Origin of the sequence: Pacificibacter marinus, from assembly GCF_900109555.1 — a bacterium.
In the GTDB taxonomy this organism is placed as follows: Bacteria; Pseudomonadota; Alphaproteobacteria; order Rhodobacterales; family Rhodobacteraceae; genus Celeribacter; species Celeribacter marinus_C.
Genome location: NZ_FNZV01000017.1, coordinates 1 through 57,671 on the forward strand (window position 1 = coordinate 1; position 57,671 = coordinate 57,671).

Consider the following 57,671-nt stretch of genomic DNA (forward strand, 5'->3'; position numbering starts at 1 on the left):
TGCAACGAGAGGCCTGATACATGACCGCATCCGATCACACGCTCAAACCGTTCAGAAATCTCTTGCACCAATGGGGGCATCCATACATGCAGTAAATGCTATCAAAAGAGCGGCATCAAACCGCGACAGGTTCAACTTACCAGCCAGAACCTCCTGATCATTGATGAGTTGGGCTTCGTTCTGCTCAGTAAATCGGGCGCGGAATTGCTCTTTGAAGTTACATCTCAATGCTACGAACGCGGGTCCATCATCATTACCTCGAACCTGCCCTTTGATGAATGGACCGAGGTCTTCGGCTCTGAGCGGCTGACAGGCGCGTTGCTGGATCGCTTGACCCATCACGTCCACATTCTCGAGATGAACGGCGAAAGCTACAGGCTCAAATACAGCCGTAACAAACAACAATAATCAAACCTAAATCCAGATCAGAACAATGTTGGCCCAAGGGCCAACATGCGCTTTGGCACGCGTTAGCTATATGACAAGCACTCGCGCCAAAGCGCATGAAAAACGATAAGTCAGTGGACCAGTTTTACGCCGCGATTTGGCCCCTTTTTACTCTGCGATTGACACCACGCGCGTCGATCTCCTCGGCAATCTTACGCAGGAACGTGGCGCGGTTTGTGCGCGAGGTATTGCCATAACTCTCGAAGGCTACCTCGGCCGCTTCACAGGCTTGCTCTACCAATTCGACTGTACCAACAGCGAACGCATCTGCGGTGCCGCTGACAGGTTCATTGGCAAAACGCTCGACGCCGCCGATCCATTGACCTGCGACCAAATGCTTATGTTTCAATATGTTAAATTCCCTAGATCAGGTTTCGTTGTGCGAGATTTCGCATCAAGTGACTCGCGCCGAACGTCCATTCAGGGCAGTGCGTCGAGAGCCGTACGCGGTTGCGAAGCGCACCGAAGCCAGGGGCTGAAATCACAACAGTGTCGTCAATCTTATGAGTGAACCCCTCGCCTTTGACATCGCGGTCTTGCGTCGGCGCAAACAACGTCCCGAGGAACAACATCAACCCGTCAGGATATTGGTGATGCCGCCCCACGGTTTGGCGCACCAAGTCCGTCGGGTCGCGGCTGATTTCCTTCATCGAGGAATGGCCCGTCATGGTGAACCCTTCGGTGCCATGGACGGTCAAATCGACCTCGGCGGCACGCACATCATCAAGCGAGAATGCGCCGTCGAACAGGCGGATCACCGGCCCGATGGCACAAGAGGCGTTGTTGTCTTTGGCCTTAGACAGCAACAGCGCCGAGCGCCCCTCGACATCGCGCAGGTTCACGTCATTGCCCAGCGTCGCGCCCACAATCCTCCCTGCGGAAGAAACCGCAAGAACGACTTCTGGCTCTGGATTATTCCAATTGGAAATCGGGTGCAGCCCGACATCGGCCCCCGGTCCCATAGATGACAAAACCTGCGCTTTGGAGAACACTTCGGCGTCGGGGCCGATCCCCACTTCGAGATATTGGCTCCACAGCCCTTCAGCGATCAGCGCCGCCTTGACCTCGGCGGCCTCGTCACTTCCGGCTTTGATGTCGCGCAAACTTTCCCCGATCACGGCCCCCACCCGCGCGCGAATGGTCTCGGCCAATTGTGGGTCCCCTGCCGCGCGCTCCTCAATCACGCGCTCCACCATTGACGCGGCGAAGGTAACCCCGCACGCCTTCACGGCTTGTAGATCACAAGGGGCGAGGAAATGCGTTTTCGACAGATCGCCAACTGCGTTGCCCGCAATCGCCTGTACCGCGCCGATATCGCGCCCTTGTGCATTTTTCACATAGTCCGCAGAGGTCGCCATTTCACAAATATCGCGGACGGTGGGTGCCTCTTTCGAAGTGATATCAATTATCCTGCCCGCGCGAAGTGTCACAACGCTCGGCCCATCCACATCCGCATTCCAGACGCGGCCCAGTGGCACGCCTTTTCCGTCGAAATCAGAGGCCATTGGTGTCGTATTCAGATCAGACATTTTACTTCCGCTCAAAGTTAGGAGTACGCTTTTCAGCAAAGGCCGCGCGCCCCTCCATGGCATCATCCGTGGCGAAACAAATGGATTGGAGATCACGCTCGTAGGCGATTGCTTTCTCCAATGGCATATTGAACGCCGCCTTAAGATTTTCACGGGCCGTTTCAGCCGCAATCGGCGCGCGTGACGCTATCGTCTCGGCGATGTCTTTGGCCCGTGCGAGCAACTGATCCTTAGGAGCAACTTCACTCAGCAGACCCCATTTCTCCGCCTTTTCTGCGTCGATTGGGTCGCCTGTCATGATCATCAACGCGGCATTCGAGGGCCCGATTGAATTGGCCAACATCGCCGCCATACCGCCGCCGCCAATCCATCCAAGTTTGATTTCAGGCGCGGCAAGAATAGCCGTATCGGCAGCAATCCGTATATCGCAAGACATCGCCATCTCTAACCCACCGCCAAACGCGTAGCCGTTAATTGCGGCGATAGACGGCTTCAACAAGGCGCGTAATACGTCACAATATTCGGGACGATTGCGAAAATCCCAAGCGGTCGCGTACCGGTCCAACTCGGCAATATCCGAGCCTGCGCAAAAGGCTTTTCCCGCCCCTGTCAGCACCACCGCGCGCACCTCATTGTTGGTATTACATACCTCCACCGCGGCCCGCAGTGCGGCCGCCATTTCTGGCGTCATAGCGTTGAGTTTTTGCGGACGGTTGTAAGTGATGATGGCCACGTGGCCTTCGATTTCAAGTGTTAGATCATCGCTCATGCGAGGCTCCTTTCAAGGCGGTTGGCATGGAACATTTCTGTCATCCGTGCCGCAACTGTGTTTGCATCAATGTCTGTGTCCAAAGCCATGCGCAGGTAGGCGGAGGCATCGGATTGGAAAGCAATATAGCCGTTGTGGCGGGGGCGAATGGTCGCCGCCTCCAATGTGTCGCGTGTGTTGTCATAGAACCCGCCACTGGCGGCGTTCACGTCCGCATCTGCCCATGCGCTTCGCAGACTGGGTTGCCCATCGTGGTCAGGAATGAAACCAGATTGCGCCTCGGGCGACATCAACCACATCAAGTGGTCGCGTAACGCGTCCGATACTTGCGCACACTGTGACAGCGCAATACCCGTCCCGCCAATAATCGAACCAGGGGGGCCAGCGCCCACCCGTGGTGCATCGTGAAACCGCAACGGTTTTTCCCTGCCGCCGCGCGCATAATTCACATAGCCGTAGATCAAAGGGATCAGCGCGATGTCGTCGTGGGTCGACATGTGCTCCAACAAGCCAATCGGGTTCAGGCCGAGGGCCGCCTTGGATGCATGGGTGAAAAGCTGTTGCAAAATCGAATAGGCACGCGCCAGCACACTGTCGTTTGGCCAGTTACCATTGGACATATCGGTGGTGGGCTCAAGTGCTGCGATGATGGACAAGAGGCTCAAAAATGCATGCGGCCCCGCCAAAGACAAGGCGACATTGCCAGACTCCGAAAGCGCCACAACCTCATCCCAATTCTTTGGCACAGTGTCGATGAGATCAGGGCGAAGGGCCATGACCTGCGAGGCGGCATCGAGGGGCAAGGCCCACAACTTCCCATTCATCTCATAGCTTGTGAAAGACGGCCCCACGGCGGTGGCTGCGAACGCCTCCAATTGCGCCGAAGAGAAAAGCGACTCTAACGGTTGCAAGCACTCTGCGGCCATTGCCTCCCCCAGATGCGGGTGATCCAAAACCACCAGATCGTAACGCGCGCACAGCTCCGCAATCGGAGCACTTTCAAACCCCTCAAGCGGCTGCACATCCCACCGCACTGGGCCCCCGTTCTTCTCGGCAGCGGCCAATGCATTGTAACCTCTTGGGTGATCCCACGTTAGGCCTCGGTAGGTCATTTTTCCCTCCGCCCGATAACACCTGTATCTGCGAGGCTTTGGATGTCCTGCTCAGAAACACCCAGATCCTTGAGGATATCGTCAGTATGCTCCCCCGTAAGCGGCGCGCCATAGCGGATCGACGACGGGGTTCGGCCAAAACGAATAGGGAACCCTGGCGTTTTGACCCGCCCCTCGGTCGGGTGGTCGTATTCCACGAAGGTCTGGTTGTGAGCGATTTGCGGGTCGGCAACCAGATCCGCGTAACTGTAGACGGGGCCAGACCAAACACCCTCGGCCTCAAGGCGTTTCAACACGTCATCGGTATTGAATTTGACCACAGCTTCGCGGACCATTGCGAATGTCTGATCTCGGTCAGTCCAACCCGCTTGATCGACATCCAAGCCGCTCAGTGCGGGCGCGTCAAGCGCGCGTGACAACCCGTCGAAATCGGGCATCGCAATGGCGATGTAGCCGTTACGCGTTTTGAACGTCCCGTAGGGCGCACGAATATAGGAGTGGGCGTGAGGCTCGTCGCTCCGCGTTTGCGGGACGCCCCCCACGGTAAAGACTGACAGCTCCTGCATCTGCAGCGTGGTAATGGCGTCAAGCATGTTGACTTCAACCTTTTGTCCCTCGCCTGTACGTTCGCGGTGCAGCAAAGCCGCCAATGCGCCCTCAAACGCCGAATACGCTGTCACGGCATCGACCAAGTATTGCCCCGCCGCTTGTGGTGCCTCTCCCTTGCGCCCCGCCGACAGCATCGCCCCCGACATCGCCTGCAACAGCAGGTCTTGACCGGGGCGTTTCACGTATGGGCCGGTCTCGCCGAAGCCCGACATCGAGACGTAAACGAGGTTGGGGTTGATCGCCGCCAGCGTGTCGTAGTCCACCCCCAAACGATCCGCGACACCTGCGCGGTAGTTTTGGATGAACACGTCTGATTTTGCGACAAGTTGACGGATGATTTTGTGGCCTTCATCTGATTTTAGATCAATCGCCAGCGAGCGTTTGTTGCGGTTGAGCGACAAAAACGAGACGTTGATCTCGTTGCCCTTCGCGTCACCTGCGGCTGTGTGGCGTTGCCATTCACCGTTGACGGGTTCGATCTTGATCACATCGGCCCCAAGATCACCCAAACGCTGCGCGGCCAAAGGCCCCGCCATCGCGATTGAGCAGTCCAAAACGGTGTAGCCTTTTAGGATAGTCATGCTGTGCCTCAGTTCATGTTCCAGCCGCCATCGACGGCAATTGATTGTCCAGTTACGAAGCCCGCGCCCTGCGAGGCGAGGAACAAAATGACCGACGCGATGTCATGTGGCGTGCCGCGTCGTTTGATCGATTGGTGATCGAGCACAAAGGCTTTGTAGCCTTCTGGGTCGGGGTGGATTTTCTCGGCATCGGTGGGGAAGGCCCCCGGCGCGATGGCGTTTGAGGTGATGCCCCATTTGCCAAATTCCCGCGCCCAAGCGCGGGTCAGCCCGAGCAACGCGCCCTTGGACTGCACATAGGGCGAAAGGTTTTCCCAGCCGCCAGACAATGTAATTGAGGTGACATTGATGATGCGGCCCCAGCCTTGATCTCGCATACCGGGAAGCGCTTCCTTCACGCAGATCAGCGCCGCTTCGACGTTGACCGCGTGCACCGCACGATGCTCGTCTAAGCTAAAGTCTTCGAAGGGCTTTGACGGGTAAATCGCCGCATTGTTGATAACCACATCAATCGGCGCCTCAGCCGTTATATCTTGTAGGGTCTTGGTCAACGCATCCATGTCTGTCATGTCCAACTCGATGAGATGCAGCCGCTCCGCCAACTCCGGCGGCGTGTCCGATAGCAAAAACTCGTTCTTGCTGTGGTCACGGTCAATGGCGAACACTGTGGCCCCCGTCGCCAGCAAATCCAGCGTGGTTTGATGACCCAATCCGCCCGAGGCACCTGTGTATAAAACGCGGCGGCCCTGCATGGAGTCAGACGTTCCAATTACGACGTTTGTCGCGCTCATCCTCGGCCTCCAATCGGCGCGAACACCCCTGTTGGCTTCGGAAAATCTTCATCCGGCTGCATGATAATACACTGAATTTTGGCTTCGGCACTTGCCACTGCTGCGGCATCATCCAGCACGGTAAATCGGGAGTCATAGCGACGGTTCTCACCATGTTCGAGCCAGATCATCTCACCTCGATCCCGCGCCGCATTGTTGCCCAAAACGTGATGGGTCGATGGCTCGATCCCGATCGCATATTGCCCCGCTTGCAGGTTTTGCCAATTAAATTGACAGGGGAATTGCGCAGCTTTGGTGGTCACCATCAGGCCCAGGCCCAAGCGGTCATTCACCAGCGCGACGGGGATTTCACCAGCCCCGTCCGCGACCATGGCATGTTGCCAGACTTGCTCGTGAAAATTCTGCTGCGGCTCAGGCAGAATACGGTAGCCAACACCTTGTTGTTCATAGGTGTTTTCGTGAGCGGCCCAGACGACTTCTTTGATCGGCGCGAGATAGCGCGCACCCTCTTCGAGCACAGGATGGCCGAGATTGATGTGATAGCAATACATATGCGGCGTGCGGTAGAAGCCACGGTTCGTGACCTCGTCGGTGAGCTGGATGTCATTGGTGCCAACCTCCACCTCGATGCGACGGCGCAGCTCCAAGTTTTCGCCAAACACAACCGCTTGCGTCACGACTCCTTCGGCCCACAAGAAACACCGGTCTCCCTCCCAACGCTCGCCATAGCCCGTCAATCGCGCAGGAATAGTGCCAACCCGCCCATGCAGCGAGTGTTGGGCATTCTGGCGTGGCGCATAATTATATTCCTCCGTGGAGGTCTCGTTCATGAACAGCGTGTGATCCAACCCGCAGGTGACCATCAGCCCAGAGAAACTGCGCAACCAGCCAAGACCGCCCTCGCCCTCATATTCATGCAGCGCAGGATGGCGGAACCCTGTGGGGGAATGCCAGCCAATAGCGCGACCTTGATGCTCGCATTCCGCGATGTCCATGGCCCGATCCACCAAAACGGTGAACCGCAACCCCGTGCCGGAGCGAAACTCCAACATCCGAATGCCGCGTTCCACGCCATCAGACAGCTCCAGACTACGCACACCAGCGGCATGGCCAAGGCCACCACTCAATGCTGCGACCTCTTTTCGAGTCAGATCTTTGTCGTACAATTTGACCATTACGTCTCCGTTCACCAACGCGCATCGCCTTGGTGTTCTTCGTTAAGTATCGTTTTGATCGGGCCGCAGAGAAACTGCGACCCAAGGGTTAGATGCTGCTAAATCAGCACCCGTTTTCGCGCAGTTTTCCGTCTAGGAAGGCCTTCGCGCGCGGCACGTCTGCCTCTTCCAGATGCTCGATGATCATCGGAATATTCGGATGCTTTTTAGCGAGGCGTTGCAGGTAGAGGTCGTAGTTCAAGTCACCAAGACCCGGGGCCGGCAATTCGATCGCCCCTACACCGCGAAACGTGTGGCTTTCAGCCGCGTCTTCGTCGCCGATATCACTGTGCTTTTCGCCCATATCGACGGACGATTTCACATCTTTGGCGTGGGCCAGACAGATTTTGTCGGAGAGCGCATCGAACACATGGTTCAGCGTCTCGTCCATCTTGCCGATGTTGTGATCCTCGAAGTAATTCGTTGGATCCATGATCAAGCCCAAGCCAGGATGATCCACCTCGGCGAACATGCGCAATGTCTCCTCGACCGAGCCAACAACGTTGTTCACGTAAGTCTCCAGCAGGAAAACAGAGCCGTGATCATAGGCATGTTGCGCCAGATCAGCGATCACAGTGCGGCAGTCATCCCAGCCCTCTTCGGTCTTGTTCTTCGGGTGGTGTACCCAATCGCTCTCGGTGTCGAACGTCCCTGTCTCAGAGCACACGTAAGGCGAGCCGAGATACTGCGCATTGGCGAGCACTTCTTTGAAGTGGGTCAAAAGTTGCTTGCGGCGTTCGGGATCAGGATGCACTATATTGGTGTAGCAAGAGGTTGCCGAAATCGGCAGGTGGTGGTCGCGGAACGTTTCGCGGATCACTTTGCATTTCTCTTTGGTGATATTGCCCGTCGACAGGTCCATATCTTTGAAATGCAAGTCGAGCTGCACCGTATTAAAGTTATGGCCGCGAATGACTTCGCAGGTTTTTTTGAGATCATACGGGAAATATCCCGAGAAAATTCCTGTTTGCATCATAGTGAGTTCCTCCCTCAGTCGTTGCTTAGATCAAGCCGCACCGTGCGGCCGTGTTCGATGGATTGGTATGCGGCCTCAACCAGCGCCATGGTGCGCACATTGTCGGCCACGTTCAGCGCGGGCGTACTGCCCGTGTGAATGGCGTATTGCAGCTGTTCCATCACGCCGATGAAGGCATGGGGGAACCACATGGTCTCCCAGCCTGGCGATTGCCACTTGCCGCCGGTCTCGTCCGTGCTGGCAAATTCAAGCGTCGAGGCTTGGCCCGTAGGCCAACCGATGGTGCCCCGCGCCACGCCCTTGGTGCATTCGACCCGCCAGTGGATGTGTTGATCGTCCTCATATCCCTCTTGACGCGGGCCAGACCAAACGTCCTCCAGACTCAAAGCCATGAGGCCAGAGGGGAAACGCAAGGTGGTGACGACAATACCGTCCATGTGGTCAAATTCGGTGCGCGGATCGGTGCGCGTCAGGCTTGTGACCTCGGATGGATCACCGAACAAAAAGCGCAGTGCATCGAGGTGATGGACGCTCATATTCGACAGGGTCAGGCGATCATAATCCGCCAAGAAGCCCTGCCAGTGTGGGATCGCGTGCATGTCGATTTGTGCAAAAACAGGCTCGCCAAGGATACCACCATCGAGCAGTTGCTTTAGCACCTGCATGGATTGGTCGAACCGCATGTTCTGATTGACGCTAAGCGACTTGCCCGCCGCCTTCGCCTCATCACGCAAGGCGCGCGCTTCCTCAAGCGACAACGCCAATGGCTTTTGCGCAAGGATGCCTTTGATATGCGGCTGCGCCAAGGCCGCCCGGATCAACGCGGGCTGAAGGCTCGGCGGATAGGCAATGTCGAGGATTTCAATTTCGGAATCAGCCAACAGGTCTTCGGGCGTGTCATGCACCGTGGGGATGTCCCACCGCTTGGCCACCTCTTCGGCCTTCGATTTTGTCCGCGATGCAATGGCCGCGACGGGAAACCCCGCCTCGGCATAGGCCGCAAGGTGACACTCGGCCATGATCATACCTGCGCCGATACAGCCGATTTTATAGTCTCGAACCCGAATGTCCGGATTTGGTTTTGGCGTAAAGCTCATCGTGTCCCCTCCGATTATTGCGCGGCAGCAAGCGTATTGCCTGCGCCGTCAAAGAATAGCGTTTGCCCTGAATTGACGGCGAGACCGATCTGCGTGCCCGCCTCAAACTGTGGCTGGCCGAGCATGGTGGATGTCAGTGCCACATCCCCCGCGGTTATATGGACCGTTGTAGATCCACCCAATGGTTCGACCTCCGAAATCATGGCATCACTGCCCTTGGTGATCCGCAGGTTTTCGGGCCGCACGCCGAAGTGCTTCGACCCATTAGGGCCCGCCAGCGCACCCAGCATATCGGCCATATTCATTGGCAAAACATTCATCGCAGGCGCGCCAAGCATCCCCGCCACATAGGTCGAATTTGGGCGTTGATAGAGCGTGTCAGGCGTGCCCGTCTGACAGATTTTGCCGTCCTTAAACACCGCCATCATGTCGGCGACCGACATAGCCTCCTCTTGGTCATGGGTGACATAGACGAGGGTTTTGCCCAGCTCTTGTTGAATGCGCCGCAACTCTACACGTGTCTGCTCGCGCAACCGCGCGTCGAGGGCCGAGATAGGATCATCCATCAAATAGGCCACCGGATCGCGCACCAGCGCACGAGCGATGGCCACGCGTTGACGCTCCCCGCCCGACAGTTGCGCAGGGGTTTTGTGCAGGATGTGTCCGATGTGCAGCTTCTCCGACACGTCGCACACTTTGGCGTCGATCTCCTCTTTTGCAATGCGCCGCTCCACCAGTGGGAAACACACGTTGTCCAGCGCGGTCATGTGTGGGAACAGAGCCAAGTTCTGAAACACCATCGCCACATTGCGTCTCGCAGGATTCACATGGGATACAGGGCGGCCGTCGATCAGGATTTCGCCTTCGTCAGGTTGCTCCAACCCCAAGATCAACTTGAGGATTGTCGATTTTCCCGACAGCGGTGGCCCGAAAAGACAGAAAAACGCATTGTCTCGGATTTCAAAACTGACGTCATCCACGGCCACGGTATCGCCAAAACGTTTGGTCACGTTCTCAAAGGTAATCGAAGCCATCACAGCGCCCTTTCTGTTGTCGCATCGAACAGACGCACAGCCGTTCCAGGCACGTTAAAGTGAAAAATATCACCTTGATTTGGAACGTCACTGCCCGCTGGCAGCACGGCCTTGGCTTCGTGCTGCCCTTCCATCAAATGAAGAATGGTGCGCGCACCAATGTGCTCCACCATGGTCACGGCCATGTGCAGCTCGCCCTTGGGATCAGGTTTCACCTCTTCAGGTCGGAAGCCAAAAATCACGTCGCCTTTAGATTTGGCATCAACCACCTTGGTCCTGCCCGTCGCCCCCAAATCAACAGAAGCTGCGCCGTCAGCGCTGCCCACATGCCCCTTGAGCAGGTTCATGCCTGGGGCACCGATAAAGCGCGCAACGAAGGTATCAACAGGGTTGTTATACACCTCCAACGGCGTGCCGACTTGCAGCAGCTTTCCATGATCCATGACCGCAATACGGTCCGCCATTGTCATCGCTTCAAGTTGATCGTGCGTGACGTAAACCATCGTCTGTTTGAACTGACGCTGAAGTGCTTTCAACTCGGAACGCATCACGGACCGGAACGCGGCATCAACATTCGACAGTGGCTCGTCAAGCAGGAAAATGGATGGCTCGACGACAGCTGAACGACCAATAGCCAAACGCTGCAAGATGTTCACCGACAACCCCGCCGCCTTGCGATCCAACAGATCGGTCAGCTGCAAAAGTTCAGCAATATCATCGACGCGCCGCTTGGTTTGCGAGGCGCTCTCACCTTGCGCTTTGAGCCCGTAGGCCAAGTTTTCGCGCACAGTCATATGCGTGAAAATCGCATAATTTTGGAACACAAATCCAACGCCACGACGCCCCATAGGCACGCCATTCATCTTTTTCCCGCTAAAGCGAATTTCGCCTTCAGTGGGGTCAAGCATTCCGGCAATCATGTTCATCGTCGTCGATTTGCCGCAGCCAGATGGGCCGAGAAGCGCGACGAATTCACCGTTGGCGATCGTGAGGTTCATACCGTTGAGCGCAGTGAACTCACCGAATTTTTTGCCTAGGTTTTCAAGGACAATCTCAGTCATTAGCCCTTCCTCATTCTTGAAATAGCCATCCCAGAAACGATGGAGAGAACAATCAGAATGGCAAGTGCGATCGCCGCAACATAGCCCCAGATCAGGTCGTTCTGCGTGACCTTATAGATGTAGATCGAAATCGTTTCCGTCGCGACGCCGGGGCCGCCTCCGGTTATGATGTAGAAGTTATCGAACACTTTGAAATTCTCAATCACGCGAATTGCGATAGCGATCACGATGATAGTTTTCATGCGGGGCAACACGATTGTGAAGAACCGTCGCCACCAGCCTGCACCGAGCAACACGGCCGCCATTTGCTGATCTTGCGGCACGGAGAGCATGCCCGCCAAAAGGATCAGAAACATCAACGGCGTCCACTGCCAGATGTCGGAGATGATCACCCCCAGAAGCGCCAGATCAGGGTCGCTCAGCCAAGCGATTTGCACCGAACTGCCGAGCAGGAAGGACAGGATCCCGTTGATCGGCCCACCGGATTGGAACAACATGAAGAACATGTAACCCGCCACAGCTGGGACCACCATCATGGGCACCAAAATCGTCGAATACATTGCGCGGCGTCCGGGGAATTCATCCACGAAGAGGATCGCTAGCCCGAGACCGAGCAGAAATTGCACCGGCACGCAGATCAGCATCACAATGAGCGTTCGCCATATTGCCGACCAGAACCGCGGGTCCCCCGCGAGATCAACGTAGTTGGTCAAGCCGATCCACAACTCATAAGCGCGATACCACGGGATACCGTCCAAGGGCGACCAATCTGTGAGCGAGATGTAGACCTGCATCAAGATCGGGAACAGAGCAATGAACAGCACCAAAAGCTGTGCAGGGAGCGTGAGCGCAAAGCCCAGACGCTTCTCTTCGCGCCCCGCACCCTCGTCAGCCGCAGACTGCGACTGTGATCGGGAAGGTGTATTTGAAGTCATATCGGTCATTCTTTCAATGCTCCAAATGTCAGCCCGCGCACGAGTTGTTTTTGGATCGCAATGCCCATGATGACGGGCGGCACTGCGGCAATCAGGCCAAGTGCGGCTTTCGCGCCGTATAGCTGACCCGTCATCGAGGACGACAGCGACGCCATGTAGACGGGGATGGTGACCCAGTCCCGTGTCGTCAGCAGCAATGCGATCAGATAATCCGACCAGTTGAGGATGAAGATGAAAAGTGCAGAGGAGGCTAACGCAGGGCGCATCATCGGAAGCGTGACCCGCAAGAATACGCGCCAGCGCGAGCACCCCTCGACCAGCGCTGCGTCTTCGATTTCACGCGGCATATCGTCAAAGAAGGTCTTCATCAGCCAGAAGGCGAAGGGCAGTGTCACGATGCCATAGATCAGCGCGAGACCAATCCAGCTGTCGATCAGCCCCAAGAAGGCCCACATAATCATCACGGGGATCATCACCGCCATTGGGGGAAACAGGCGCAACTGCACCAGTGCCAACGGCAAGTTTCCACCATAGCCAAATCGCGACAGCCCATAGGCGGCCGAGGTGCCCGCGAGCATAGCAATCACGGTGCCGAAGCCCGCAGACAGAAGTGAGGCCAAAATCGGACGCCCCGCCGTGCGCTCAAGCGCCGAGATCATGTCAGAACTGCTTTCACCAAAAATGAAACGGAAGTTGTCGAGGGTTGGGTTTTTGGGCCACCACGTCAGGTCAGCACCAGTGGATTGCCATTCAGCGATCGGCTTGAAGGCCATCGAAATCATCCACAGCGTTGGGATGAGCGACAGCGCCAAAAACGCCGCGATCGCAGCATAGCGAAAGACTTCGAATTTCAGGGAGCGTTGCATGTTTAAATTCCAGAAAAAGGGACCGGACAGCTTAGGCAAGCTGCCCGGTCAGGCCAGGGAGAATTAGCTGTCGATGGGGTCAAGAAGGTCAGGCCACGCTGCCTTATTCGCCTTGATCGCATCCACCAGCTTCTCTTCGCCAACGCGGCGCGAGATACGTTTCCACTGTTTTTCTGTGTTGGCCATCGCCTGCTCCGCGCTCATGCTACCCGTCAAAGCCGCCATCAGATTTTCATCTAACGCATTGTGGAACGCGGTCGCGCCCGGGTAGTTGATCGTCGGCACCGTCCGCTTCACGCTCTCACGCACCACATCCATGTGGTAATCGTGGTAGGTCTGACGCACCAAATCATCCGAGAAATTCGCCAGTTGGAACGGATCGAAATAGCCACCCGGGTTCGCTGTCATCCAGCTATAAATCCGGCTTGAGCCCAACCACTGCAGCAACAGGTATGCAACCTCAGGGTGCTCGGATTGTGCCGAAACACAGGCGGACAAATTCAGCCAAAGTACGGAACGACGGACAAGCTTGCCGTCATGTTCACGTCCTGGTGCCAGATGCGTGCCAATTTTTCCCGTTACCTTGGAACCTTCGTTGCCCGGATTATCGAGGAACTTCGGTAGGTTCGAGAAGGCGCAAGTCATCGCCGCGCCACCATTGGCGAAGTTGCCATACTGCTCTGGCCAGCTCCAGGAAATAGCGTCGGGGGAGTGGTGCGCAAGGCTGTCGATATATTCTTGTGTGGCCGACCAACCCGCGTCCGAATTGATCAACGCCGTGCCGTCATCTGCAAACAGGAATTGGTTTGGCGACGCCATGGACACGAAACGCTGATACCAGTTTGTATAGCCCCACCCTTGGTTGCGCAGGTCAGTCGACCCGAACAGACCTTGGTCAGGACGGTGGAAGAACGCCGCGATTTCATCGTGCTCTTTCCATGTCTGCGGCGGGCGCAGCGCGTAGCCGTATTGACCCGCGAAGGCCTTTTGCTCGGCTGGATCGTTGAACAGGTCGGTACGGTGGTTCCACGTTTGGAAGTCGCCGTCGAGCGACACGCCATAGACCGCGCCGCGATATTCGTTGAGTAGCGAAACGCCTTTTTCACCGGTCACATAACCGCGCTCTGGGTCATCCCATTCGGGCCGATATGTCTCGACATATTCATCAAGGTTCACAATGCCGCCAGTTTCCGCGAGGTCGCCCAAGCGGTTCCATTCGACCGCGTAGATGTCAAAACCACCCGATTTGGTCGAGACGTCTTGCATCACTTTGGTGAACTCTTGGCCGTTTGGCACGCCCACGATGTCTAACTCGATGCCGGTTTCTTGCTCCCACAGCTCTTTGACCGATGGCGCACCAGCGGGGAACGGTTGAGTGATTTGGCCAATGGATCCATCCGAGAGACCCAACACGATACGCGCTGGTGCCTCGCCTCCCGCCTTCATCGAGCGCGCCGCCTCCACAGCGCGCCCCTCAGGCGTATCGGGACCATATTGGTAGCGCTCAGCGCCAGCAAAACCAGTTGGTCCGCCGATCATGCCTTCGCTCAAATCTGCGGCAGCATGTGCGCGATCAGGGCGCAAAAAGAGTGGTGACGACACTGCAGCCATGGCGGTGGACTGGCTCGCAGCGCTTAAAAACTTGCGTCGAGTCATTGTCGATTTAGACATTATTGTTTCCTCCCATTTGAGCGCCGCAATGGGCGCATCAGTGGAAGTAAATCTCCACAATAATGGCGGGATCACGATAATCATTTTCCATCAAAATTAATCATTTCGCTATAAATCTAGCGACATAAGCGCCGACAGTGGCCCTAAATCCTTGCTCACCAACCCAATTTGATGTCTTTTGATATAAAAAAGCTTCAATATCATCATCTATCGACTCAAGAGGATTCTCATGAAAACCACGGCTTCTGAAATTGCGCGCGAGGCGGGTGTCTCGTCGGCAACCGTCGACAGGGTGCTAAACAATCGTGACGGCGTGCGCCCGCGTACCCGTGAAATTGTCATGCAGGTGGCGGCACGCCTTGGCTACTTCGGGCCGATGCATAGCGCGGCCAAAGCAGCAGTGCGGATGGATTTCATTTTGCCCGCGGGCTCCAACAGCTTCATGAAAGCGCTGCGCCAGCATCTGATCGAAGAAGCCCAGTCCTATGGAAACTGTGACGTCAAAATTCACCAAATCGAGGTTTTTGACCCAGGCACGCTGGCCGAGCAACTTCTTGCCCTGCGCGGCGCAACCGATGCAGTTGGACTTGTCGCGCTCGACCACCCTGAAGTGCGGGAGGCCGTGAATGCCTTGGCCCAAACTGGCGTCCACATTTGCACGATTGTGTCCGATATTCCGACGGTACACAAAGTGGGCTATGTCGGCATCGACAATCGCGCAGCCGGTCGATTGGCGGGCCTTTTGGTGGGGCGGCTCCTCCCCACCGACCGCCAACACAAGGTCGCGCTATTTCTTGGCTCACACGCGTATCGCGGTCATGAAGAACGCGAGATGGGGTTCCGCTCGATCCTCTCCGAAGAGTTCCCCGACCTGACGATTGCAGCATTGACAGAGGTCAGCGACGACCGCGATCTGGCATATGAAGAAACACTGCGCATTCTGGAAAAGAACAAAATCAACGCGATCTATAGCATTGGCGCGGGCAACCAAGGCATCGCGCGTGCCCTGCAAGAAAAGGGCATCTCCCGCAAAACGGTATTCGTCGCCCATGACATCACCGAGGCCACACGGGTCATGTTGATCGACCGCACGCTCGACGCAGTGATTGATCAAAACCCGAAGGTGCAAGCCCGCGAAGTGATCAAGCTGCTCGCCTCTACCGTGCACGGCAAATCAGAGCCCGAATACCCTCCGCGTCTACAAGTCATCCTTCGAGAGAACATTCCGTCATATTGAACGAACGAGCATGCTAGGGCACTGCGACTTTCATGAACGGGCCACCTTAGGTAACTCCGTTGCCATTTCAGACTTCTCCACCTACCGGAGAAACAAGCTTCACTCTCCCTCAGCCCAAAAGAGCCGTTGAAAAAACGGAAACAACAGCGTTCGATGATGTAAAAAGATGATTAATGATGGCTAAAGATGATTGCTTCGCGACAACGCTCGCAGCACCTTCCCATCACTGATCGCGGTGTGGAGAGCCGCTATTAGCGAGCGGCATCGCTGTCAAAACGCGGCCGCAAGATACAACGCCCCAGAATATCCGGGCGGACGGAAGGAGTGCACATGCTTTTGGGCCAACTTTGGCACAGCATCAAAGAGCCAAATAATCTAATTGGCCGATCGATTGAGATGTCGCAAGTAGCATCTTTTCCCCCAGGATGCCTTCCCAAAACCCACGCGGTAATTTCTCTACCATCATTAACCACCAACGCAAGAATGACGGACTCATGACCGAAAACACACACAAATCACCTGCGATGTTTACCAATTTACTGGCCCGTCGCGAAACATCCGTGGCCATCATTCTATTGCTGCTCATCATTTTCATGTCGTTTGCCAACGAGTTTTTCTTCACTCAGCGAAACCTGTTGAACATTGGCAGACAGGCCTCTGTCGTTGCTATTGTTGCACTTGGCCAAACACTGGTGATCATCGCAAGGGGCATTGACCTCTCGGTTGGCTCCGTCATCGGCCTGTCTGCTGTTACTGGCGCTATCGTGGCCGAAACAACGGGAAGCCAAATTCTTGGCATAGGCGGCGCACTTGGAGCTGGCTTGACCGCAGGCATGTTCAACGCGATTCTATACACACGGCTTCACATCAACCCATTCATCGCAACCCTCGGTACACTGTCAATGGCGCGTGGCATCGCGCTTCTTATGACAGGCGGCATACCGGTCAGTTTTAGTGGCTGGGCCTCATGGCTCGGGGCGGGACGCATTGCCACAGTACCCGTATCTCTGGCGCTGATGTTCCTATTGGCCGCCCTGTTCTATTTTGTGGCAACACGCACACGCGCTGGCCGCAATATCTACGCCACAGGTGACAACCCAACCGCCGCACGGCTCGCAGGCATCGACGTCGATAAAACGAGGGTCCTCGTTTTCGCAATAAGCGGCCTTTTGGCAGGCTTGGGAGGATTGATCCTTGCTGGCAACCTGAACTCGGCAAGTCCCGATCTTGGGCGCGGCTACGAACTTGACGTGATCGCGGCGGTCATCTTGGGCGGTACCGCCCTATCAGGGGGGCGCGGGTCGATCCCGGGCGTGATTCTCGGCGCGTTGCTCATGGCACTACTCGGTAACGCCTTCGTTTTGCTTGGAGTTTCATCGCACTGGCAGGTCGTCACCAAAGGGCTTGTGATCATTCTCGCCGTTGGCATCGACGGGGTCCAGCGCGGCCGAGAAGACTAAATGCAACTCAGAACCAATCCACATAAAAGGAGGAAACACTATGGGGATGACAACGAGACGACAGCTACTTGGCTCATCGGTTGCACTTGCGATGGTGGCGGTAGCTAGCACCGCTTTCGCAAACGACACGCTTCCAGACGGCGGCTCTGTCGAGGCAATTGCAAACAACGGTGAGGCGCAACGCATCGCCTTCATGGCGTTCCAAAACAATCCGTTTTGGATACCAGTCATTGAAGGGGCTAAAGCCGCAACCAAGTATTTGGAAAGCTACAACACCACCGTCGATTACATTGACCTTGGGGACAACCTGACGCCAGAAGCAGTGATCGCTGGCATCGAAGCCGCTGTTGCGCAAGGGTATGACGGGATCGTCACGGTGCCGATTTTTGACGGTACCGAACGCGCAATCAATGAGGCCGCCGAAGCGGGCGTGCCCACCATCAACATCATCGCCGAGGGCAGCGTTCCATCAGATCGCATCCTATTTATTGGCCAAAACGGCACGAGTGCTGGTAGGCAACTCGGAGCATTCATGGCCGAGAAAATGGGCGGCGAAGGCAAACTCGGTGTCATCACCGGCTATTTTGGAGCGGTACAGCACACGGCGCGTATGAATGGCGCAATTGACTATCTCTCAGCCGAGTATCCCGACGTGAAGATTATTGGCCCATTTGAAAACCAAGACCGTGCCGAACTCGCATATTCTCAAGTGCAAGACATGTACACCGCCAACCCAGACCTTAAGATGATCTACGTCACGGCGGGTGGGCCGTTCGGTGCCGCGCGCGCTGTTCGAGATCTGGAGCTTACAGGTAAAGTCGGGGTCGTCGGCTTTGACCACACACCTGACAACACCGCGTATATCGAAACGGGCGAGATGGTGGGTTTGATTGATCAAGCGCCATTCCAACAGGCGTTTGATGCGACGGTGACCATGCACAACTATCTGATGAACGGCGAGACCCCTGCTGAAGACATCATGTATGTCGAGGGCAACCTGCTGACCGCCGATGGCATTCAGAAGTAATCCCTAAAAACTATTGCGGCATCGGACATGATCTGGTGCCGCTCCTGATTTGGAATTGATATGAAAAACCATCGCCTCGACATCAACGGTGTCACCAAGTCTTTCGGCCCTGTTGAGGTCCTTCACGGTGTTAATTTGAGCATAGAACCAGGGGCCGTTGTTGGTCTTCTTGGTGAAAACGGTGCGGGGAAAAGCACCTTGATGAACATCGTCAGCGGCAGCTTGCGACAGGATTTAGGGAGCATGCGACTCGACGGTCAAGAACTGGATTTGCGCTCATCGCGCGACGGTATTGATCTGGGCATTCGCTTTGTGCATCAGGAACTATCAACCATCGGCTCTCTCAGCGTTGCCGAGAATATCTTCCTCGGCGATTATCTCGCGGGGAAAGGCGGCCTGATCGACCGCAAGCAGATGGCGAAACGCTCCAAGGCAGCATTGGCTGCGGTTGGGTTAGAGGGGCTAAACCCAAACACCATCGTCGACACATTGCGTCCCGGCCAGCAACAGCTCATCGAAATTGCGAAGGCCGTTGTTGTGCAACCGCGCCTTCTGATCCTTGATGAACCGACCTCATCTTTGACATCGGTTGAGGCCGCGAAGCTCTTTGATCTGGTGCGCAATCTTTCCCGCGATGGCGTGTCCGTTATCTTTATCACTCACAAACTCGAAGAGGCGCTCGCGAACTGTGATCGCATCGTTGTTTTGCGCGACGGAACCTTGGTGAGCGATGAGGCAGCGGTCGAGACCGATAAGGCCCGATTGATTCACCATATGGTTGGCAAAAGCTCTGTCTTTGAATGGAAAGGCAGCGCGGCCAAACCGGGCGCAAGACAAGTCTCTATCCGCGGTCTGCGCGATAAATCGCATCTCAAACCCGTCGATCTCGATCTGGATGAGGGAGAAGTGGTCGCGCTTTTCGGGTTGGTCGGCGCTGGTCGCACGGAGCTTATGGAAACCCTGTTCGGGTTTCGCAAAACGGCCGCAGGTGAGGTTATCGTTGGCAATCAGAAATTACGTCTGGGCCATGTGCCGACGTCTGTGCGCAATGGAGTCACCATGGTACCAGAAGGACGCAAGACACGCGGGATTCTTCCTAGCCACAGCGTAGAACGCAACATCTCCGCCTCTAGTCTCGATCGGCTATCGCATCTCGGGGTCATGCGCTCCGCAACCGAACGCAGTCAGACGCACGATTTTGCCCAGTCTCTGCGCATCAAGATGGAGAACACACAACAGGTGATCACCCGTTTGTCGGGAGGCAACCAGCAAAAGGCAGTATTCGCACGCGCCGTTATGGTCGCGCCGCGCCTGCTATTGCTCGACGAACCAACCCACGGCGTCGACGTCGGTGCAAAATCGGAAATTTACGAGATCATCCACGAGCTTGCGGCCAAGGGCATGTCGGTCATCGTGTCCTCCTCAGAGCTACCCGAAGTGTTCGCCATCGCAGACCGCTGTGTCGTCTTTTCGCAAGGCGAACTCGTTGGCAGTTTGACGCGAGATGAAATGACAGAGGATGAAATTCTCAATTTGGCGTTTACCAATCACTAGAAATACGCGGCGTTGACAAAAGTTTGAGTTCCACGCGCGAGGTCACTTGGTGACTGGATCATTTTCGAGGCGGGGAAAAGCGATGTAAAATGCGGAGCAATAATGGCCCACACATCGGTGGCCAATTTCCTTGAGTTTCCCAGTCATTCGTTGGCGACCACTCTCGGGACATTGCTACGCAATACCCTGCTGTGCAGTGCGTAACTGCCCAAGCTGAGACGCGACTGCTCTTTGATATGAGCCAAAGACCAAGCGGCACCAAACCGCGACAGGTCCAGTTTCAAGATTCACCGTACTTTCACCTCGACCAGACGAGAAAACAGTCCTATGATCACATTGGGATTATCGTGAGATCGGTTTCACCTCCGTCTCACAGATGTCTCACAAATAACGAAGTCCGCCATCGCAAACAAACCAAAAAATGAATTAAATACAATCACTTATGTGATACCTGTGAAACTAGCTCCGTTCCCTACCGCCGAAGCCAAGAATTTCAAGGGGTTAGCTGATTTCAGCTAGCCCCTTTTGGCTTTTTGAAGTCCTCTGGGAAAACACTGGAGGAACAACAAGGATGTTTTTATGGCTTGTTGGCATCTTGGATCAGGAAGTACCGTAACTGCGTGCATCTTGGAAGTTTCATCAAAGATAGAGACGGATCAAAGAGCCGAGCCGGCGAGTAGCATCAGTTCAGTTTGGCAGTGAAGCATATTTACTTAAAATCCGCACCGCCGCCGCTCAGCACTGGGCTAGAAAAGCCCGATCGTTTTTTTTCTAAAAGGAAGGTGGCTTAAACAAGTACTTGGGGCAGCACGCAACGCGACAGGTCCAAATTGGCCTCACCGGATACCGTTTGAATTCTATATTTACCATTAATAACAATAATTTGGACATATGATATTTGATATCAATGGGATGATATAGCTTATCTCAGAGCATTCCCTCAAAAAGATTTCAGCTTGATCAGACGCCAGGTCGACTGCAACGAAATTCTATTAAATCACGAAGGAAACGAATATGAAAAAAGTTTTAATCGCAACCGCCGCTCTGATTTCTTTGAACTTGATGCCAAGCAGCGCATCCGCAAATTACTATTCTTATCAAAGATGCATGAATAACGGCGGCAATGCATTTTCGTGTTTGGGTGAATTGCTGTGGGATGACGGTAGCATCGTTGCTCCTGATATCGAAGACCAGTTCAACTTTGTTCAAAAATATGACAAAGCCGCTGTCATGCAGTCTGTGAAAACCCATTCTGAACAATGTGATCAACAAAAAGATAAAGAACGGGCGGCTTGCTATTTGGACGGCCTGAAGCATGATCTTAAAAAAGAACGCGTTGTAGACGATCTACAAAAGGAAAAAGCTGTAAAAGGTCTTGCTGTAGAACGCGCTGTGAAAAAATAATTTCGCTTAGGTGTTTTAACAAGCATCTACCAACATTCCGACAGCTTGTGCCACGTCATCGGCGTGGCACAAAATTGCCGCCGTTTTCAATACGTACCTTTCCTCGTACATAAGTCGGATGTTTTTCTTTTCGACACTCTCATGCGGTCCAATCATCAAACCATCATGCTGACGTTGCTGACCCCATTTGTTCAGTGTCAAAAGGCCAAAGTTCAAATTTGATAAAACCTGCGGTCACGTTAAACCGCTACTGATAGCACTGCGCACGGCATCACTTTGATGCCTCGTCTGTGTATCTTTTTGCCATTCCATATCTCCTTCATAGCAAATAATGCTCGAAAGAGACCGGATCTAAAACGCGACACGATCATTTTTGTTTCACATTAAAAAGGGACAAAGACGCAAATCTAAGGCCCTCAATCACGCGTATTAAAGGTGCTATGCCCCATGCCGTAAAACGCCACAGGACATAGCATATTTTTAGCGCACCACGTAGACCGAGCAACTGGCATGTCTGACGACACGCGCAGAGTTTGGCCCAAGCATATAGTGAGATTTTTCGGCCTTGTGACTGCCCACAACGATGAGAGACGGTGACGTTTTCTCTGCGAGTTTCAGGACTTCTTCATAGGCTTTTCCGGTGGCCACAACGTGGCGCACCTTGGCGTTATTGGCTTCGCCCACGGCTTTGATCACCAACTTGTTGAGCATCGCTTTGGCTTCGACCACCATTTTATCATGGTGATCTTTGCTAAAGAAACCGCCCACCGGGCTCATGCCAAAATCTGGCACGACCGCGATGATATCAAGCTGTGCGTCCTCAAGGTCTGCCATTTTCTGTGCGGTTTTGATGGTCGCTAGATCATCATCCCCGTTGCTGACATCAACTGCGCATAGAATGGAACTGGTCATGATGGCACTCCTTGTTTAGAGATACGAGCCTTTTGCAAGAATGCGATAAGAGCCAAGAACAACAAAGCCGGTAGAAAGATGATTTCTTTGGGCTGCTGATGTACTGGAGCTTGCACAGATGCGATCGTTACGGGGTCATCGCCGTAAAAATCAAAGCTGCCGAGGCTGGAACTGAACGGAGAGCCAAAGGACGGCTCGTCCATATTGACAGCGTCACCGTCTGCCAACAACAGCAAGCCAAACGCGTTCAAATGATCATCGCTAGTGCCTTCGCTGGCGATTGGCATAACCAGTGTGGTTTCTTTGGTCTCGCCCGTGTCGTAATCAGGACCAGACACCACAAGGCGGAACTCATCGCCGACGGATGCATCGTCAAGCGCTTGGGTAAACCCAGCAGGTTCAACAAACGCAAATGGAGGCTGCAAACGGTTCATCACAAAGTCCGGACGGAACAGAACAAAAGCGATCAACACCAATGCGATGCTTTCGTAGAAACGGCTTTTGGTCAGGAACCAGCCCATCGTTCCCGCCGTAAACACGAGGATCGCGATGGAGGCGGTGATGAACACCAATATACCTTGGTACCACGTCACATCGATCAACAACAAATCGGTGTTGAAGATGAACACGAACGGCAAAGCAACTGTGCGCAGGCTGTAGAAAAACGCGACGAAACCGGTTTTGATCGCGTCCCCACCAGACACCGCAGCGGCGGCGAAACTGGCAAGCCCCACAGGCGGCGTCACGTCCGCCATAATGCCAAAGTAGAACACGAACAGGTGCACAGCAATCAGCGGCACAATCAGACCGTTTTGCGCGCCAAGTTCAACCACGACGCCCGCCATCAAAGAGGACACAACGATATAGTTGGCCGTGGTTGGCAAGCCCATGCCAAGAATGAGGGACAGCAGCCCCACCATCACCAGCATCAAGATCAAGTTGCCACCTGACAAAAGTTCGACCAAATTCGCCATCACTTGGCCCACGCCTGTAAGCGTCACAGTGCCCACGATCACGCCAGCGGTAGCTGTCGCAAGACCGATACCGATCATGTTGCGTGCGCCGTCGATGAGACCTTGGGTCAAATCCACAATGCCTTGTTTTACGGCATTCGCCATATCGTTTTCGCCGCGGAACATGGCTTTAAGTGGGCGTTGCGTTAACAAGATGACGAACAACAGCATTGTCGCCCAAAATGCGGATAGGCCTGGTGATTTTTGCTCAATCATCAAGAAGTAAACCAACACAACGATGGGCAGCAGGTAGTAAAGCCCCGTTTTGTAAATCTCACTGATCACTGGCAGTTCGACTTCTTCTGCGTTGGGGTCATCTGGTTGTAGGTCTGGCGCAGTCGCAGCGAATGCAAGCAGCCCGACATAGATCGCACAAACGATCAAAGACATGATCAAGCCAGCATAACTTGGAACCCACGCAGACACCGCATTGACAGGGAATTGAGACCCGTAACACAGGCCAGCAAAGACAGCGAAGAACGAGAACATTCCAATCACCGTGCGCGCCATTTTGACTTCGCGGTGACCGATTGTTGGCATGTTGTTTTTGATGGCTTCAAGGTGAACGATGTAGACCAAAGCGATGTAGGAAATCGTTGCAGGCAAGAACGCTGCGGTGATCACTTCGACATAGGAAATGCCCACATATTCAACCATCAAGAACGCAGCAGCGCCCATAACAGGCGGCATGATTTGACCGTTTACAGACGATGCCACTTCGACAGCGCCCGCTTTTTCGGATGAAAAGCCAACACGTTTCATCAAAGGAATGGTGAATGTACCAGTGGTGACAACGTTGGCGATGGATGAGCCAGAGATAAGACCTGTCGCGGCAGAACCAACAACAGCGGCTTTGGCAGGACCACCACGCAGGTGACCAAGTGCGCCGAACGCCATTTTGATGAAATAGTTCCCCGCGCCCGCTTTATCGAGCAAAGCCCCGAAGAGCACGAACAGGAATACGAATTTGGTAGAAACGCCAAGCGCGATGCCGAACACACCTTCTGAGGTGATCCACATGTGGCTCATGGCTTTTTTCAATGACGCGCCTTTCCAGCGGATCACATCGGGGACGAAATCTGATGAGCCAAAGAACACATAGGCCAAAAAGATTGTCGCGATGATCGCCATAGCAGGCCCTAGAGCGCGACGTGCGCCTTCGAACAAAATCAGCAAGCCAGCAAGGGCGAACCATTTGTCCATGTTATCGGCAAGCCCGCCTGCGTTGACGATCTTTTCATAAAAGAAAAGCCCGTAAAGCGCGACAAAGGCACCGAACAGTCCAAGCAGCCAATCAAACATCGGGATGTAATTGCGCGGGCTCGATTTAAACGCGGGGTAAGCCATAAAGGCTAAAAACACAGCAAATGCCAAATGCACCTGACGCGAGTTGTTAATCAGATCTCCGGGCAAAACATAGTTCGCCAAGGGGGATGCGAGAAGCACCTGAAACAACGACCAAACGACGGCAACAATGGCAAGTAACATGCCAACGCCTCCGGCGGGATCGCGCGCGCCAGCGTCAGAGGAGGCTACAAGATCCTGTAGCTCCTGCTCGCTGAGCGGTCGGTTTTCTGTTGATTTATCTACCATGTCAGTCCCTGTTGAAATGCGGATTTTCCCGACTTTATTCAAAAACAAAAAATGGAGGGGCACTGTGCGCCCCTCCAAAATACTCGTATAATTTAGTCAATCAGGCCAGCTTCTTTGTAGTATTTCGCAGCGCCAGCATGCAAAGGCGCAGACAGGCCAGCTGTCGCCATTTCTTTAGGGTCAAGATTTGCAAATGCAGGGTGCAATTTGCGGAAATCTTCGATGTTTTCCATCACGGATTTCACAACAGTGTACACAGCTTCTTCAGACACGTCAGATGAGGTTACGAATGTCGCGCCCACACCAAATGTTTTCGTGTCTTCGTCGTTGCCACGGTACATGCCACCAGGAATTACAGCTGTGCGGTAGAATGCGTTGTCAGCGATCAAGCCATCAACAACATCGCCGTCAACTGTCACAAGAACAGAGTCACAGGCTGTTGTTGCTTCTTGGATGGACCCAGATGGGTGACCCACAGTGTAAACCATTGCATCGATTTGGTTGTCACAAAGTGCGGCAGACTGTTCAGCCGCTTTGAGCTCAGTTGCCAAAGCGAAATCGTCAGTTGTCAGACCTTTTGCTTCCAAAAGCACTTCCATTGTACCGCGTTGACCGGACCCGGGGTTGCCGATGTTCACGCGTTTGCCTTTGAGATCATCAAACGTTTTGATGTCCGCATCAGCGCGTGCCACAACTGTGAATGGCTCAGGGTGAACTGAGAACACAGCGCGCAGACCTTCGAAGGGGCCCGCTTCTTCAAATTTGGATGTGCCATTGTATGCATGGTACTGCCAATCGGATTGCGCCACACCAAATTCCAACTCGCCTTCGCGGATTGTGTTGATGTTGTACACAGAACCACCCGTGGATTCTACGGAACACCGGATACCGTGCTCTTTGCGGCCTTTGTTGACAAGACGGCAGATCGCGCCACCTGTTGGATAGTAAACACCGGTGACACCACCTGTACCGATTGTGATAAACTCTTCAGCAAATGCAGCAGGTGCCATCATGGCGCCTAGAGCAAACGCAGCTACGGACAGTTTCAAGTTCTTAGACATTCAATGTCTCCTTTGGTTAACTTGTTAATAAGCTCATCCATCCCAAACTTCGTTGAGACGGCGATTCCGGTTTTCGACCTCTGCAATACGTGCACGCGCGGGCGCACCCGACCGTGCTGCAAGAGAGCCGATTAGAATTTCACACAGCACCAGCGTTGATGCGTAAGACGAAAAGAAGTGCTGACTTTGGGTGGGCACAATAAAGCTAGCAGAGGCATGCACCAACGCAGGACAGGCCCGCGTGTCGGTGATGACAATCACAAAAACGCCCGCCTTACGTGCCTCATCCGCTGCACGCACCGAGGATTGCACACACGGCGGCTTGGTCACCACGATCATGACGTCTTGTTCCGACAACCCCACAAGATTGCTGGCCATAGAGGCCCCCATGCGGCTTGCCATGGACCAGTTGTCAGCAATGAAACTGGCCATATAGGTTAGATATTCAGCAACCCCTGTCGAGCCAAGCTTGCCCGTCACCAACACACGCCGCGCTTTGTGCAAGCGTTCAACGCAGGTTTCCAAGGTGGCGCTGTCAATGGATGTGGCAAGGCCCTGCACATTGGCCGCACTGTCCACAACATGTTGAGAGAAAAAGTCTTTATCGCCTTCATCATGGCGCTGCTGTAACGCTTCGACCTTATGAGAAAAGGTATTGGTGCGATGTTCAATCGTGCCGCGTAAAACCTCGCGCAGGTCTTCATAGCTGCCATACCCTAAAGCGGTCGACATGCGTGAAAACGTTGCGGGGGACAGGCGGGCATCTTTGGACACGGTTCGCAAACTGCGGGTCGCCACATCCACAGGGTTCGCCACAACAAAATCGGCAGCGGATCTGAGCTTGGGGCTCAAAGACGCGTATTTACCAGACAATTGTTGTTCGAATGACATTTGCAAAATGCGCTCCCCCACAAACTTTGCACAACACGAGCGTTTCACTTGTTTCATACCTTGTCAACAAAAGAATCGTATGTTTCAGTGCCGTGGTTCAACTGACCTTAAGGCAACAAGATGTCCCACGTTTTTCCGCGTCATACCAAATCCGCGCTTCCCACAGTGTCCCATGGCAAAGGCGTATATCTTTACGATAAAGCCGGAAAACAATACTTTGATGGCTCAGGTGGGGCAGCCGTATCTTGCCTTGGGCATGGCGACCCAGATGTAACGGCCGCGATCAAAGAGCAGCTCGATACAATCGCTTTTGCGCACACCAGTTTTTTCACCTCAGACCCCGCAGAACAGCTTGCCGACAAACTTATCGCCCACGCCCCCGAGGGGATTGAGCGGGTGTATTTTGTCTCTGGCGGGTCAGAAGCGATGGAAGCCGCACTTAAACTGGCGCGGCAGTACTTTGTGGAAATCGGCCAGCCGCAACGCCGCCATGTGATCGCACGACGTCAAAGTTACCACGGCAACACGCTGGGTGCGTTGGCAACAGGCGGCAACGCGTGGCGCCGCGCTCCGTTTGCGCCTATGCTGGTCGATACCACGCATATTGCCCCGTGTTTTGAATATCACGGACGCCACAATGACGAGACACCATTTGACTATGGGCAACGTGTGGCCAATGAGCTTGAGACCGAAATTTTACGCCTTGGCGACGACAGTGTCATCGCCTTTGTCGCGGAACCCGTTGTTGGGGCCACCGCTGGCGCTGTGCCGCCTGTCGAAGGCTATTTCAAACGTGTCCGCGAGATTTGCGACCAATATGGTGTGCTGCTGATTTTGGACGAGGTGATGTGTGGCATGGGCCGCACCGGGACGCTGTTTGCCAGCGAACAAGACAACGTGCGCCCCGATATTGTGGCGGTCGCCAAGGGACTGGGCGCAGGCTATCAGCCCATCGGTGCCATGCTGTGTTCGGCGCAAATCTATGCCGCCATTGAAAACGGTAGCGGATTTTTCCAACACGGCCACACCTATGTGGGTCACCCTGTCGCTTGTGCTGCCTCGCTCGCGGTGCTGACAAAACTCACAGACGGCGGACTGGCTGCGGGCGTTTCTACGCTTGGCGACAAACTGCAAACCGCGCTTGAGCAAGAATTCGGAAACCACCCGCATATTGGTGACATTCGAGGGCGCGGATTGTTTCGCGGGCTGGAAATCGTGCAAGACCGCGAGACGAAAAAGCCGTTTGACCCCGCACGCGCGCTGCACAAAGACCTTAAGAAAAAGACATTTGAGGCTGGCCTTGTGTGCTACCCCATGGGGGGCACAATCGATGGACAAAACGGCGATCACATTTTGCTGGCCCCGCCATTTATCATGACCGATGCCCATATTGATGAGATCACCAGCAAACTGCGCATCGCTTTGGATCAAGTGTTATGAAACGCCAATCTCATACGCTGCCCTGCGCGCTACCACGTGTGATGGTCGCGCCAAACGGGGCACGCAAAACCAAAGCCGACCACCCTGCTCTACCGCTGAGTTTGGACGAAATCCTGACCACGGCATCCGCCTGTCACGCCGCAGGTGCCGACGGGTTGCATTTGCATGTGCGCGATGCGGCGGGCAAGCACAGCCTAGATGTCGGTCTGTACCGCGAGGCGCTACAAGCCCTCAACCACACAGTTCCAGACATGACGTTGCAAATCACGACCGAAGCTGTGGGGCTATACACCCCCGCGCAACAACGTGATGTGGTCGAGCAGCTCAAACCCGATGCTGTGTCGATTTCAGTGGCCGAACTTTGTGCCGAAGACGACATGGCGATCACAAGCGCGTTCTATGCCTTTTGCGCCGATCAAAATATTGCGGTTCAGCACATCTTATATGGCGAAACTGATTTGCAGTTGATGAACAGTCTTTTTGCCCAAGGCACGCTTGACCCCGCGCATCTGCAACTTTTGTTTGTGCTCGGGCGCTATACGACGGGGCAACAAAGCAGCGCACAAGATCTTAACCCCTTTGTGACTTGGAAAGACCAGTATTGCCCCGCAGCAGATTGGGGTGTCTGTGCCTTTGGTCAAAACGAAACGCTATGCTTGCAAGCTGCCCATCAACTTGGGGGCAAAATACGTGTCGGGTTTGAAAACTCATTCCAAAATGCGGATGGATCAATCGCCAAAACCAACGCTGAACGTGTTGCAGAAGTGGTCAGTTTTCTTGACCTTTGAACGCCGCATATCCCGCACGGGGGCGCATCTAAAAATCTGCGCTTTCCCGTACTGTAAGACATAGAAAAACCGCCACCAATTTGGGGCGGTTTTCATTTAGGTTTATGTGGGGCGCTTAGCCGCCAAACCCGCGTGTGCCACCCGTTTTACCAAAACCACCGCGTGATCCGACTGTGGCCTTGGTCATAGGCGCTTTTCCTGCTGTTGCAGCAGGTTTGGCGAATTGGTTGCTGCCGATGCTGGCTTTGCCTTTGTTGGCCGAATAGCTGGCGCTGCCCGCAGCATTGGTGAAACCACCGCCAGATTTGCGGTACAAAGGCTGCGATCCTGCCATGCCGCCGCGTCCACCAAGCATATTGCCAATGAGATATCCGGTCAGCAACGGCATAAAAATACCGCCAGACCCGCCGCTGGCCACCTGTGACGCTTCAGAGCCACAGGCCCCAGCACCATGTTGGCTTTCGCACACTTCAATGCTGTCGTAGCGCGGCGCGGCTTCGACGTGCAGCGCTTGGGCTTCGGCAAAGGCAATGTCGCATTGTTCAGTCGACGCAAGCCCGCCCGCGCCGACCTCGGCCTTGCAGGTTTCCACATCGGGATAGGCCTGCGCATCGATTTTTTCCTCTTGGCAGCCTGCCAGAGCAAAGGATGCGGCACCGAGAATGCTAAGAGCAACGGCTTTGGAACGTTTGGTCATAGAAGTAATCCTTTGATCTCAATCTCGAATAAAATGCGGTTTAAAGCGCGACATATCTTGAGTGATGCGTGACCGATCTTCGCGCACGCTCATGCCCACGCAATCGGTCCCCACCATCCAAGCGCCGATCACGGGGCTAAACCCGTCAAAACGGGGCAAAGCATGATAGGCCTGAATGATATGCGGGTGGGCACTATAGTCATTGTTGGGCGCTACATCAGTGACTTGCCCCTGTTCGACGATGGACACTGACGCGCCTTCGCGTGAAAAAATGGGTTTGCGCACATGGCCCGCTTGCAACACATCTGCACAGGACTCAAACGCTTCGCGCGCGCTTGGCACAGCAATTCCAGCGCCGCGCAGCCCCTCGCGCACATCCGCTTCAAAGAACGCGGGTAACAGGTTTGGATGGCCCTCAAACATCTGCCACAACACCGGCAAAAGACCCTTGTTGGACACAACAGATTTCCACGCAGGTTCGATCATCAAACAGTTGGCGGTCGCGATGTGTTGCGCATAGTCATCGCCCAGCATGTCTTCCCAAGGGTACAGCTTGAACAACGCGCCGATCACGCGGTCTTGGTCGTCCAAGAATTGCCCGTCTTTGCTAAGACCCAATTTTTCCAAATCAAAATAATGCGCCCCAAGCCCCGCTTCGCGCGCGGCCCAGCCCAGCATTTCAACCGTGGCGTAATCTTCGGGATTGCCGCCCGCAGCGGTGAAATGCACATCCATGCCATTTTCAAACAAGGCGGCAAAGCGTGCGACCAAAGCCTCGTGGATGCCGTTGAATTGATCATCGCTTTTGTGCAAAACGCCCGCATCAATCTGGCCTTCAAGCCACGCCCATTGAAAGGACGCACTTTCGTACAATGAGGTCGGCGTGTCGGCGTTGTATTCCAACATCTTTGCAGGGCCCGTGCCATCATAGGCCAAATCAAATCGGCCATATAGTTCTGGGTCTTGGCGTGTCCAACTGTCTTTGACCAAATCAAAATGTGCCGCAGGAATGCCGAGTTTTCCTAGCAATTCTTCGCTTTGCACAATTTTAGCGGCTGCCGCGCGACACATGTCATGCAATTCGGTTGATGGATCTTCGATGTCATCTTCGATTTGGCGCAAGGTGAACTGATAGGCCGAGGTTTCATCCCAATAGGGTTCGCCGTGCATATCTGCAAAGGTAAAGCCAAGCTCAGCGGCTTGATCACGCCAATTTGGGCGCTCAGGTAGGGTTATTTTTTGCACGCAAGATGTCCTTAAAAGTCACCACACTGCCTACAAGGGTTCTGTGCAAAAGGCCAGATATAAGCCAAAGGGCTATTCTGGTGGCATACCGCGCCCGCAGTGCGCCTGCGCCCCGTGACACTTAGGCGCTGACAGATATCAAAACCACCAATTGCCCCGCCTGACAATATGCCGGATACTACGCGAAAATACCAATGCAGGAGGCCCGACATGTCCTTTTCCAGACGACAGGCTTTGACGATGATTGGCGGGGCTATAGCGGCCCCCAGCGCCTTTGGTGTCACCCGTGCACTGGCCCAAAATCAAAACGCCACGCCGCTTTTGGTGCAGCCTGCCCGTGCTGAAATCATGCCCGGCTTTATCACAAAAGGCCTTGTGTCCACGCGCCCCGACGGCCCGCCGCCAGTACTGCGTATGCGCCAAGGTCACGCGTTCACGGCCCATGTCAAAAACGGCACCGAAGACTACACGGCCATGCATTGGCACGGCTTGCGCATACCAAATGACATGGACGGCGTGCCCTATCTGACGCAATTTCCCATCGCGGGGGGCGAGACATTTGACTACCTCTACACCCCGCCCGATGCGGGCACCTATTGGTATCATCCGCACTGCATGACGATGGAACAAATGGCACGCGGTCTGACAGGTGTTCTGATCGTGGAAGAGCCTGAAAATCCCGGATTTGATGCCGATATAGCATTGAATTTCAAAGATTTTCGTCTTGGCCGCGACGGACAGTTCATCGACCTGTGGACCGCACGTGGCGCTGCGCGCACGGGCACCTTTGGCACTGTGATGACTGCCAACTGGACCGTTGATTTGGTCGAAGATGCCCCTGCTGGCGGCTTGGTGCGCTTGCGGGTTGCGGCCACTGACACAGCGCGGATGTATCGGTTGTTTTTGCCCAATGCCACAGGCCATGTGATCGCTTTGGACGGGCACCCGCTTGCCACGCCGATGGCGCTGCCAACACGCGAAGAAGACGCGCTGCCCCTGGCTGCGGGGCAACGTGTTGATGTGGCTTTGCGCATGCCCGATGGCGAGGGTGAAATTGTCGAGGTGATGAGCGACGCCCCCGGTGGGCCGCGCCGTATGGCACGACTACGCGCCACGGGATCATCGCTGCACCGCAACCTTGCTGAGCTGGAGCCCTTGCCTGCGAATGCGATCTCAGAACCTGACATGGCCAACGCGCGACTGGAAGAATTCGTGTTTGGCTGGTCCCCCCAAGGCGATGCGCCGAACAATGGTTTTTGTGGCACGCTGGGCTATACGTTTTGGTCGATCAACCGCAAACCTTGGCCGGGTGATGCGGCGACAGGCACGGGGCCGCTGGCCACATTCAAGCGTGGCGAAACCGCTGTTTTACGGTTGCGCAATGAAAGCCCGAATGCCCACCCGATCCATTTACATGGGCTGACATTTCGGGTGATTGCGTCAAACCAGCGGGCTGTGTCATCCAATTGGACTGACACGGCACTTTTGCAAAAAGGTGAGACTGTGGATGTTGCTTTTGTCGCTGACAACCCTGGCGACTGGGCGTTTCATTGTCATGTGATCGAACATCAAAAAACCGGACTGGCCGGATATATTCGCGTTTTATAGCATACAGATACGTGTAAAAATTAATGTAACAGGCACACCAAAAGCGTGCCTGTTTTATTGTGTCAGACGACCCTTATGCTAAAGCGATAGGCGCTCGGCATGCCACGTCAGATGATCATCCATAAATGTTGAGATAAAGAAATACGAGTGGTCATACCCCTCTTGAAATCTCAACGTCAAAGCGATGTCTGTTCGCGCGCAAACGTTTTGCAACGCATGGGGATTACAGCCTTCAAAGAAATTATCCGCAGCACCTTGATCAACAAAGAGCGCAGGAAAACGCGCCCCATTTTCAATCAAACGCACGGCATCATATTCGGCCCATTTGGCGTCATCCGCACCCAAATATGCCATCAGCGCGCCTTTGGACCACTCAGCCGTTGAGGGATTGGTAATCGGCGCAAAGGCAGAGCAAGACTTAAACGTATCGGAGTTTTTCAGCGCGATGGTCAATGCGCCATGACCGCCCATGGAATGGCCAGTGATGCCTTGCCGCGTCATGTCAGCAGGGAAATTTTCAGCGATAAGCGTAGGCAATTCTTGAGTCACATAGGAATACATCTGAAAATTCTTGGACCACGGAGATTGCGTGGCATCGACGTAAAACCCAGCCCCCTGACCCATTTGCCAGCTCTCGTCATTTGGCAAATCATCGCCGCGTGGCGAAGTGTCGGGGCAAACGATAATCAAGCCCAATTCGGCGGCTTTGCGGCGATATTCGCCTTTGTCCATGACGTTGGCATGAGAGCAAGTCAGCCCAGACAGATACCAAACAACGGGGCATTTGTCAGTGGCGGCTTGGGGCGGCACGAAGACCGCAAAGGTCATCTGAGTGCCCGTTGATGTGGACTGGTGCGTGTAAACGCCCTGCGTGCCGCCAAAAGAGAGGTTCGTTGAAACGGTTTCCATGATCGGGCCCTTTTAAATAGAAAAACCCCGCGCAATCAGAACACTACGCGAGGTTGTTAAGAGTTTAGAAGATGACGACAGAGCGAATAGATTCGCCTTTGTGCATTAAATCAAAGCCTTTGTTGATGTCTTCCAAACCCATTGTGTGGGTGATCATTGGATCGATCTGGATTTTGCCATCCAAGTACCAATCAACGATTTTTGGCACATCCGTGCGCCCGCGAGCGCCGCCGAAAGCGGTGCCTTTCCACGTGCGACCTGTGACCAATTGGAAGGGGCGCGTGGCAATCTCTTGGCCCGCGCCAGCCACACCGATGATAACGCTTTCGCCCCAACCGCGGTGCGATGCTTCTAACGCTTGGCGCATCACGTTGACGTTGCCGGTGCAATCGAATGTGTAATCCGCGCCGCCGATCAAATCATCGCCGCGCTTGGTCATGTTGACGATTTGCTCGACCACATCGCCGCCTTTGGATGGGTTGATAAAGTGTGTCATGCCGAATTTGCGGCCCCACTCTTCTTTGTCGTCGTTCAGATCGACACCGATGATCATGTCAGCGCCCGCCATTTTCAGGCCTTGGATCACGTTCAAACCGATACCGCCAAGACCAAACACAGCCGCTGTCGCGCCGAATTCAACTTTGGCCGTGTTCATCACCGCGCCAACGCCAGTGGTCACGCCGCACCCAATGTAGCACGCTTTGTCGAACGCTGCTTTTTCCGAGATTTTCGCGACCGCGATTTCGGGCATCACAGTGTAGTTTGAGAACGTGGAACAGCCCATGTAGTGATAGATGGTTTCGCCTTTGTAGGAAAAGCGCGAGGTGCCGTCGGGCATCACGCCTTTGCCTTGGGTGGCGCGGATCGCTGTACATAGGTTGGTTTTTTGCGATTTGCAGGATGCACATTCGCGGCACTCAGGGGTGTAGAGCGGGATCACGTGATCTCCAACTTTCACGGATGTCACACCCGGTCCGCACTCAACTACAACGCCTGCGCCCTCGTGGCCCAAGATGGCGGGAAAGATGCCTTCTGGGTCTGCACCTGAGCGGGTGAATTCGTCTGTGTGGCAAATGCCTGTTGCTTTAATTTCGATCAGAACCTCGCCCCACTTTGGGCCTTCTAGATCGACGTCAACGATTTCCAGTGGTTTTCCGGCTTCGAATGCGACTGCTGCGCGTGTTTTCATGGTCGTCTCCCAGAGGTAAAGGCGCAAAACTGCGCTGTTGTGATCAGCTTACCTGTGGTTGTGCGCCGCGCAAAGGGCTGCGGGGCGGAAAAATGGCGTTTTTGCTGTTCACGCATGCGGCACGTAGCTTTGCATATTTGCAGAACTAAAAACGTAACGCGCGTTATTTTGCACACACCTATCGAGACACGACATAATAAAACCCCCGCACCTCAGAAGGCAACGGGGGTGAATATTAAGTCGTAAAGTTGGCCATGACAGCCTTGCCGCAAATTAGTCTTGGGCGGCTTCACGTGCAATGCGTGGAATGTCAGCGCGGTTGATGCCGATATCTGCAAGCTCGCGGTCGCTCAAGTGAAACAACTCGCTCATGTAACGTGCTTCAGCAACGTTGCGTGAAAATTTTGCAATAGCTTTGGCAAAGGCTTTTGCGAAACGCTCAGCCAAAGAGACTTGATTGAATTTTGTGTTTGAAGCTGCATATGCCATTTGAATTTTCCTATCTTTCGGTGCGTCTGTATATTGTGTGGTGGGCGCTGTGATTTGGCCCAGTGTTCGGTATGTCTTGTCTGGGCGTTTGCCCGATTGCTTGAGTTGAATATGGGGCAAATGCTGCGGTGCAACAATCCACAATACAAGAACCCCGCCATGCACTCAACGCATACACTTTTCTTTAACCCATTCCCTAGGCGCATAGCTGACCACACAGCCCTGCAGATCTCGACTGCAATTAAGACGTGCAGACAAAAAGGCCCCGCAGATGCAGGGCCTTTGCAGTCGACATATATAATGTGGTTTAAAGGGCCTCAGCCGCAGCGCGCGCAGGCATATATTCAAGCCCCTGAACATCCGCCACAGGTTTGCAGGTCACTTTCCCATGCGCCACATTCAGCCCCTCAAGCAAATGCGGATCAGACAGCAGCGCGTCTTTCACGCCTTTGTCCGCCAGTTTCAACAAGTGCGGCAAGGTGGCATTGTTGAGCGCATAGGTTGATGTGCGCGCCACGCCCCCAGGCATATTGGCAACGCAGTAATGCACGATGCCTTCTTCGATATAGATCGGATCAGCGTGGGTTGTGGCCCGCGAAGTTTCGAAACACCCGCCTTGGTCGATGGCAACATCCACCAACACAGCGCCAGCTTGCATGGTTTTGAGCATCTCACGCGTGACAAGTTTGGGGGCAGCCGCACCGGGGATCAACACAGCCCCGATGATCAAGTCAGCGGTGGTGATCACATCCGCAAGCGCGGTTTTGCTGGAATAGAGCGTCTTCACGCGACCACCAAACTGCGTATCGATGCTTTCAAGCGCTTCATTCGAGCGATCCAATATGGTCACATCCGCGCCCATGCCCACAGCCATCACAGCCGCATTGCGCCCCACAACTCCGCCGCCGATAACAACCACTTTAGCGGGGGCAACACCGGGCACACCGCCCAGCAAAACACCACGCCCGCCTTGGGCTTTCTCTAATGTATGCGCGCCAGCTTGCACCGCCATACGGCCCGCAACTTGGCTCATCGGCTTCAACAGCGGCAGACCGCCAAAGGGCGATGTGACGGTTTCATAAGCGATACAAGTCGCGCCCGACGCCATCAGATCAACGGTTTGTGGCGCATCTGGTGCAAGGTGCAAATAGGTGTAAAGCGTTTGCCCTGCCCGCAGGCGCTTACGCTCGACCGCTTGGGGTTCTTTAACTTTGACGATGATGTCAGCCGTGGCAAACACGGTTTCGACATCGGCCACTGTGGCGCCTGCGGCCAGATAATCAGCATCTTGTGCGCCAATCCCCAAACCAGCCCCGTGTTCCATGACGACATCATGACCATGGGCCACCAGCTCCGCCGCACTTTCAGGCGTCAAGCCAACGCGATACTCATGATTTTTGATTTCTTTTGGGCAACCGATCCGCATATCTCATCCTCCATGTTGTGTTTTCCAAAGCGTAACAGCCCTTACATGGGATTTTCTGCGCTTTGAGGAGTGGCACTGATGTTTTGTGGCGTATTCACCCGACGGATTAGCATATTTCGATTGGAAATCCCACAAGACTCAGCTTTGCAATACTTTTACCCAAAAGCCAGACGACAGCAGGTGTGTAACAAGTGTTGTGATTTCGGCTGCGCCCCACGGGACTGCTTGCGCCCTGCCCGCGATTTATGATCTATGGAGACAAACCAGTTCGGAGCTTTTCAATGACCACATCTCATGCCGTCACCATCGGATCCCCTGCGCTCAAAGGCGCTGTCACGTTGGCCAATGATTTGCCATTTGGGCTAATTTGCGGACCTTGCCAGCTGGAAAGTTTGGATCACGCACGCATGTTGGCTGAAAAAATTGCCAAGGCCTGTGATGCGACGGGCACACCGTTTATTTTCAAAGGCTCTTATGACAAGGCCAATCGGTCATCTTTATCTGGCGAACGCGGACTTGGGTCTGAGGTTGGTTTGACGATATTGTCAAAAATCCGCGATGAATTTGGCTGCCCCGTTTTGACGGACGTACATGAAACCCATCACTGTGACATGGCCGCGGAATTTGTCGACATTCTACAAATCCCAGCATTCCTATGCCGTCAAACTGATTTGCTATTGGCAGCGGGCGAAACGGGCAAAGTCATCAACATCAAAAAGGGTCAATTCCTAGCCCCTTGGGATATGGCAAACGTCGCGCAAAAAGTGGCATCAACGGGCAATCACAACATCATGCTGTGTGATCGCGGCACGTCATTTGGGTACAACACGCTGGTGTCTGATTTCCGTGGCCTGCCGAAAATGGCCGAAACAGGCTACCCCGTTGTGTTCGACGCCACGCATTCCGTGCAACAACCCGGCGGCAATGGAAATTCATCGGGCGGGGACCGCACCATGGTGCCGCCTTTGGCGCGCGCGGCTGTCGCAGTTGGCGTGTCTTGTTTGTTTATTGAAGCCCATGAAGACCCTGACAATGCGCCCTCGGATGGTCCAAACATGGTGCGGATAGAAGAGTTGCAAGGACTGCTTGGCACACTGCGCGCTTTGGACAACGTGGTCAAACCTGCCTAAGCGACAGTTAATTTTTTTCGTAAAAGCAGATTGCATAAGCCATCTTGCCGCCCCAATCATGCCTTTGGGTCGGCAGATTTCAATGTCAAATTTATCCTATTGAAACATCACAAGAAGGATAAATAATGGCACAGTCTTCACCATCGCAAAACGCGCCTTCGGTAGCGCAAACGATTCCTCAAACTCCGGCTCAAGCCCCGCCAGCACAGTTCACCGATTGGGCAGCACTTTAAGATTACGCATTGCTTTGGGCCTGTCACACAGGCAAAATGATACCGAATTTTCAGGCCCAAAAGCACCAATGTCCCCGACAAACCCCACGACATCAGACCCTGTTTCAACCATCCGCAACCTTGGTCCTGCCTCGGATGCTGGCTATGCGCGTGCGGGCATCACCAGCGCCACGCAACTGCGCGATCTCGGCCCTGATGCTGCCTATGCCATGTTGATGGCGGCGGGCACGCAACCACATTTTATCGGCTATTACGCTTTGGTGATGGGGCTGCAGGGGCGTCCGTGGAATGACTGCAAAGGCGATGAGAAAAAGGCGCTGCGGGTGCGATTTGACGCAATCAAAACCCGAGCCGCCCGTGACGAAACCGCTGCACCTGCGGGAATTGAGCGATTTTTAGATCAGATTGGTGTTGGCACCAAACGCTAGGCTTGCGGCCAAAATATTGTCACAACATTAAACGAAAAAGGCCGCCCCGAGGGACGACCTTTTAGACATTATAAAACCAAAAACGGTTTCACCAAAACAGTTGGCTTAGCCAACCAATTCAAGACCGGAGAAGAAGTAAGCGATTTCTTCTGCAGCTGTTTCTGGAGCGTCTGACCCGTGAACAGAGTTTTCGCCGATAGACAAAGCGAATTCTTTGCGGATTGTGCCGTCAGCTGCGTCACTTGGGTTTGTTGCGCCCATAACTTCGCGGTTTTTAGCAATAGCGTCTTCGCCTTCAAGAACTTGAACAACGATTGGCTCGGAAATCATAAAGTCACACAATTCGCCAAAGAAAGGACGCTCAGAGTGTACGCCGTAGAATTCTTGTGCTTGTGCAAGTGTCATTTGAATACGCTTGGATGCGACAACGCGCAGGCCAGCTTCTTCGAATTTTGCAACAATCGCGCCTGTAAGGTTACGTTTTGTGGCGTCTGGTTTGATGATAGAGAATGTGCGTTGGATAGCCATGATGGTATCTCCTGTAAGAGCGTTGAAATCTTTTTTGGAAATACGATCACGCGCACATCCAAGATTGCGCGCCGATTAACACGGGGCGCAGCGTTTGGAAAGCGATTGTTGCCATTATAGTGAGCACAATATGCCTTGGTGCCACAGGAAAACGTCACAAGGCTTTCAATCCCTCTAGACCCCCCCTAATTCCCCTGATAAGCGGCTGGCATGCTTAAAATCCACGACATCACATATTCGGTAGAGGGTCGCACCCTTTTTGAAAACGCAACCGTCACAATTCCGACAGGCCACAAAGTTGGCATTGTCGGACGCAACGGCGCGGGCAAATCCACGCTGTTCAAATTGTTGCGCGGGGAACTGGTCTTAGAGACAGGTTCCATAGAGTTGCCCTCACGCGCAAAGATCGGCGGCGTAGCCCAAGAGGTGCCCGGCAATGAGGTGTCTTTGCTCGACACGGTTCTGGTCGAAGACAAAGAGCGCGCCTCTTTGATGACCGAATCCGAGACAGCAACAGACCCCATGCGCATCGCTGAAATCCAAACGCGTTTGGCTGATATTGACGCGTGGAGCGCCGAAGGCCGTGCTGCAGCGTTGCTGCGTGGTCTTGGGTTCACCGAAGACGAAATTCACATGCCGTGTTCAGCCTTTTCTGGCGGTTGGCGGATGCGTGTGGCGTTGGCTGGTGTTTTGTTCGCGCAGCCTGACTTTTTGCTGCTCGATGAGCCGACCAACTATTTGGATCTTGAAGGCGCTTTGTGGCTTGAGACCTATCTTGGCAAATACCCGCACACTGTGCTGTTGATTTCGCACGACCGTGCGTTGCTCAACCGTGCCGTGAACTCAATCGTACATCTCGAAAGCAAAAAGCTGACGTTGTATGCGGGCGGCTATGATGATTTCGCCAAAACCCGTGCGGCCAAACGTGCTGTGCAAGCGGCTGCGGCCAAGAAACAAGATTTGGCCCGCGATCACCTGCAAAGCTTTGTGGACCGGTTTAAAGCCAAGGCTTCAAAAGCCAAACAAGCGCAGTCTCGCGTGAAAATGCTTGAAAAGATGGAAAAAATCACTGCGCCGGAAGATGCGGCGCGTGTCGTTTTCACGTTCCCCGAACCAGAAGAATTGTCGCCCCCCATCATCAATATGGAAGGCGCGTCTGTCGGCTATGACGGCAAACAGATTTTGGGCAACCTTGATTTGCGCATCGACCAAGACGACCGCATCGCTTTGCTCGGCCGTAATGGTGAAGGCAAATCGACCCTGTCGAAACTTTTGTCCAATGCGCTTGATCCAATGGGCGGAAAAATCAATCGCCACAACAAGTTGCGCATTGGTTTTTTTGCGCAGCACCAAGTGGAAGAGTTGAATTTCGCCGAAACACCATTGCAGCATTTGACTGCGGCGATGCCCGGTGTGTTTGGGCCAAAACTGCGCGCCAAACTGGCTGGATTTGGCCTTGGTGCCGATCAAGCTGACACTGAAGTGGGTCGTCTGTCTGGTGGGCAAAAAGCACGCTTGTCGTTGCTGCTCGCCACATTGGACGCACCACATTTGTTGATCCTCGATGAGCCAACCAACCACTTGGACATTGAAAGCCGCGAAGCGCTTGTCGAAGCGTTGACGGCCTACACTGGTGCGGTGATTTTGGTCACGCACGATATGCACTTGCTCAGTCTTGTGGCGGATCGTTTGTGGTTGGTCAAAGATGGCCGTGTGTCGCCATATGATGACGATCTTGACACCTACCGCAAGCTTTTGCTGCAAGGTGACGACAAGATGAAAATCGAACGCAAAGCCAAGGTGAAAGCCAAACCTGCTGCGCCAGTCAAACGGGTGTTTACGCGCGATGAAATCCTTGCGTTGCGATCAGAAGCGCGCAAATGTGAACAGCGTATGGCAAAAATCAACGATATGGCCAAAAAGCTTGAGATCAAGCTGGCCGATCCGGCGCTGTATGATGACAAACCCTCTGCCGTGATGTGGCAAAAGAAATACAACGAAGTTTGCGCCGCAAAAGATCGCGCCGAAGAACTTTGGATGGCGGCACTGGAAAAACTGGAAAAGGCTGAAAAATAACCTTGGATCTGCAATTTTTGATAACGGCGTTTTTCACGCTTTTTGTCATCATTGACCCCATCGGGTTGATGCCACTGTTTGTGGCATTGACCACGGGAAGCACGACACGTCAACGTCGCTCTATTGCACTGCGCGCAGTCAGTATCGGCTTTGGCATTCTTGTTTTGTTTGGATTTTTTGGCGAAGCCGTGCTGGAGTTTGCGGGTATTTCCATGGCGGCCTTTCGCATTGCAGGTGGGCTTTTGCTGTTTTTAACAGCGCTCGACATGCTGTTTGAACGCCGGACCAAACGCCGCGAAGACCAAGCCAATCAACCTGATATCGACGATGATGATCCATCTGTGTTTCCACTCGCCACCCCGCTGATTGCTGGCCCCGGTGCGATTGCATCGATGATTTTGCTCACAGGTGAAACCAACACGACGTTAGAATTTGCATCAGTTTTTGTCGTGCTTGCCGTCGTTTTACTAATCGCTTTGACCCTGTTTGTTTTGGGCGGATTGTTGGAACGCGCTTTGGGCCCCACGGGCGTTAATGTGGTCACGCGTATTCTGGGGATGCTGCTGACAGCGCTGTCGATCCAATTCATTTTGGATGGTTTGCGCGATGTCGGCGCTTTGCCCTACTGACATCCGTGATCAACATCCCTATCTAGGGGCATGGACAGTTTTAACACACCTCGGTTTTTCTATCTGGCAATTTTGCTGGGCGCGCTCATCTTTTATATGGTGGTCGCCAACAGACGTGCTTTGGGGCAAATGATACGCCACGCCATTTTATGGGCGCTGTTGTTCATCGGCGTTATGGCGGGATACGGGCTGTGGCAAGAACTGTCACCCCGTCTTGCCCCTGTTCAAATCACCCATGGCAATGGTGTGATCGAAATTCCAAAAGATCGCAGCGGGCATTTTGTTTTGATCGCCGAAGTGAACGGCGAACCTATCGAATTTCTGGTCGACACGGGGGCGACCACTGTTGTGTTATCGCGCTCTGATGCCGAAAAATCTGGAATAGATTTAGACAATTTAGCATTCACGGGCATCGCAAATACCGCGAATGGCACAGTTGAAACAGCCGCGATCAAAATAGACACGCTCAACGTCGGTGGCGTGCAAGATGACAATGTACGCGCTTATGTGACAGGCGGTGAATTGTTCGGATCGCTCTTGGGTATGTCGTATTTACAGCGGTTTGAAAAGATTGAGATCACGCGTGAAAAACTTATCCTAACACGCTGATTTAAATTACTCTTCTGGCTTTGGGTGCTGGGCTTTCATTTGCCACTTGCCACTTTCTTCGGACCAATACTGCGCCTCAGTCCCTGCATCCGTTAAGCTTTTCCATTGCCCTCGTGCATGTTCAAGTCCAGCCGAGTCATGACCATCAAACAAGATACAAACACGGTCCGCAGCGGAGATTTGATCGGGTGTCACATCAGCACCGCCAACGCACATGATGCATGTCGCGTCATTGCCGCCCATGCCTGTGGTCAGCAAAACAGGCTGCGCGTTATCATGCGCGCCGCCTGCAATCCCGTGAGGCAAAAAACCCGCGCGCCGCCACAAGGCAGCATCGAGGGTTTTAAGCTGGGCATCATCGCGACCGCGCACCTCAACACGCCACCCTGCCCCAAGTGATTTTTCAACCAATGTGGCCAAAGTCACTTCGAGAGGATTGCGCGTGAGGTGATAGAAAAAGGCCGCTCCCATTTGAATTACGCCTCGTCTGCAGATGTCGTGTCTACTGGCATCAAATCATCCACCAAACGGTTGAGCGCCAAAACGCCCCAGCCAGTCGCCCCTTTGGGCGCCAAATCAGTGGGTTCTTTGACAGATGCCACGCCCGCGATATCAAGGTGAATCCACGGCGTGCCTTCTTTAACAAAGCGCTGTAAATACTGCGCCGCGGTGATAGAGCCACCTGCCCGCGTGCCAACGTTTTTCATGTCAGCTATGTTGGATTTCAATTGATTGTCATAGGCTTGCCCCAAAGGCATACGCCATGCGCCCTCGGATTCCTTTTCGGCAGATTTCAAGAACGCTTTGCAAAAGGTATCATCGTTGGAAAACACGCCGGCGTTTTCATGGCCCAAGCCCACAATAATAGCGCCCGTCAAAGTGGCCAAATCAATCATGCCACGCGGGTCAAACCGCTCTTGCGCGTACCACATGACATCACACAAAACCATGCGCCCTTCGGCATCGGTATTGATGATTTCAACAGTATCGCCCTTCATCGTTTTGATCACATCCCCAGGGCGGATCGCATTGCCATCGGGCATGTTTTCAACGATGCCCACAAGGCCAACCACATTCGCAGGCGCTTTGCGCAAAGCGAGCGTTTTCATCACGCCAGAGACAACGCCAGCGCCGCCCATATCCATGGTCATGTCTTCCATGCCACCCGCTGGTTTGATCGAAATGCCACCAGTGTCAAAAACAACGCCTTTACCAACGAGTGCCAGCGGCGCTTCATCTTTGCCGCCTTTCCACTGCATCACCACAACCTTGGATGGGCTGCGCGACCCTTGGCCAACAGCCAACAATGTGCGCATGCCAAGTGCTTCCAATGCGTCTTCATCAAGCACTTCAACGTCAACACCAAGGCTTTCCAAGTCCTTGAGACGCTTGGCAAATTCAGTGGTGGTCAGCACGTTGGCAGGTTCAGATACCAGATCGCGGGTGAAAAACACCCCTTCAGCCAAAGCGGTCACACCCGCCGTGTCGATTTCGTCCACCTTGGTCACAGCAAAGGTGACGGTTGGCACCTCTGTCGCGGGGCCTTCGGATTTGTGATCGGTAAAAGCATAGGCTTTCAGCAGCGCGCCAAGAGCAACTTCAGAGGCGCGTTTGGTCGGCCCAACCAAGACCAATGTGTCTTTTTTGTTCAAAGCGCCGCCAATCGCAGCCCCTGCTTTGCGCGCCAATTCTGTGTTGGCAGAACGGGGCAATTTGACAACCTGCAACGCCTCGGCAGCAAGCCCGACAGGGAATGCAAGGTCCATCGCGGTACCTTCTGTCAGTTTTTCAAAGGCCTCACTTTCGACAAAGCGCGCCAAAGCGCCTTTGGTCAATCGGTTCAAACGTCGCGCTGGCGCACTCATTTTTCCATCACTCGGAATGACCACAGCCACGCGGCCTTTGGCCGTTGCAATGGCGTCCAAATCGGTTTCGATCACCTTTAATGTGGCTGGTGTGGTCATGACATGCTCCTGTTTTGTGGAATTGGCGCGGCGCACCAAAAAGGTCTGTTTTGCAATAGGTAGCGATCCTGAGCGCGCATTGCCAGAGGGGGCGACCCAGCTTTGTGCGCGATGCACCGCTTGCCCTCTCAATTTAGGGGTGCATTATGGGTTTCCGACAGACGAGCGAGCGGATAAAGTCATCAAATTAACGCGCCTTGGGGATCATTTTGGGTAGATTCGACAAATACTTGCTCCAACAGCTTATGCTTTTGTTTGGGTTGTTTTCCCTGATCCTTGTTTTGGTGTTTTGGGTGAACAAAGCTGTCAGCTTGCTCGACACAATGATGGGCGACGGGCAATCCATCGCAGCCTTTCTTAAAATCACATCCCTTGGCTTGCCGATCTTGATCGCAGATGTCCTACCAATTACCGCCTTTATCGCCGCCGTGTTTACGGTCAATCGCATGAGTTCAGAATCCGAGTTGATTGTGGTGCAAGCGTCAGGGTTTAGCCCATGGCGTTTGGCGCGACCTGTGTTGGTGTTTGGCTTTATCGCATCTTTGATGGTGGCCAGCGTCACCCACATTCTTGGTCCCATGGCCCAGCATGAATTATCCGTCAAGCAAGCCGAATTGTCGCGCGATGTCACCGCACGCTTGTTGACCGAGGGTACCTTTGTGCACCCTGTTACAGGCATCACATTTTATGTGCGTGAAATCCCACCATCGGGTGAATTGCTTGATATCTACCTGTCTGACAGCCGCAGTAATACCCAGCGCACCAATTTTTTAGCCCGCCGCGCCCTGATCGTCAAAGAAGACGACGGTCCCGTGCTATTGATGTTTGACGGAGAATCCCAAAGCTACAATGTGCAAAGCAAGAAACTGGCCGTCACGACGTTTGACAGTTTCGCATACGGCTTGGGCGACCTTTTGGGATCCGCATCGACAGGAACACGCCAACTGCGCGCGATCCCAAGTCAAGAATTAATCATGACACCAACACAAATCATGACAGAGACAGGGGCAACACGCGTTGAACTGCGCAAAACGGTCCATGAACGGATGGAAAAAGCGCTTTTGGCCACCGTTGCCCCCCTCATCGGCTTTGCTGCCTTGATCGCAGGCGGATTTTCACGCTTTGGGCTTTGGCGGCAAATCTTTTTGGCCTTTGGTTTATTGGTGGTCGTCAAATCAATCGACAGTGCTGCCATTTCTGCAGCACGGCGCGCCTCTGAAAACTGGCCACTTTTATATGTGCCCATTTTGGCAGGGCTGGCGATCGCGGGTGTTTTGCTGTGGTATGCAGCCAACCCGAATGTGTTACGCAAATTGCCACCACGCGCCGCAGGAGACACGCCATGATCTTGCATCTGTATTATGTACGCCGGACATTAAGCGCGCTTGCGACTGTGATTTCCATCTTGGTTATTTTAATCTTGATGATTGAAATGCTTGAGCAAATTCGGATATTTGGCAGTGTAGATTTGTCTTTGAGCACGCTGTTTTATCTATCGATGCTGCGTGTTCCATTTACGCTGTACACTATTTTTCCAGTGATCGTGGTCATCTCAACATTGGTGTTGTTCTTAGGATTGGCGCGGACGTCTGAGTTGGTGGTCACCCGTGCTGCAGGGCGATCTGCCATGCGCGCGTTGCAAGCGCCACTGTTGGTCGCCTTTTTATCCGGTGTTTTGGTGGTCGCGGTTTTAAACCCGATTATGGCCACAACATCACGTCAGTATGATCAACTCAAAGCCAAATATCGCGATCAAAAAACACAAGTTTTCTCTGTGTCAGATGAAGGGTTGTGGCTGCGTCAAGGCGATGAAGATGGGCAAATTGTGATCCGTGCGCATCAGTCAAATTTCGACGGATCAAACCTGTTCGATGTGACGTTTTTAGGCTTTGCGCCAGATGGAAAACCCGCATTTCGCATCGAAGCCGAAAGCGCGCAACTGACCCCAGGACTGTGGCAGATCAAAAATGCAAAACGCTGGCCGTTAGGGACAACAAACAATCCCGAAGCCGCGTCCGAGCTTTTTGAAATGCTAGATTTACCAACATCTTTGACGCTCGACGAAATTCACGACACCTTTGGCACGCCGTCTGCGGTGCCAATTTGGAAAATTCCTGAATTCATCAACCGCTTGGAAAATGCCGGTTTTTCCGCCCGCGCTTATCGCATGTGGTTGCACTCTGAACTGGCCTTGCCACTAACATTGGTCGCGATGATGTTGATTGGCGCGGGGTTCACCATGCGCCACACGCGGTTTGGCAACACAGCCACTCTTGTGATGACCGCGCTTTTGTTGGCCTTTGTCTTCTTTTTCTTACGCAATTTTGCATCCATACTGGGCGAAAATGGCGAAATTCCCATCATGCTTGCCGCATGGGCTCCCCCCTGCGCTGTCATTTTTGCAGCGCTGGCATTGCTGTTACATTTGGAGGACGGATGACACTGAACGCTGTCACACCCGCTTTGACCCGTACGGCTTTGCGCCATGCTGTGTCTGGTTTCACACTGGCCAGCATTTTGGCCGGAGCACCGTTTTGGATGGGGTCTGCCACCGCTCAAACATCTGGTGCCCCGCGTCCTACGGCCCAAACCGGCACCAGTCAGTCAGGCACTGAACAAGCCACAGCACTATTGGCCGACAGCGTTAATTTCACGGGCACGCAGTTGATTGCATCGGGCAATGTCGAAGTGCATTATGGCACCGCCGTGTTGACCGCGCAGCGCATCGTCTTTGACAGAGCCAGCGGATCCTTAACACTTGATGGCCCAATTCATTTGTCCGACAACAACGGCGCCACAGTTATTTTGGCCTCAGCCGCGCAGCTGGATACAGATTTGCGCAATGGCATTTTGACGTCGGCACGGCTGGTAATTGACCAACAATTTCAACTGGCAGCTCAAAGCATGCAGCGTATTGACGGGCGGTACACACAGTTGTCGCACACCGTCAGTTCGGCTTGTCGGATATGTGAAAACAGCCCAATCCCTGTGTGGCAAATTCGCGCCAAAGAAGTGGTCCACGACGGTCTCACCCGCCAGATTTACTTTACAGATGCGCAGTTTCGCCTCTGGGGTGTGCCTGTGTTTTTCCTACCTCGGTTGCGCTTGCCTGACCCGACACTCAAACGGGCGACAGGATTTTTGGTGCCAGAATTGCGCAGTTCCTCAGATCTTGGCAGCGGCATTCAAATCCCATATTTCATTGCCATTGGCGATCACCGCGACCTGACGGTTTCACCCTATTTGTCATCGCACACCCGCACCCTTGATTTACAATACCGGCAAGCTTACCGCACAGGTACATTAGAGGTCACAACCGCCGTGACCAATGACGACACCCAAGATGATTTGCGTGGTTATATGTTTGTCCAAGGCCAATGGGACATCGGTAACGATTTAAACTTTGGCATCGATCTGCGGGCCACGTCAGACATTTCCTATTTGCTTGATTACGATGTGTATAGCGGCGACAGACTGACTTCACGCATTTGGGTTGATCGGTACAGCGCGCACAATGCTTTTGATGCACAGCTGACCAGTATTCGCACCCTACGGGATTCAGAGGTCGCTATTGAAGACACCTTGCCGTTCTTGCTGGGGGATATATCCTACAAACACCAGTATACACCGCAATCCCTTGGTGGCACGGCGTGGTTTGAGCTGTCAGGTTCAGGGTATTATCGCACCTCAGATGACGACATTGATGGCATGGATGTGATGCGGGCCAGTGCCGAAGGTGGCTGGAAAAACAGCACCACATTCGGGCCAGGGTTTCGTCTGGATGGTATGACGTCTGTCACAGTGGACACTTACGCCATCACTCAAAACAGCAGCTATGACTCTCTTGTCGGGCGCGTGACGCCCGCCGCGCAACTGCGTCTGTCTTACCCGCTGGAGCGCATTACAAAAAGCGGTGCCCATCAAACGATAGAACCCATTGCCCAACTGTCTTGGGCAGATAGCTATGGCAGTGCCGTGCCAAATTCAGACAGTGTTTTAACCGAATTTGACTTTGGAAATCTGTTCTCAACGTCACAGTTTGCTGGGGCAGATCGACGCGGCGAAGGGGTGCGTGGCGCATTTGGCTTAAAGTTCACACACACCAACCAACGCGCCATCTATGGGTTTAGCTTTGGGCGTATCATCGCATTGCAAGACGACACAAACTACACGCAAGCCTCTGGTCTTTCACAAAAAGCGTCAGATTACCTCATCGGGGCGTCTATGCAATTGGATCAAAACCTATTGATCAATAGCCGTGCTTTGGTGGACAGTGATCTGTCACTCACCAAATGGGAAACCCGTCTTGATCTGATCCGATCACGTTACAATATTGGTCTGGTGCATTCCTATGTGATTGCCGACGCTGATGAAAATCGCGACACCGACTTGTCCGAGCTCAGTATGGACAGCACATTCCAAATCAAAGACAATTGGACAGCCTCGGTCGACTACAGATACGATTTTGAAGAATCCAAAGCCGCATCAGCAGGCCTTGAGCTTGAATATTCCAATGAATGCGCACGGGTCAAATTTGGGGTCTCGCGGCGCTTTACCGACACAGATTCACTTGATCCTACAACGAATTATTCCATTGCAATCGGGTTTGGGGCTTATGGCAATCAAAGCCAATCAACACAAGGCACCTGTGGGATTTGACGCCTAGAACAGCGGACGTAATTGGCCGCTTGGCCCGCAGGGTAAAACAGCATATGAAAGAACAAATGACCCAAATAAAAGACACGAGGGCAGCTATGACATTGAAGAGCATTCGATCACAGGTCACAGGCCAAACGCCGCGCTTTACGCGCTTCATGCAAGCGGGCTGTATGGCCGCTTTGGCCTTGTGCAGCACAGTGACAAGTGGCACAGCGCAAAACCTATTCGCACCTGCAGCGCAGGTGAACGATTCCGTGGTAACCGTTTATGAAATGCAGCAGCGCGTACAGCTTATGTCTGTGCTCGGCGGCGGCATAACACCCAAAGTCGCCCTTGATACATTGATTGATGAGCGGATCAAAAAAGACACTGCAAAACGCTACGAGATTGAACCAAACAAAGACGACATCGCTGCGGCTATCACAGACTTTGCCAAGCGTGGCGATTTGGCCCCAGAACAATTGCTGTCTTTGCTGGCCCAAAACGGTGTTTCCTCTCAAAGTTTTCGCGATTTCGTCGTTTCTGGTCTGGCGTGGCGCGATTATGCGCGAGCCCGCTTTGCCGCGCGGGTGAACGTCAGCGAAGCCGATATTGATCGTGCGCTGCGTGACAACGGCCCCTCTGGCGGGCTGATGGTGTCTATGTCTGAAATATTCCTCCCTGCACGTGATGATGCCGAACGCGCGCAATCCGAACAATTGGCCAAACAAATTGCGGCCAATCCGTCGATTTCCGCCTTTGCGGCCGCTGCACGCAAATACTCTGTCGCCCCAAGTCGTGAAAAATCAGGCCGCATGACGCCGTCCCCCATCGGCAACTTGCCGGGACCATTGCGCGCTGCAGCAACGACCCTAAAACCGGGTGAAGTGTCTGCGCCGCTGTCAACAGGCAACGCGATTGGCATTTTCCAACTGCGGTCTTTGGCGGAAATCAACACCCCCACACCAACAGCGGACAGCATCGAATATGCCGCGTATTACATCGCGGGTGGGCATTCCGAAAAAGGTCTCGCAGCGGCGGCAAAACTGCGCGCGCGCATCGACACCTGTGATGATCTATATGGCATTGCGAAAAACCAACCTGCCGAGGCTTTGGACATCGACACCTTGCCCATGAGCCAAATCCCAACAGATGTTGCAAAAGAACTTGCGCAGCTTGATCCGGGCGAAAGTTCAATTGCATTGACCCGTTCAAACGGGGAAACATTGGTGTTTTTGATGCTGTGTGAACGCACTTTTGAAAGAACCGCCAGCGTTGACCGTGAGGCTGTGAAAACCCAAATTCTCAGCACGCGCATCGGTGCTTTGGCAGAAAGCCATCTGGCAGAACTGCGCGCAGATGCGACGATTGTGATCAAATGACCGCGCAGCAGCCAAGCGCCAAACGACCGCCAATCGCACTCACCTGCGGCGAACCCGCAGGTGTAGGCCCTGAACTTGCGATAAAAGCGGCACATTTGATGCAAGGCCGCGTACCATTTTTTTGGATCGGCGACCCGCGTCACTTGCCCGTGGGCACGCCCTTTGCCGAAATCACTGATCCAGCACAAACCTATGACGTTCCTACCGGTATTTTGCCTGTTTTGTGTCATGAATTTGTCGCCCCTGCAGAGCCGGGAGAAGCCAACCTTAACAACGCCCAAGGGGTCATTGACGTGATCGCACGGGCTGCAGAATTGGTGCAATCTGGCCACGCCAGCGCCATGTGCACAGCGCCCATCAACAAGAAAATTCTCAAAGATGGGGCTGATTTTGCCTACCCCGGTCATACGGAATTTCTAGCCCATTTGGGCGGCACTGATCATGTTGTGATGATGCTGGCCTGCCCCGAATTGCGCGTTGTACCAACGACGATACACATCGCGCTTGCAGATGTCCCCGCTCAATTTACGCCAGACCTTTTAGAGCAAACCATCCGCATCACCGCCGCAGATCTTGCGCGGCATTGGGGTATCACTGCCCCGCGCATTGCCATTGCTGGGCTTAATCCCCATGCCGGCGAAGGGGGTGCTATGGGCCACGAAGAGCTGGATTGGATGATCCCGTTGCTCAACAAATTGCGCGCACAAGGCTTTGATCTAAAAGGGCCAATGCCGCCAGACACCATGTTTCACAGCAAAGCCCGCAAAGCCTATGACGTGGCGATATGTGCCTATCACGACCAAGCCTTGATCCCGATCAAGACCATCGATTTCGACGGCGGCGTGAATGTCACGCTGGGACTGCCGTTCATTCGCACATCGCCGGATCACGGCACGGCCATGGACATCGCAGGGCAAGGTATTGCCAATCCGACGTCTCTCATTGCCGCGCTGAATATGGCGTGGGATATGGCCACGCGCAGCGCCCCAAATATCAGCGCATAAGGATCAAAGATATGACCACTTTCGACGGGCTACCGCCCCTGCGCGATGTGATTCAAACCCATGGATTGGTTGCTAAAAAATCGCTCGGGCAAAACTTTTTACTCGATCTCAATTTGACCTCAAAAATCGCGCGCCTTGCGGGGGATTTGACCAAATGCGATGTGCTTGAAGTTGGCCCCGGTCCCGGTGGTTTGACACGCGGACTTTTGGCCGAGGGCGCACGCAAAGTGCTTGCCGTGGAAAAAGACAGTCGTGCGATGGGGCCTTTGTCAGAAATTTCAGATGTTTATCCGGGACGGCTTGAAGTCATCAACGCCGATGCTTTGGACATCAACCCGCTTGAACAGCTGACTGCGCCCGTGCGCATCGTGTCCAACCTACCTTATAATGTCGGTACAGAGTTGTTGATCCGCTGGTTGACCCCGCCAACATGGCCGCCATATTGGGCGTCTTTGACGTTGATGTTCCAGCGTGAAGTGGCCAATCGCATTGTCGCAAAACCCGGCAATAAAACATATGGTCGTCTCGCGATTTTAAGCCAATGGCGCACCACACCGCGTTTGGTGTTGGAACTTCCGCCTGAAGCCTTTAGTCCGCCGCCAAAAGTCCACTCTGCCGTTGTTCATTTTGAAGCGTTGGAAAAACCACGCTTTGAAGCTGACGCAAAGGTTTTGGAACGCATTGTTGCGGCTGGGTTTAATCAACGCCGCAAAATGCTGCGTGCGTCATTAAAGGGTGTGAAGCCCGAGATCGAAGACGATTTACGCGCTGCGGGCATTAAACCAACAGACCGCGCAGAACAAGTGTCGCTTGAGGGCTGGTGTGCCTTGGCACGTGAGATTGCCAAAACCTAACGCGCATACCCTACCCCGCGCAGGCCTTTCCAGACGCCAGATAAAAATGCCAGACATAAAAAAACCCGCCAAACGTGGCGGGTTTTTGCACTTTCAGATACTCGAAAAGTCGCGTTATTCAGCGGCTTCTGGTGTATCGCCAGATGGCTGTTGTACAACCTTAGCAACAGGCTTCTTTTTTGCCTTTGGTGCGACTTCAACAGTGTCATCTGTTGGGGTGGCATCGGCTTTGGGCGCACGTGGAGCACGGGGTTTGCGCGGTGCACGGGCACGTTTTGGTTTGGGTGTTTCTTCTTCGGGAGTTGCCACAAGACCGCTGTCTGTCGTGTCAGACGTATCAACAGCAATCGACGCTGCGATATCAGGTTGATCGCCCTCACCCGGAACGGCTACGACGCGCGGCTGTTCGTCTGTGTCTTTACGTGGGCGACGATCATTACGATCAGACCGTTCATTGCGCTCGGTGCGTTCAGGACGGTCGGATCGCTCTTGGCGCTGCTCATTGCGCTCTGGACGCTCGCCATTTCGTTCTGCACGCTCGGCACGTTCAATACGCTCGGCTTCTTGACGGTCACGGCGCTCTTGTTGTTCACGTTCTTGTTGTTCGCGCTGAATGTCCAACTCTTTTTGAGCGGCCCCAAGCAAACGGGTATAATGTTCAGCGTGTTGTTGGAAGTTTTCGGCTGCAACACGGTCGTTGCTAAGCTGCGCATCGCGCGCCAATTGATTGTATTTTTCGATGATCTGTTGCGGTGTACCGCGCACTTTGCTCTCTGGACCAGAGCTATCAAACACTCTGTTGACGACATTGGTCGCAGAGCGATTGTTATTGTTACGGTTGTTCGGTTTTGACCGCGAACGATTTTTCGAAGATCTCATATGATTTGCTTTCGCGCCTATTTGCGCCGGATCTTTGGCCCGGCTTACCTAAAATTTGGCCTATAAACTGGCCCACAAATCCGCCTAAACTGCTTCATGTCCTTGAGGACTGTTGAAGGAGCAAGCAGAGTTTTGGGTGACTGCGTGGGGGAGTATATCCCGCCGTTCGCTCACCTGAGTAAACATGTTCAGTAGATTCTTACAACCCAATTATGGGATTATACGCCATTTCGCAGTGATTTTATCAATATATGGCGATATTCGTCTGTGAATCTTACGATTTCCTGTCGCAAGGCGATCATTGTCGTGGTGCAACGGCACAAACAACGCGGTCCCGTCCATCAAGATCTGCCACCACACGCACGCCCTTAAATCCCGCTGCCATCATCAAATCAGCCACAGCAGCACCTTGGGTCGGACCGATTTCAAGCAACACACGGCCACGTGGGGATAAAAAATTCAACGCTTGATCCGCAATAATGCGGTATGCCGTCAGCCCATCTGCCTCATCCGTCAACGCCAAACGCGGCTCATGAGACAGTTCGTGCGACAAAGCCTGCATCTCATCCAAAGCAATATAGGGCGGGTTTGAGACGATCAGATCAAATGTGCCGCTCACATCGGTAAACCAGTCAGACGGGCACCAGCGCGCCTGTTTTGTCAGGCCCAATTGAGTTGCATTTTGCTGTGCCACCTCAAGCGCTTTTGGTGAAATATCGCAGCCCAACCCCTTGGCCAAAGGTTGTTCAGCCAAAAGTGTTAAAAGGATTGCACCAGACCCAGTCCCCATATCCAGAACCGATGAAAAGGGTTGTAACAGCGACTGTTCGACCAAAATTTCGGTTTCTGGCCGCGGGTCAAGCACATCTGCGGTCACGCTAAAATCGCGACCATAAAAACTGCGTCGTCCCAAGATATGGCTGACAGGTTCGCGGGCCGCACGGCGTGCAATGCAAGTTTCAAACGCGGTCTGCGCGGTTTGATCGATTGGTTCAGGCGCCACCATGGTGATGCGGCTGGCGTCAATGTCCAACACATGTGCCATCAAAATACGGGCATCACGCGATGCGCCCGCAATGCCTGCGTCACTCAATTGCCGCGTCGCCAAAACAAGCGCGGCCTGGATTGTTAGCGGCATAGAAGCAGGCATTATTGGCCCATTTCCGCCAAAAGTGCGGCTTGATGATCAGAAATCAGCGCATCGATGATCTCGTCCAAATCACCGCCCATGATCGCATCAAGTTTGTACAGCGTCAGATTGATCCGGTGATCCGAAATGCGCCCTTGCGGGAAGTTATAGGTGCGAATGCGTTCAGATCTGTCGCCTGATCCGACCTGCGATTTACGATCTGCAGACCGTTCATCGTGAATTTTTTGCCGCTCAGCATCATACAAACGCGCTTTGAGCACGTTCATAGCAATCTCGCGGTTGCGGTGCTGCGATTTCTCAGCAGATACAACGATGATCCCTGTGGGCAAGTGGGTGATGCGTACGGCAGAATCGGTGGTGTTGACGTGCTGTCCTCCCGCGCCTGACGCACGCATGGTGTCGATGCGAATATCACCCGGCTGAATGTCGATATCGACGTCTTTGGCCTCGGGCAACACAGCAACTGTCGCGGCAGAGGTATGCACCCGCCCGCCACTTTCGGTTTCCGGCACGCGTTGCACACGGTGCACACCAGATTCGAATTTCATCCGCGCAAACACGCCATCGCCAACGACATTGGCAGTGACAGATTTCACCCCACCAAGATCGCCCTCGGACAGTTCAATAATGTCGAATTTCCATTTCATCGCCTCAGCATACCGCTGATACATACGCAGTAAATCACCCGCGAAAAGCCCAGCTTCATCGCCGCCTGTTCCGGGGCGAATTTCCAAAATGGCGGACCCATTGTCAGCGGCATCTTTGGGCAACAGCGCGATTTGCAGCGCGTCTTCGATGATCGGCAATTGCGCGGTGAGTTCTGGCAATTCGGCTTCTGCCAGCTCTTTCATATCAGGGTCATCGAGCATCGCTTTCGCGTCTTCGATGTCTTGCGTGACTTGCAGATAATTGCGCACTTGATCGACGACGGGACGCAGTTCGGCATATTCGCGCCCTAAGGCAACGATATCGCCCTCGCCGGTCGACATGGAGGCTTCGATAAACTCAAAGCGCTGGGTGATTTGGTGTAAGCGTTCTTGTGGTATCATAAAAGATGTGTTGCCCGCTCAGGCGCACAGGGTCAAGAGGCCATAGAAATAGAATGGCCTCTTGCGTGATTTCAAACGACCTAAAGACCTGCGGCAGCGCGCCATGCCGCAATGCGTTTGGCATTGACGCCCATATCACTTTTGCCAAAGCGTAAGCGGGCAAAAACGGCCACATCCGCGCCATCTGGTGTTTCGCGCACACCAATCGTGGTGACATCGGGAAAACCCCACAACAGGCTGCGCGTTACATATGACAAACGCCCCTCTTGTAACGACCCTGCCAAAAGCGTGGTGCGTGGGGTGGATTGGGCCACTGACGCAAACGCATCCAAGGCCACTTGGGCCTGCAATGGTGCGGTGAACCTGTCTAGCGCACCGCCTTGTGCCGGTGGCTGAACTTCAAACGGATCAACGTGCCACGTCTCAGAACGCATTGGCGATAGGCGCACATAGACCTGAGCCGCGATCAAAAGCCCTAAAACAAGACACCCAAACAAAAACATTTTCACTTATCCCTCCTAAAAGTGTCGCAACGCGACCTTTACGGTTTCCCATACAACTATTTAGTGGAGAAACCATTTCGACAAGCGTTTTCAAACAAGACCCTGTCATGCAAACGCCCCCGATTCATTGAACCGAGGGCGCTTTTTCTCATGTGGGAAAGCCTAAGCAATTCCTATGAAAGATTTAGAAGCGGTAAGCGATTTTCGCAGAAACAGTTGTCGCTGACAAATCACTAGTGCTGTTGTCGAATTCGTTAAAGTCGTTTTGCAAAACTTCAAAGCCTGCAACAACTGCGTCGGACAAAGCGTAGTCTGCACCGATACCGTAGCTAACACCTGTGTCAGAGTAGTCAGTGCCGCCGATAGTTGCGTTGGCGTAGTTTGCGCCGGCGATGCCGTATACAACGACGTTGCCAAGATCATAACCAGCACGCAATTTCAAACGTGTCATGTCGTCAACAGCAACTGTTGCGTTTTCAATGTCGGATTTAGCGTACTCAAGCTCACCACCGACAACCCAGTTGCCCAAGTCGTAGTTGTAGCCGCCAAACAGGCCGTATGTCGCGTCGTCAGCATCATCAGCTACGTCTGAACCCCAACCGTAACCAGCAGCCGCACCAGCGTAAAAGCCAGTCCAGTCAGTGCCAACAGTTTGAACGGGAACAGCGACTGCAACAGGTGCTTCAACAACTGTTGGTGCTAGGCTACCTGCAAGTGCTGGGCCAGCCAAAACAAGTGTGGATGCGGATGCGAGTGCAAGTGCGAAACGTTTCATATCTATTCTCCTAATCACCTCGAACATGAGGTGGTGATTGTGCTGCACGGGACAGTGTGCCCTGTGCTTATGACCGGACAGATATACTTTTTATTTCAAGTCTCTAGGGGGGGATTGATCACACTCACGTGAGAAAATTGTGATCCGCGCAATCCCGCACAAAGACTGTGTTTTTGTGCGGGATTGGGCCATTTTTCGGCGTAGTTTAGCGCATCACAAGCGAGTTTTAGCCTGCATTGCGTTCTTCAAGGTCCATCCATTCTACCTCGACCGCTTCAAGCGCTGTTTGACGCTCTGCAAGCATTTCAGTTGCTTTGGCAAATTTGACAGGATGGTCGGTAAACAGGTTTGGATCCGCCATAAGATCACCGATTTTGGCAATCTCAGCTTCGATACGCCCGATCTCAGCTGGCAATTCTTCCAAGCGATGCTTTTCAGTAAATGACAGCGTGGACTTTGGCGCTTCTACAGGTTTTTCAGCCGATTTTTGTTTCGACTTCATATTCACTGTGCTGACGGTCTTTTGCGCTGTTGCTTTGCGTTGGCGTTGGTAATCAGACCAGCCACCGGGGTAAACTGTCGCCTGCCCGTCGCCTTCCATCGCAATGGTTTGCGTGGCCACACGGTCGATGAAATCACGATCGTGCGAAACCAGCAAAACAGTACCGGAAAAATCAGTCAGCAGCTCTTGCAGCAAATCCAGCGTTTCAATGTCCAGATCGTTGGTCGGCTCATCGAGCACCAACAAGTTGGATGCTTTCGCCATGATTTTCGCCAGCAAAAGCCGTGCTTTTTCACCACCAGACAGCGCAGACACAGGCGCGCGCGCTTGAGCATCGGAAAACAGGAATTCTTTCAGATAACCGACAACATGTTTGGGGTGTCCGCGCACCATGATCTGATCTGCGCGCCCCGACACGGTCAGGTTTTTCTCGGACAGCAAAGCTTCCCACAGCGTCAAATCTTCGCGGATGTTGCTGCGGGTCTGGTCAAACACAGCCACGTCCAATTTGGTGCCAAGTTTGATCTCGCCCGCATCGGGTTCGATTTCGCCTGTGAGCATTTTCAGCAGTGTGGTTTTGCCAACACCGTTCGGGCCAACAAAGGCGATGCGATCGCCGCGACCAATTTTGATGTCGAAATTGCTGAGAATTTGTTTGTCGCCAAAGGCTTTGGCAACACCGTTGGCTTCAACCACGCGTTTG

At 53.8% G+C, this 57,671-nt stretch carries 52 protein-coding genes and 1 pseudogene (1 of these 53 running past the window's edge); 20 read left to right on the top strand and 33 right to left on the bottom strand.

The window, feature by feature from the left end; genetic code table 11:
- Positions 1-126: 126 nt before the first annotated feature.
- Positions 127-408 (top strand): annotated as a pseudogene (locus tag BM025_RS16940) (ATP-binding protein); the annotation flags it as partial.
- 124 nt (positions 409-532) lie between these two features.
- Here the strand turns inward: BM025_RS16940 and BM025_RS16945 are convergent.
- From BM025_RS16945 to BM025_RS17010, 14 genes are all read right to left on the bottom strand, one after another.
- Positions 533-796 carry a hypothetical protein gene (locus BM025_RS16945; protein WP_085847582.1) on the bottom strand — a complete coding sequence of 88 codons (264 nt, stop codon included), beginning with the start codon at positions 794-796 and terminating at the stop codon, positions 533-535.
- Positions 797-809: 13 nt separating this feature from the next.
- Positions 810-1,976 carry a fumarylacetoacetate hydrolase family protein gene (locus BM025_RS16950; RefSeq protein ID WP_085847583.1) on the bottom strand — a complete coding sequence of 389 codons (1,167 nt, stop codon included), beginning with the start codon at positions 1,974-1,976 and terminating at the stop codon, positions 810-812.
- 1 nt (position 1,977) lies between these two features.
- The gene (locus tag BM025_RS16955) at positions 1,978-2,745 is read right to left on the bottom strand and encodes an enoyl-CoA hydratase/isomerase family protein (protein WP_085847584.1); all 768 of its coding nucleotides are present in this window, start codon (positions 2,743-2,745) and stop codon (positions 1,978-1,980) included.
- The gene (locus BM025_RS16960) at positions 2,742-3,857 is read right to left on the bottom strand and encodes an extracellular solute-binding protein (protein ID WP_085847585.1); all 1,116 of its coding nucleotides are present in this window, start codon (positions 3,855-3,857) and stop codon (positions 2,742-2,744) included. The genes BM025_RS16955 and BM025_RS16960 overlap by 4 nt, the downstream gene beginning before the upstream one ends.
- Positions 3,854-5,047 carry a CaiB/BaiF CoA transferase family protein gene (locus BM025_RS16965; RefSeq protein ID WP_085847586.1) on the bottom strand — a complete coding sequence of 398 codons (1,194 nt, stop codon included), beginning with the start codon at positions 5,045-5,047 and terminating at the stop codon, positions 3,854-3,856. Before BM025_RS16965 ends, BM025_RS16960 begins: the two co-directional genes overlap by 4 nt.
- Before the next feature lie 8 nt (positions 5,048-5,055).
- Entirely contained in the window at positions 5,056-5,838 is a 783-nt protein-coding gene (locus tag BM025_RS16970; RefSeq protein WP_211753587.1) for an SDR family NAD(P)-dependent oxidoreductase, read from the bottom strand.
- Positions 5,835-7,013, bottom strand: a complete 1,179-nt coding sequence (locus BM025_RS16975; RefSeq protein ID WP_085847587.1) for an aldose 1-epimerase family protein — start codon at positions 7,011-7,013, stop codon at positions 5,835-5,837. Before BM025_RS16975 ends, BM025_RS16970 begins: the two co-directional genes overlap by 4 nt.
- A 103-nt stretch (positions 7,014-7,116) precedes the next feature.
- Positions 7,117-8,028, bottom strand: coding sequence for a sugar phosphate isomerase/epimerase family protein (locus BM025_RS16980; protein ID WP_085847588.1), 912 nt, complete (start codon positions 8,026-8,028; stop codon positions 7,117-7,119).
- A 14-nt stretch (positions 8,029-8,042) separates the two neighbouring features.
- The gene (locus BM025_RS16985; protein ID WP_085847589.1) at positions 8,043-9,125 is read right to left on the bottom strand and encodes a Gfo/Idh/MocA family protein; all 1,083 of its coding nucleotides are present in this window, start codon (positions 9,123-9,125) and stop codon (positions 8,043-8,045) included.
- 14 nt (positions 9,126-9,139) lie between these two features.
- Positions 9,140-10,159 (bottom strand): ABC transporter ATP-binding protein, encoded by a 1,020-nt coding sequence (locus BM025_RS16990; RefSeq protein ID WP_085847590.1) that lies wholly within the window; start codon positions 10,157-10,159, stop codon positions 9,140-9,142.
- Positions 10,159-11,220 (bottom strand): ABC transporter ATP-binding protein, encoded by a 1,062-nt coding sequence (locus BM025_RS16995; RefSeq protein ID WP_085847591.1) that lies wholly within the window; start codon positions 11,218-11,220, stop codon positions 10,159-10,161. The genes BM025_RS16990 and BM025_RS16995 overlap by 1 nt, the downstream gene beginning before the upstream one ends.
- Complete coding sequence (locus tag BM025_RS17000; protein WP_085847592.1) at positions 11,220-12,164, bottom strand: carbohydrate ABC transporter permease; 945 nt, start codon at positions 12,162-12,164, stop codon at positions 11,220-11,222. Before BM025_RS17000 ends, BM025_RS16995 begins: the two co-directional genes overlap by 1 nt.
- A complete protein-coding gene (locus BM025_RS17005) occupies positions 12,161-13,021 on the bottom strand; it encodes a carbohydrate ABC transporter permease (protein WP_085847593.1) in 861 nt (286 codons plus the stop codon). Before BM025_RS17005 ends, BM025_RS17000 begins: the two co-directional genes overlap by 4 nt.
- A gap of 63 nt (positions 13,022-13,084) precedes the next feature.
- Positions 13,085-14,692, bottom strand: coding sequence for an extracellular solute-binding protein (locus tag BM025_RS17010; RefSeq protein ID WP_085847962.1), 1,608 nt, complete (start codon positions 14,690-14,692; stop codon positions 13,085-13,087).
- A gap of 229 nt (positions 14,693-14,921) precedes the next feature.
- Between BM025_RS17010 and BM025_RS17015 the strand changes: the two genes are divergently transcribed.
- The 5 genes from BM025_RS17015 to BM025_RS17035 all read left to right on the top strand — a co-directional run bounded on the left by BM025_RS17015 (position 14,922) and on the right by BM025_RS17035 (position 21,374).
- Positions 14,922-15,929, top strand: a complete 1,008-nt coding sequence (locus BM025_RS17015; protein ID WP_085847594.1) for a LacI family DNA-binding transcriptional regulator — start codon at positions 14,922-14,924, stop codon at positions 15,927-15,929.
- 494 nt (positions 15,930-16,423) lie between these two features.
- Complete coding sequence (locus tag BM025_RS17020) at positions 16,424-17,389, top strand: ABC transporter permease (RefSeq protein ID WP_085847595.1); 966 nt, start codon at positions 16,424-16,426, stop codon at positions 17,387-17,389.
- A 40-nt stretch (positions 17,390-17,429) separates the two neighbouring features.
- The gene (locus BM025_RS17025; protein WP_211753588.1) at positions 17,430-18,416 is read left to right on the top strand and encodes a sugar ABC transporter substrate-binding protein; all 987 of its coding nucleotides are present in this window, start codon (positions 17,430-17,432) and stop codon (positions 18,414-18,416) included.
- Between the two features lie 60 nt (positions 18,417-18,476).
- A complete protein-coding gene (locus tag BM025_RS17030; protein ID WP_085847596.1) occupies positions 18,477-19,970 on the top strand; it encodes a sugar ABC transporter ATP-binding protein in 1,494 nt (497 codons plus the stop codon).
- Between the two features lie 1,014 nt (positions 19,971-20,984).
- Positions 20,985-21,374 (top strand): hypothetical protein, encoded by a 390-nt coding sequence (locus tag BM025_RS17035; protein ID WP_085847597.1) that lies wholly within the window; start codon positions 20,985-20,987, stop codon positions 21,372-21,374.
- 480 nt (positions 21,375-21,854) lie between these two features.
- Here the strand turns inward: BM025_RS17035 and BM025_RS17040 are convergent, their stop codons facing one another.
- The 4 genes from BM025_RS17040 to BM025_RS17055 form a co-directional block, all read right to left on the bottom strand.
- Positions 21,855-22,286 (bottom strand): universal stress protein, encoded by a 432-nt coding sequence (locus BM025_RS17040; protein ID WP_085847598.1) that lies wholly within the window; start codon positions 22,284-22,286, stop codon positions 21,855-21,857.
- Positions 22,283-24,892: a TRAP transporter permease gene (locus tag BM025_RS17045; protein WP_085847964.1), complete on the bottom strand. Its 2,610-nt coding sequence runs from the start codon at positions 24,890-24,892 to the stop codon at positions 22,283-22,285. Before BM025_RS17045 ends, BM025_RS17040 begins: the two co-directional genes overlap by 4 nt.
- Before the next feature lie 92 nt (positions 24,893-24,984).
- Positions 24,985-25,953 carry a TAXI family TRAP transporter solute-binding subunit gene (locus BM025_RS17050; RefSeq protein ID WP_085847599.1) on the bottom strand — a complete coding sequence of 323 codons (969 nt, stop codon included), beginning with the start codon at positions 25,951-25,953 and terminating at the stop codon, positions 24,985-24,987.
- Positions 25,954-25,986: 33 nt separating this feature from the next.
- Positions 25,987-26,844, bottom strand: coding sequence for a MurR/RpiR family transcriptional regulator (locus BM025_RS17055; protein WP_170842221.1), 858 nt, complete (start codon positions 26,842-26,844; stop codon positions 25,987-25,989).
- Between the two features lie 120 nt (positions 26,845-26,964).
- Here BM025_RS17055 and BM025_RS17060 point away from each other — a divergent pair, with 120 nt between their 5' ends.
- Positions 26,965-28,284 carry an aspartate aminotransferase family protein gene (locus BM025_RS17060; protein WP_085847601.1) on the top strand — a complete coding sequence of 440 codons (1,320 nt, stop codon included), beginning with the start codon at positions 26,965-26,967 and terminating at the stop codon, positions 28,282-28,284.
- Positions 28,281-29,072, top strand: a complete 792-nt coding sequence (locus BM025_RS17065; protein ID WP_090875451.1) for a beta-keto acid cleavage family enzyme — start codon at positions 28,281-28,283, stop codon at positions 29,070-29,072. Before BM025_RS17060 ends, BM025_RS17065 begins: the two co-directional genes overlap by 4 nt.
- 115 nt (positions 29,073-29,187) lie before the next feature.
- Here BM025_RS17065 and BM025_RS17070 read toward each other — a convergent pair whose 3' ends face one another.
- A complete protein-coding gene (locus BM025_RS17070) occupies positions 29,188-29,769 on the bottom strand; it encodes a DUF1190 domain-containing protein (protein ID WP_085847602.1) in 582 nt (193 codons plus the stop codon).
- 18 nt (positions 29,770-29,787) lie between these two features.
- Positions 29,788-31,014, bottom strand: a complete 1,227-nt coding sequence (locus tag BM025_RS17075; protein ID WP_085847603.1) for a glutathionylspermidine synthase family protein — start codon at positions 31,012-31,014, stop codon at positions 29,788-29,790.
- Positions 31,015-31,224: 210 nt separating this feature from the next.
- On the opposite strand from BM025_RS17075, the gene BM025_RS17080 reads away from it, so the two are divergent.
- Positions 31,225-32,622: a multicopper oxidase family protein gene (locus tag BM025_RS17080; RefSeq protein WP_085847604.1), complete on the top strand. Its 1,398-nt coding sequence runs from the start codon at positions 31,225-31,227 to the stop codon at positions 32,620-32,622.
- 78 nt (positions 32,623-32,700) lie between these two features.
- On the opposite strand, the gene fghA is transcribed toward BM025_RS17080, so the two are convergent.
- From fghA to ald, 4 genes are all read right to left on the bottom strand, one after another.
- Positions 32,701-33,531, bottom strand: coding sequence for an S-formylglutathione hydrolase (gene fghA / locus BM025_RS17085; RefSeq protein WP_085847605.1), 831 nt, complete (start codon positions 33,529-33,531; stop codon positions 32,701-32,703).
- Between the two features lie 64 nt (positions 33,532-33,595).
- A complete protein-coding gene (locus BM025_RS17090; protein ID WP_085847606.1) occupies positions 33,596-34,720 on the bottom strand; it encodes an S-(hydroxymethyl)glutathione dehydrogenase/class III alcohol dehydrogenase in 1,125 nt (374 codons plus the stop codon).
- Positions 34,721-34,993: 273 nt separating this feature from the next.
- On the bottom strand, positions 34,994-35,209 hold the full coding sequence (locus BM025_RS19005) for a DUF1127 domain-containing protein (RefSeq protein WP_139204592.1): 216 nt from the start codon (positions 35,207-35,209) through the stop codon (positions 34,994-34,996).
- 307 nt (positions 35,210-35,516) lie between these two features.
- The gene (gene ald, locus BM025_RS17100; RefSeq protein WP_085847608.1) at positions 35,517-36,635 is read right to left on the bottom strand and encodes an alanine dehydrogenase; all 1,119 of its coding nucleotides are present in this window, start codon (positions 36,633-36,635) and stop codon (positions 35,517-35,519) included.
- Between the two features lie 281 nt (positions 36,636-36,916).
- Here ald and kdsA point away from each other — a divergent pair, with 281 nt between their 5' ends.
- Together kdsA and BM025_RS17110 are read left to right on the top strand one after the other, a co-directional pair.
- Positions 36,917-37,765, top strand: a complete 849-nt coding sequence (gene kdsA, locus BM025_RS17105; RefSeq protein WP_085847609.1) for a 3-deoxy-8-phosphooctulonate synthase — start codon at positions 36,917-36,919, stop codon at positions 37,763-37,765.
- A 301-nt stretch (positions 37,766-38,066) separates the two neighbouring features.
- The gene (locus BM025_RS17110; protein ID WP_085847610.1) at positions 38,067-38,426 is read left to right on the top strand and encodes a TfoX/Sxy family DNA transformation protein; all 360 of its coding nucleotides are present in this window, start codon (positions 38,067-38,069) and stop codon (positions 38,424-38,426) included.
- A 105-nt stretch (positions 38,427-38,531) separates the two neighbouring features.
- Here the strand turns inward: BM025_RS17110 and ndk are convergent, their stop codons facing one another.
- Entirely contained in the window at positions 38,532-38,954 is a 423-nt protein-coding gene (ndk, locus tag BM025_RS17115; protein ID WP_085847611.1) for a nucleoside-diphosphate kinase, read from the bottom strand.
- 210 nt (positions 38,955-39,164) lie between these two features.
- Here ndk and BM025_RS17120 point away from each other — a divergent pair, with 210 nt between their 5' ends.
- From BM025_RS17120 to BM025_RS17130, 3 genes are read left to right on the top strand one after another with little or no spacing between them, the layout of a single operon-like run.
- Positions 39,165-41,030 (top strand): ABC-F family ATP-binding cassette domain-containing protein, encoded by a 1,866-nt coding sequence (locus BM025_RS17120; RefSeq protein WP_085847612.1) that lies wholly within the window; start codon positions 39,165-39,167, stop codon positions 41,028-41,030.
- Between the two features lie 2 nt (positions 41,031-41,032).
- Positions 41,033-41,659 carry a MarC family protein gene (locus BM025_RS17125; RefSeq protein WP_085847613.1) on the top strand — a complete coding sequence of 209 codons (627 nt, stop codon included), beginning with the start codon at positions 41,033-41,035 and terminating at the stop codon, positions 41,657-41,659.
- A 30-nt stretch (positions 41,660-41,689) separates the two neighbouring features.
- Positions 41,690-42,268 carry a retropepsin-like aspartic protease family protein gene (locus BM025_RS17130; protein WP_085847614.1) on the top strand — a complete coding sequence of 193 codons (579 nt, stop codon included), beginning with the start codon at positions 41,690-41,692 and terminating at the stop codon, positions 42,266-42,268.
- Between the two features lie 6 nt (positions 42,269-42,274).
- Here the strand turns inward: BM025_RS17130 and BM025_RS17135 are convergent, their stop codons facing one another.
- Positions 42,275-42,739, bottom strand: coding sequence for a DNA polymerase III subunit chi (locus tag BM025_RS17135; protein ID WP_085847615.1), 465 nt, complete (start codon positions 42,737-42,739; stop codon positions 42,275-42,277).
- Positions 42,740-42,744: 5 nt separating this feature from the next.
- A complete protein-coding gene (locus BM025_RS17140; protein WP_085847966.1) occupies positions 42,745-44,232 on the bottom strand; it encodes a leucyl aminopeptidase in 1,488 nt (495 codons plus the stop codon).
- Between the two features lie 209 nt (positions 44,233-44,441).
- On the opposite strand from BM025_RS17140, the gene BM025_RS17145 reads away from it, so the two are divergent.
- From BM025_RS17145 to rsmA, 6 genes are all read left to right on the top strand, one after another.
- Positions 44,442-45,578, top strand: coding sequence for an LptF/LptG family permease (locus BM025_RS17145; RefSeq protein WP_139204593.1), 1,137 nt, complete (start codon positions 44,442-44,444; stop codon positions 45,576-45,578).
- Positions 45,575-46,672, top strand: a complete 1,098-nt coding sequence (gene lptG / locus BM025_RS17150) for an LPS export ABC transporter permease LptG (protein WP_085847617.1) — start codon at positions 45,575-45,577, stop codon at positions 46,670-46,672. The genes BM025_RS17145 and lptG overlap by 4 nt, the downstream gene beginning before the upstream one ends.
- Positions 46,669-48,891: an LPS-assembly protein LptD gene (locus tag BM025_RS17155; RefSeq protein WP_170842222.1), complete on the top strand. Its 2,223-nt coding sequence runs from the start codon at positions 46,669-46,671 to the stop codon at positions 48,889-48,891. The genes lptG and BM025_RS17155 overlap by 4 nt, the downstream gene beginning before the upstream one ends.
- Positions 48,892-48,956: 65 nt before the next feature.
- On the top strand, positions 48,957-50,252 hold the full coding sequence (locus BM025_RS17160) for a peptidylprolyl isomerase (protein ID WP_211753590.1): 1,296 nt from the start codon (positions 48,957-48,959) through the stop codon (positions 50,250-50,252).
- Entirely contained in the window at positions 50,249-51,256 is a 1,008-nt protein-coding gene (gene pdxA / locus BM025_RS17165; protein WP_085847620.1) for a 4-hydroxythreonine-4-phosphate dehydrogenase PdxA, read from the top strand. The genes BM025_RS17160 and pdxA overlap by 4 nt, the downstream gene beginning before the upstream one ends.
- Positions 51,257-51,267: 11 nt before the next feature.
- Entirely contained in the window at positions 51,268-52,110 is an 843-nt protein-coding gene (rsmA, locus tag BM025_RS17170; protein ID WP_085847621.1) for a 16S rRNA (adenine(1518)-N(6)/adenine(1519)-N(6))-dimethyltransferase RsmA, read from the top strand.
- Positions 52,111-52,224: 114 nt separating this feature from the next.
- Here rsmA and BM025_RS17175 read toward each other — a convergent pair whose 3' ends face one another.
- The 6 genes from BM025_RS17175 to BM025_RS17200 form a co-directional block, all read right to left on the bottom strand.
- Complete coding sequence (locus BM025_RS17175) at positions 52,225-52,989, bottom strand: DUF4167 domain-containing protein (protein WP_085847622.1); 765 nt, start codon at positions 52,987-52,989, stop codon at positions 52,225-52,227.
- 298 nt (positions 52,990-53,287) lie between these two features.
- A complete protein-coding gene (gene prmC, locus BM025_RS17180; RefSeq protein ID WP_085847967.1) occupies positions 53,288-54,127 on the bottom strand; it encodes a peptide chain release factor N(5)-glutamine methyltransferase in 840 nt (279 codons plus the stop codon).
- An 11-nt stretch (positions 54,128-54,138) separates the two neighbouring features.
- On the bottom strand, positions 54,139-55,188 hold the full coding sequence (gene prfA / locus BM025_RS17185) for a peptide chain release factor 1 (RefSeq protein ID WP_085847623.1): 1,050 nt from the start codon (positions 55,186-55,188) through the stop codon (positions 54,139-54,141).
- An 80-nt stretch (positions 55,189-55,268) separates the two neighbouring features.
- Complete coding sequence (locus tag BM025_RS17190; protein WP_085847624.1) at positions 55,269-55,691, bottom strand: DUF1499 domain-containing protein; 423 nt, start codon at positions 55,689-55,691, stop codon at positions 55,269-55,271.
- 184 nt (positions 55,692-55,875) lie between these two features.
- Positions 55,876-56,466, bottom strand: a complete 591-nt coding sequence (locus BM025_RS17195) for an outer membrane protein (protein ID WP_170842224.1) — start codon at positions 56,464-56,466, stop codon at positions 55,876-55,878.
- A 226-nt stretch (positions 56,467-56,692) separates the two neighbouring features.
- Positions 56,693-57,671, bottom strand: the 3' portion of a protein-coding gene (locus BM025_RS17200; protein WP_085847626.1) for an ABC-F family ATP-binding cassette domain-containing protein. Its footprint extends 836 nt past the window's final position; only the last 979 of its 1,815 coding nucleotides appear in the window; its start codon lies off the right edge, out of view — the gene reads right to left on this strand; its stop codon occupies positions 56,693-56,695.

What these genes read in the sequence shown, in the direction of transcription:
- BM025_RS16950 (WP_085847583.1), bottom strand. Translation starts at nt 1,976, where the DNA reads ATGTCTGATCTGAATACGACACCAATGGCCTCTGATTTCGACGGAAAA.
- BM025_RS17020 (WP_085847595.1), top strand. Translation starts at nt 16,424, where the DNA reads ATGACCGAAAACACACACAAATCACCTGCGATGTTTACCAATTTACTG.
- BM025_RS17175 (WP_085847622.1), bottom strand. Translation starts at nt 52,989, where the DNA reads ATGAGATCTTCGAAAAATCGTTCGCGGTCAAAACCGAACAACCGTAAC.
- BM025_RS17025 (WP_211753588.1), top strand. Translation starts at nt 17,430, where the DNA reads ATGGGGATGACAACGAGACGACAGCTACTTGGCTCATCGGTTGCACTT.
- BM025_RS17155 (WP_170842222.1), top strand. Translation starts at nt 46,669, where the DNA reads ATGACACTGAACGCTGTCACACCCGCTTTGACCCGTACGGCTTTGCGC.
- kdsA (WP_085847609.1), top strand. Translation starts at nt 36,917, where the DNA reads ATGACCACATCTCATGCCGTCACCATCGGATCCCCTGCGCTCAAAGGC.
- BM025_RS17030 (WP_085847596.1), top strand. Translation starts at nt 18,477, where the DNA reads ATGAAAAACCATCGCCTCGACATCAACGGTGTCACCAAGTCTTTCGGC.
- BM025_RS17130 (WP_085847614.1), top strand. Translation starts at nt 41,690, where the DNA reads ATGGACAGTTTTAACACACCTCGGTTTTTCTATCTGGCAATTTTGCTG.
- prfA (WP_085847623.1), bottom strand. Translation starts at nt 55,188, where the DNA reads ATGATACCACAAGAACGCTTACACCAAATCACCCAGCGCTTTGAGTTT.
- fghA (WP_085847605.1), bottom strand. Translation starts at nt 33,531, where the DNA reads ATGGAAACCGTTTCAACGAACCTCTCTTTTGGCGGCACGCAGGGCGTT.
- BM025_RS17050 (WP_085847599.1), bottom strand. Translation starts at nt 25,953, where the DNA reads ATGTCTAAGAACTTGAAACTGTCCGTAGCTGCGTTTGCTCTAGGCGCC.
- BM025_RS19005 (WP_139204592.1), bottom strand. Translation starts at nt 35,209, where the DNA reads ATGGCATATGCAGCTTCAAACACAAAATTCAATCAAGTCTCTTTGGCT.
- BM025_RS17190 (WP_085847624.1), bottom strand. Translation starts at nt 55,691, where the DNA reads ATGTTTTTGTTTGGGTGTCTTGTTTTAGGGCTTTTGATCGCGGCTCAG.
- BM025_RS16955 (WP_085847584.1), bottom strand. Translation starts at nt 2,745, where the DNA reads ATGAGCGATGATCTAACACTTGAAATCGAAGGCCACGTGGCCATCATC.
- BM025_RS16980 (WP_085847588.1), bottom strand. Translation starts at nt 8,028, where the DNA reads ATGATGCAAACAGGAATTTTCTCGGGATATTTCCCGTATGATCTCAAA.
- BM025_RS17135 (WP_085847615.1), bottom strand. Translation starts at nt 42,739, where the DNA reads ATGGGAGCGGCCTTTTTCTATCACCTCACGCGCAATCCTCTCGAAGTG.
- lptG (WP_085847617.1), top strand. Translation starts at nt 45,575, where the DNA reads ATGATCTTGCATCTGTATTATGTACGCCGGACATTAAGCGCGCTTGCG.
- rsmA (WP_085847621.1), top strand. Translation starts at nt 51,268, where the DNA reads ATGACCACTTTCGACGGGCTACCGCCCCTGCGCGATGTGATTCAAACC.
- BM025_RS16965 (WP_085847586.1), bottom strand. Translation starts at nt 5,047, where the DNA reads ATGACTATCCTAAAAGGCTACACCGTTTTGGACTGCTCAATCGCGATG.
- ald (WP_085847608.1), bottom strand. Translation starts at nt 36,635, where the DNA reads ATGCGGATCGGTTGCCCAAAAGAAATCAAAAATCATGAGTATCGCGTT.
- BM025_RS17120 (WP_085847612.1), top strand. Translation starts at nt 39,165, where the DNA reads ATGCTTAAAATCCACGACATCACATATTCGGTAGAGGGTCGCACCCTT.
- BM025_RS17065 (WP_090875451.1), top strand. Translation starts at nt 28,281, where the DNA reads ATGAAACGCCAATCTCATACGCTGCCCTGCGCGCTACCACGTGTGATG.
- BM025_RS17195 (WP_170842224.1), bottom strand. Translation starts at nt 56,466, where the DNA reads ATGAAACGTTTCGCACTTGCACTCGCATCCGCATCCACACTTGTTTTG.
- prmC (WP_085847967.1), bottom strand. Translation starts at nt 54,127, where the DNA reads ATGCCGCTAACAATCCAGGCCGCGCTTGTTTTGGCGACGCGGCAATTG.
- BM025_RS16995 (WP_085847591.1), bottom strand. Translation starts at nt 11,220, where the DNA reads ATGACTGAGATTGTCCTTGAAAACCTAGGCAAAAAATTCGGTGAGTTC.
- BM025_RS17000 (WP_085847592.1), bottom strand. Translation starts at nt 12,164, where the DNA reads ATGACCGATATGACTTCAAATACACCTTCCCGATCACAGTCGCAGTCT.
- BM025_RS16975 (WP_085847587.1), bottom strand. Translation starts at nt 7,013, where the DNA reads ATGGTCAAATTGTACGACAAAGATCTGACTCGAAAAGAGGTCGCAGCA.
- BM025_RS17010 (WP_085847962.1), bottom strand. Translation starts at nt 14,692, where the DNA reads ATGTCTAAATCGACAATGACTCGACGCAAGTTTTTAAGCGCTGCGAGC.
- BM025_RS17055 (WP_170842221.1), bottom strand. Translation starts at nt 26,844, where the DNA reads ATGTCATTCGAACAACAATTGTCTGGTAAATACGCGTCTTTGAGCCCC.
- BM025_RS17040 (WP_085847598.1), bottom strand. Translation starts at nt 22,286, where the DNA reads ATGACCAGTTCCATTCTATGCGCAGTTGATGTCAGCAACGGGGATGAT.
- BM025_RS17015 (WP_085847594.1), top strand. Translation starts at nt 14,922, where the DNA reads ATGAAAACCACGGCTTCTGAAATTGCGCGCGAGGCGGGTGTCTCGTCG.
- BM025_RS17110 (WP_085847610.1), top strand. Translation starts at nt 38,067, where the DNA reads ATGTCCCCGACAAACCCCACGACATCAGACCCTGTTTCAACCATCCGC.
- BM025_RS17060 (WP_085847601.1), top strand. Translation starts at nt 26,965, where the DNA reads ATGTCCCACGTTTTTCCGCGTCATACCAAATCCGCGCTTCCCACAGTG.
- BM025_RS17160 (WP_211753590.1), top strand. Translation starts at nt 48,957, where the DNA reads ATGACCCAAATAAAAGACACGAGGGCAGCTATGACATTGAAGAGCATT.
- BM025_RS16970 (WP_211753587.1), bottom strand. Translation starts at nt 5,838, where the DNA reads ATGAGCGCGACAAACGTCGTAATTGGAACGTCTGACTCCATGCAGGGC.
- BM025_RS17090 (WP_085847606.1), bottom strand. Translation starts at nt 34,720, where the DNA reads ATGAAAACACGCGCAGCAGTCGCATTCGAAGCCGGAAAACCACTGGAA.
- pdxA (WP_085847620.1), top strand. Translation starts at nt 50,249, where the DNA reads ATGACCGCGCAGCAGCCAAGCGCCAAACGACCGCCAATCGCACTCACC.
- BM025_RS16960 (WP_085847585.1), bottom strand. Translation starts at nt 3,857, where the DNA reads ATGACCTACCGAGGCCTAACGTGGGATCACCCAAGAGGTTACAATGCA.
- BM025_RS17140 (WP_085847966.1), bottom strand. Translation starts at nt 44,232, where the DNA reads ATGACCACACCAGCCACATTAAAGGTGATCGAAACCGATTTGGACGCC.
- BM025_RS17005 (WP_085847593.1), bottom strand. Translation starts at nt 13,021, where the DNA reads ATGCAACGCTCCCTGAAATTCGAAGTCTTTCGCTATGCTGCGATCGCG.
- BM025_RS17045 (WP_085847964.1), bottom strand. Translation starts at nt 24,892, where the DNA reads ATGGTAGATAAATCAACAGAAAACCGACCGCTCAGCGAGCAGGAGCTA.
- BM025_RS16990 (WP_085847590.1), bottom strand. Translation starts at nt 10,159, where the DNA reads ATGGCTTCGATTACCTTTGAGAACGTGACCAAACGTTTTGGCGATACC.
- BM025_RS16985 (WP_085847589.1), bottom strand. Translation starts at nt 9,125, where the DNA reads ATGAGCTTTACGCCAAAACCAAATCCGGACATTCGGGTTCGAGACTAT.
- BM025_RS17080 (WP_085847604.1), top strand. Translation starts at nt 31,225, where the DNA reads ATGTCCTTTTCCAGACGACAGGCTTTGACGATGATTGGCGGGGCTATA.
- ndk (WP_085847611.1), bottom strand. Translation starts at nt 38,954, where the DNA reads ATGGCTATCCAACGCACATTCTCTATCATCAAACCAGACGCCACAAAA.
- BM025_RS17035 (WP_085847597.1), top strand. Translation starts at nt 20,985, where the DNA reads ATGAAAAAAGTTTTAATCGCAACCGCCGCTCTGATTTCTTTGAACTTG.
- BM025_RS17070 (WP_085847602.1), bottom strand. Translation starts at nt 29,769, where the DNA reads ATGACCAAACGTTCCAAAGCCGTTGCTCTTAGCATTCTCGGTGCCGCA.